This window comes from Streptomyces sp. McG3 (genome assembly GCF_018619185.1).
Classification (GTDB): Bacteria; Actinomycetota; Actinomycetes; order Streptomycetales; family Streptomycetaceae; genus Streptomyces.
Genome location: NZ_JAAXYC010000003.1, coordinates 1 through 57,671, shown reverse-complemented (window position 1 = coordinate 57,671; position 57,671 = coordinate 1). Strand labels below are relative to the sequence as shown.

General features: G+C 69.2%; 45 protein-coding genes and 1 pseudogene. 24 read left to right on the top strand and 22 right to left on the bottom strand.

All coding sequences use genetic code 11. The features are described 5' to 3' along the window. Nucleotides 1-53: 53 nt before the first annotated feature. The 3 genes from HET64_RS01000 to HET64_RS00990 form a co-directional block, all read right to left on the bottom strand. The gene (locus tag HET64_RS01000; protein ID WP_285801812.1) at nt 54-830 is read right to left on the bottom strand and encodes an IclR family transcriptional regulator; all 777 of its coding nucleotides are present in this window, start codon (nt 828-830) and stop codon (nt 54-56) included. Nucleotides 831-1,213: 383 nt separating this feature from the next. Continuing rightward, the gene (locus tag HET64_RS00995) at nt 1,214-1,426 is read right to left on the bottom strand and encodes a DUF5326 family protein (RefSeq protein ID WP_012380063.1); all 213 of its coding nucleotides are present in this window, start codon (nt 1,424-1,426) and stop codon (nt 1,214-1,216) included. A gap of 147 nt (nt 1,427-1,573) precedes the next feature. After that, the gene (locus HET64_RS00990) at nt 1,574-1,891 is read right to left on the bottom strand and encodes a cupin domain-containing protein (protein ID WP_069743704.1); all 318 of its coding nucleotides are present in this window, start codon (nt 1,889-1,891) and stop codon (nt 1,574-1,576) included. Between the two features lie 87 nt (nt 1,892-1,978). Here HET64_RS00990 and HET64_RS00985 point away from each other — a divergent pair, with 87 nt between their 5' ends. From HET64_RS00985 to HET64_RS00965, 5 genes are all read left to right on the top strand, one after another. After that, entirely contained in the window at nt 1,979-2,356 is a 378-nt protein-coding gene (locus HET64_RS00985) for a phage holin family protein (protein ID WP_215101190.1), read from the top strand. A 106-nt stretch (nt 2,357-2,462) separates the two neighbouring features. Beyond that, a complete protein-coding gene (locus HET64_RS00980) occupies nt 2,463-3,587 on the top strand; it encodes a cystathionine gamma-lyase (protein WP_215101188.1) in 1,125 nt (374 codons plus the stop codon). A gap of 44 nt (nt 3,588-3,631) precedes the next feature. Further along, nucleotides 3,632-4,111 (top strand): NUDIX domain-containing protein, encoded by a 480-nt coding sequence (locus HET64_RS00975; RefSeq protein ID WP_010060465.1) that lies wholly within the window; start codon nt 3,632-3,634, stop codon nt 4,109-4,111. Nucleotides 4,112-4,230: 119 nt separating this feature from the next. Next, nucleotides 4,231-4,758, top strand: a complete 528-nt coding sequence (locus HET64_RS00970) for a DUF2269 domain-containing protein (RefSeq protein ID WP_215101186.1) — start codon at nt 4,231-4,233, stop codon at nt 4,756-4,758. A 4-nt stretch (nt 4,759-4,762) separates the two neighbouring features. Continuing rightward, nucleotides 4,763-5,668 carry a GNAT family N-acetyltransferase gene (locus tag HET64_RS00965; RefSeq protein WP_215101184.1) on the top strand — a complete coding sequence of 302 codons (906 nt, stop codon included), beginning with the start codon at nt 4,763-4,765 and terminating at the stop codon, nt 5,666-5,668. 71 nt (nt 5,669-5,739) lie between these two features. On the opposite strand, the gene HET64_RS00960 is transcribed toward HET64_RS00965, so the two are convergent. Continuing rightward, nucleotides 5,740-6,951: an MFS transporter gene (locus HET64_RS00960; protein ID WP_215101182.1), complete on the bottom strand. Its 1,212-nt coding sequence runs from the start codon at nt 6,949-6,951 to the stop codon at nt 5,740-5,742. A gap of 140 nt (nt 6,952-7,091) precedes the next feature. Here HET64_RS00960 and HET64_RS00955 point away from each other — a divergent pair, with 140 nt between their 5' ends. Then, nucleotides 7,092-7,550: a MarR family winged helix-turn-helix transcriptional regulator gene (locus HET64_RS00955; protein ID WP_003967850.1), complete on the top strand. Its 459-nt coding sequence runs from the start codon at nt 7,092-7,094 to the stop codon at nt 7,548-7,550. Between the two features lie 50 nt (nt 7,551-7,600). After that, on the top strand, nt 7,601-8,053 hold the full coding sequence (locus HET64_RS00950; RefSeq protein ID WP_215101180.1) for a GNAT family N-acetyltransferase: 453 nt from the start codon (nt 7,601-7,603) through the stop codon (nt 8,051-8,053). Between the two features lie 81 nt (nt 8,054-8,134). Here HET64_RS00950 and HET64_RS00945 read toward each other — a convergent pair whose 3' ends face one another. After that, nucleotides 8,135-9,511: a serine hydrolase gene (locus HET64_RS00945; RefSeq protein ID WP_215101179.1), complete on the bottom strand. Its 1,377-nt coding sequence runs from the start codon at nt 9,509-9,511 to the stop codon at nt 8,135-8,137. Between the two features lie 86 nt (nt 9,512-9,597). After that, nucleotides 9,598-11,046 carry an argininosuccinate synthase gene (gene argG / locus HET64_RS00940; protein ID WP_215101177.1) on the bottom strand — a complete coding sequence of 483 codons (1,449 nt, stop codon included), beginning with the start codon at nt 11,044-11,046 and terminating at the stop codon, nt 9,598-9,600. A 141-nt stretch (nt 11,047-11,187) separates the two neighbouring features. On the opposite strand from argG, the gene HET64_RS00935 reads away from it, so the two are divergent. Beyond that, nucleotides 11,188-11,922, top strand: a complete 735-nt coding sequence (locus HET64_RS00935) for a dienelactone hydrolase family protein (RefSeq protein ID WP_215101250.1) — start codon at nt 11,188-11,190, stop codon at nt 11,920-11,922. Nucleotides 11,923-12,223: 301 nt separating this feature from the next. Here the strand turns inward: HET64_RS00935 and dnaB are convergent, their stop codons facing one another. Further along, nucleotides 12,224-13,699, bottom strand: coding sequence for a replicative DNA helicase (gene dnaB / locus HET64_RS00930; RefSeq protein ID WP_026290418.1), 1,476 nt, complete (start codon nt 13,697-13,699; stop codon nt 12,224-12,226). Nucleotides 13,700-14,157: 458 nt separating this feature from the next. On the opposite strand from dnaB, the gene HET64_RS00925 reads away from it, so the two are divergent. After that, complete coding sequence (locus HET64_RS00925) at nt 14,158-15,495, top strand: MATE family efflux transporter (RefSeq protein WP_215101175.1); 1,338 nt, start codon at nt 14,158-14,160, stop codon at nt 15,493-15,495. Between the two features lie 229 nt (nt 15,496-15,724). Here HET64_RS00925 and rplI read toward each other — a convergent pair whose 3' ends face one another. The 4 genes from rplI to rpsF form a co-directional block, all read right to left on the bottom strand. Then, nucleotides 15,725-16,171 carry a 50S ribosomal protein L9 gene (gene rplI, locus HET64_RS00920; RefSeq protein ID WP_003967856.1) on the bottom strand — a complete coding sequence of 149 codons (447 nt, stop codon included), beginning with the start codon at nt 16,169-16,171 and terminating at the stop codon, nt 15,725-15,727. 18 nt (nt 16,172-16,189) lie between these two features. Further along, a complete protein-coding gene (gene rpsR, locus HET64_RS00915; protein WP_003967857.1) occupies nt 16,190-16,426 on the bottom strand; it encodes a 30S ribosomal protein S18 in 237 nt (78 codons plus the stop codon). Between the two features lie 43 nt (nt 16,427-16,469). Then, on the bottom strand, nt 16,470-17,099 hold the full coding sequence (locus HET64_RS00910; RefSeq protein ID WP_215101173.1) for a single-stranded DNA-binding protein: 630 nt from the start codon (nt 17,097-17,099) through the stop codon (nt 16,470-16,472). Nucleotides 17,100-17,173: 74 nt separating this feature from the next. Continuing rightward, nucleotides 17,174-17,464, bottom strand: a complete 291-nt coding sequence (rpsF, locus tag HET64_RS00905; RefSeq protein WP_018957345.1) for a 30S ribosomal protein S6 — start codon at nt 17,462-17,464, stop codon at nt 17,174-17,176. Nucleotides 17,465-17,796: 332 nt separating this feature from the next. Between rpsF and HET64_RS00900 the strand changes: the two genes are divergently transcribed. The 3 genes from HET64_RS00900 (at nt 17,797) to HET64_RS00890 (ending at nt 20,552) form a co-directional block, all read left to right on the top strand. Next, nucleotides 17,797-18,138: a hypothetical protein gene (locus HET64_RS00900; RefSeq protein WP_215101171.1), complete on the top strand. Its 342-nt coding sequence runs from the start codon at nt 17,797-17,799 to the stop codon at nt 18,136-18,138. Between the two features lie 172 nt (nt 18,139-18,310). Further along, nucleotides 18,311-19,429, top strand: a complete 1,119-nt coding sequence (locus HET64_RS00895; protein WP_215101169.1) for a peptidoglycan bridge formation glycyltransferase FemA/FemB family protein — start codon at nt 18,311-18,313, stop codon at nt 19,427-19,429. Between the two features lie 91 nt (nt 19,430-19,520). Beyond that, on the top strand, nt 19,521-20,552 hold the full coding sequence (locus HET64_RS00890; protein WP_003967862.1) for an alanine racemase: 1,032 nt from the start codon (nt 19,521-19,523) through the stop codon (nt 20,550-20,552). 40 nt (nt 20,553-20,592) lie between these two features. On the opposite strand, the gene HET64_RS00885 is transcribed toward HET64_RS00890, so the two are convergent. Further along, a complete protein-coding gene (locus tag HET64_RS00885; RefSeq protein WP_215101167.1) occupies nt 20,593-22,107 on the bottom strand; it encodes a glycosyltransferase family 87 protein in 1,515 nt (504 codons plus the stop codon). 172 nt (nt 22,108-22,279) lie between these two features. Continuing rightward, the gene (locus HET64_RS00880) at nt 22,280-25,036 is read right to left on the bottom strand and encodes a transglycosylase domain-containing protein (protein ID WP_251144589.1); all 2,757 of its coding nucleotides are present in this window, start codon (nt 25,034-25,036) and stop codon (nt 22,280-22,282) included. 400 nt (nt 25,037-25,436) lie between these two features. Between HET64_RS00880 and HET64_RS00875 the strand changes: the two genes are divergently transcribed. From HET64_RS00875 to HET64_RS00865, 3 genes are all read left to right on the top strand, one after another. After that, a complete protein-coding gene (locus tag HET64_RS00875; RefSeq protein WP_215101165.1) occupies nt 25,437-26,144 on the top strand; it encodes a PadR family transcriptional regulator in 708 nt (235 codons plus the stop codon). A 59-nt stretch (nt 26,145-26,203) separates the two neighbouring features. Then, the gene (locus HET64_RS00870; protein WP_073740991.1) at nt 26,204-27,286 is read left to right on the top strand and encodes an inositol-3-phosphate synthase; all 1,083 of its coding nucleotides are present in this window, start codon (nt 26,204-26,206) and stop codon (nt 27,284-27,286) included. 126 nt (nt 27,287-27,412) lie between these two features. Further along, nucleotides 27,413-28,681, top strand: coding sequence for an MFS transporter (locus tag HET64_RS00865; RefSeq protein WP_215101163.1), 1,269 nt, complete (start codon nt 27,413-27,415; stop codon nt 28,679-28,681). Nucleotides 28,682-28,778: 97 nt separating this feature from the next. Here the strand turns inward: HET64_RS00865 and HET64_RS00860 are convergent, their stop codons facing one another. Beyond that, complete coding sequence (locus HET64_RS00860) at nt 28,779-30,221, bottom strand: CCA tRNA nucleotidyltransferase (protein WP_215101161.1); 1,443 nt, start codon at nt 30,219-30,221, stop codon at nt 28,779-28,781. A 180-nt stretch (nt 30,222-30,401) separates the two neighbouring features. Here HET64_RS00860 and HET64_RS00855 point away from each other — a divergent pair, with 180 nt between their 5' ends. From HET64_RS00855 to galE, 7 genes are all read left to right on the top strand, one after another. Then, nucleotides 30,402-32,696 carry a DUF6049 family protein gene (locus HET64_RS00855; protein WP_215101158.1) on the top strand — a complete coding sequence of 765 codons (2,295 nt, stop codon included), beginning with the start codon at nt 30,402-30,404 and terminating at the stop codon, nt 32,694-32,696. A gap of 696 nt (nt 32,697-33,392) precedes the next feature. After that, the gene (locus HET64_RS00850; protein ID WP_215101246.1) at nt 33,393-36,827 is read left to right on the top strand and encodes an Rne/Rng family ribonuclease; all 3,435 of its coding nucleotides are present in this window, start codon (nt 33,393-33,395) and stop codon (nt 36,825-36,827) included. A gap of 346 nt (nt 36,828-37,173) precedes the next feature. Then, nucleotides 37,174-38,292 (top strand): DegT/DnrJ/EryC1/StrS aminotransferase family protein, encoded by a 1,119-nt coding sequence (locus tag HET64_RS00845; RefSeq protein ID WP_215101156.1) that lies wholly within the window; start codon nt 37,174-37,176, stop codon nt 38,290-38,292. Then, entirely contained in the window at nt 38,289-39,308 is a 1,020-nt protein-coding gene (locus HET64_RS00840; protein WP_215101154.1) for a Gfo/Idh/MocA family protein, read from the top strand. Before HET64_RS00845 ends, HET64_RS00840 begins: the two co-directional genes overlap by 4 nt. Then, nucleotides 39,305-40,918 carry a glycosyltransferase gene (locus HET64_RS00835; protein ID WP_215101152.1) on the top strand — a complete coding sequence of 538 codons (1,614 nt, stop codon included), beginning with the start codon at nt 39,305-39,307 and terminating at the stop codon, nt 40,916-40,918. The genes HET64_RS00840 and HET64_RS00835 overlap by 4 nt, the downstream gene beginning before the upstream one ends. 4 nt (nt 40,919-40,922) lie before the next feature. Continuing rightward, nucleotides 40,923-42,209 (top strand): nucleotide sugar dehydrogenase, encoded by a 1,287-nt coding sequence (locus HET64_RS00830; protein ID WP_215101150.1) that lies wholly within the window; start codon nt 40,923-40,925, stop codon nt 42,207-42,209. Nucleotides 42,210-42,211: 2 nt separating this feature from the next. Continuing rightward, a complete protein-coding gene (gene galE / locus HET64_RS00825; protein WP_215101149.1) occupies nt 42,212-43,189 on the top strand; it encodes a UDP-glucose 4-epimerase GalE in 978 nt (325 codons plus the stop codon). A gap of 85 nt (nt 43,190-43,274) precedes the next feature. Here galE and HET64_RS00820 read toward each other — a convergent pair whose 3' ends face one another. The 7 genes from HET64_RS00820 to HET64_RS00790 form a co-directional block, all read right to left on the bottom strand. After that, nucleotides 43,275-45,395 carry a glycosyltransferase gene (locus HET64_RS00820; RefSeq protein ID WP_215101147.1) on the bottom strand — a complete coding sequence of 707 codons (2,121 nt, stop codon included), beginning with the start codon at nt 45,393-45,395 and terminating at the stop codon, nt 43,275-43,277. Continuing rightward, nucleotides 45,392-46,714 (bottom strand): glycosyltransferase, encoded by a 1,323-nt coding sequence (locus HET64_RS00815; protein WP_251144588.1) that lies wholly within the window; start codon nt 46,712-46,714, stop codon nt 45,392-45,394. Before HET64_RS00815 ends, HET64_RS00820 begins: the two co-directional genes overlap by 4 nt. A gap of 165 nt (nt 46,715-46,879) precedes the next feature. Then, a complete protein-coding gene (gene wecB, locus HET64_RS00810; RefSeq protein WP_215101137.1) occupies nt 46,880-47,983 on the bottom strand; it encodes a non-hydrolyzing UDP-N-acetylglucosamine 2-epimerase in 1,104 nt (367 codons plus the stop codon). After that, nucleotides 47,980-49,194, bottom strand: coding sequence for an acyltransferase (locus HET64_RS00805; protein WP_215101135.1), 1,215 nt, complete (start codon nt 49,192-49,194; stop codon nt 47,980-47,982). The genes wecB and HET64_RS00805 overlap by 4 nt, the downstream gene beginning before the upstream one ends. Nucleotides 49,195-49,284: 90 nt before the next feature. Next, entirely contained in the window at nt 49,285-49,887 is a 603-nt protein-coding gene (locus tag HET64_RS00800) for an acyltransferase (protein ID WP_215101133.1), read from the bottom strand. 78 nt (nt 49,888-49,965) lie between these two features. After that, nucleotides 49,966-51,822: a trypsin-like serine protease gene (locus tag HET64_RS00795; protein ID WP_215101131.1), complete on the bottom strand. Its 1,857-nt coding sequence runs from the start codon at nt 51,820-51,822 to the stop codon at nt 49,966-49,968. A 96-nt stretch (nt 51,823-51,918) separates the two neighbouring features. After that, entirely contained in the window at nt 51,919-52,422 is a 504-nt protein-coding gene (locus tag HET64_RS00790) for a hypothetical protein (protein ID WP_215101123.1), read from the bottom strand. Nucleotides 52,423-52,949: 527 nt separating this feature from the next. On the opposite strand from HET64_RS00790, the gene HET64_RS00785 reads away from it, so the two are divergent. Beyond that, on the top strand, nt 52,950-56,591 hold the full coding sequence (locus HET64_RS00785; protein WP_251144587.1) for a DddA-like double-stranded DNA deaminase toxin: 3,642 nt from the start codon (nt 52,950-52,952) through the stop codon (nt 56,589-56,591). Then, a complete protein-coding gene (locus tag HET64_RS00780; protein ID WP_215101121.1) occupies nt 56,588-57,082 on the top strand; it encodes an Imm1 family immunity protein in 495 nt (164 codons plus the stop codon). Before HET64_RS00785 ends, HET64_RS00780 begins: the two co-directional genes overlap by 4 nt. Nucleotides 57,083-57,310: 228 nt before the next feature. On the opposite strand, the pseudogene HET64_RS00775 reads toward HET64_RS00780, so the two are convergent. Continuing rightward, nucleotides 57,311-57,671: pseudogene (locus HET64_RS00775) on the bottom strand (hypothetical protein); the annotation flags it as partial.

Sequence of the window (57,671 nt, the reverse complement as noted above, 5' to 3'; positions counted from 1 at the left end):
CCCTATTGACGCCATCGTGGTGCACGCGATAGCAGATCACAAGGAGTGATTTTTCAGATACTGATAGAGAACACGAACGAACGCAAGAGGCTGGCGACTTCGCCACGTAGCTGTTCGACTGCGGGCAGCAACCGATCTTCCCGGTCCAGGGGTACGGAAATGGCCATCGCCGCAATGGTGGCACCGGCCGTGACGGGAATCGCGGCGCACACGGTCCCCAGTGCGTACTCCTGGCGTTCGATGACCGGTTCACCTCGTCGGAGGGTGCGCAGCCGCTCCAGAAGCGTGGCGCGATCTCGCACTGAGTAACGGGTGAGGGGGCGCACGGGGTGCCGGTCGAGGTGGTCCTCGCGTGCTCGTTCGTCGAGTTGGGCGAGCAGACACTGGCCGATGGCGTGCGCGTGGGCGGTTTCCCGGAACGAGGCCCACTCCTCCACGGCCGGGGTGTCGGGGGCGTCCGCGACCGCGATGAGATCGATCTCGCCGTCGCAGTAGACGGCGCAGTACACCGGGGCTCCGATGACGTCCCGCCAGTGGCCGAGGGAGTCGGCGACGGAGGCCGGGCGCGGGCGGCTCCGGACCCCGGGGGCGACGGTCAGGTTCTCGGCGGCCGCGCCGAAGAGGAAGACACCGTTCTCGCGGCGGAGATAGCCCTCATGGGTGAGGGTGCGCAGCAAGTGGTACGCGGTCGGGAGCGGAAGCCCCGCCTCACGTGCCAGTTGCTTGGCGGGCGCCCCGTCCCGATGGGTGCCCACAGCCTCCAGCAGCCTCAACGCCCGCTGAACCGAACCGATCAACGTCGGGACAGCGGTGCTAGATGCCGTGGTCAAGGGCCACCCCCAGGCATGGTGACGGGCCGTCGGCCCTCCCGTGGGGGCCGCCCCCACGGGCCTGCCGCGATCCCGAGGACCGGAGATCCGGCCCGTGACCGGTGAGGACCGGTCCGGGCGCCGACGATCGAAGGCCAACGACCGGACTGTCGTACCCAGGACCGATCAGGCGATCGATATGGTGACGGAAGGTCACATTCCGGATGGCGGCAGTGGTATGCCACTGTATCGGCCGCCTGCGGCAGACGGGTGGTTTCCTCCGGGACTTAGCTCTGCTGGGCTAATCCTCCCGTGCCGGCGCTGACCTCACCTCGTCCTGCGGGCCCGGGACGAACGGGCCGGACGGAACAGACCGGCCCCCGCGCCGGCCCGCGTTCCGTGTACTACCAGTCACCGCGCGAGGACGACGACGACATGAACTTGCGGACGACGAAGATCAGCCCGCCGACCACGACGACGAAGACCAGCACCTTGAAGAGCAGGCCGATCACGAAGCCGACGACGCTGGCGATCAGCCCGCCGAACACGAAGATCGCAATGACGGGCACCGCGATCCACTTCACCCACCAGGGCATTCCCGCGAATATCTCCCGCACGGCCATCGCCTCTACCTCGTCTCTCTGAGTCCTTGCCTCGATGCTAAAGGCGCGAAGGCCTCCCGCGGGGGCGGGCAGCCCTTGAAGACCCCTGATCGAGCCCCTAGGGATCCCCGGGACGGAAGCCCGGCTCCCGGGCGCCGGGAATCAGCCCTCGGGCGGCGAGAAGACGACCATCACCCGCAGATCCTCGGTGATGTGGTGGAACTTGTGGGCCACGCCCGCGGGCACGTAGACGACGCTTCCCCTGCCGACCTGCGTCGTCTCCGTCCCCACCGTGATCGATGCCCGCCCGCTGACGACGAAGTAGACCTCGTCCTGCTGGTGCGGCTGCTGCGGATCGAGCTCTCCCGCGTCCAGGGCGTACAGGCCGACGGACATATTGCGTTCCCGCACGAACTGCAGGTAGGCGCCGTCGTTGGCGGCCCGCTCCGCCTCCAGCTCGTCCAGTCTGAATGCCTTCATGACCCGTCCCGCCCCTTGTACCCACGCTGTCGGCTGTGCCCGCGCTGCCGGTGTCCACCACCGATCATGTCTGCCACGATCAGACACATGAAGAATTTCGTAGTCAAGACGATCGCCAACGCGGGTGCGCTGGCCGTTGCCATCTGGCTCATCGGCAACATCACGCTGGAGGGCGGCAGCACGGGCCGCAAGGTCCTCACCCTGATCCTGGTCGCGCTGATCTTCGGTCTGGTGAACTTCCTGGTGAAGCCGGTGGTCCAGCTGCTGACGTTCCCCTTGTTCATCCTGACGCTGGGGTTGATCACCCTGGTGGTCAACGCCCTGATGCTGATGCTGACCTCCTGGCTCGCCGGCGTGTTCGATCTCAGCTTCCACGTCGAGGGGTTCTGGACGGCGGTGCTCGGCGGACTGATCATCTCGGTCGTGTCCTGGGCGCTCAACGTCGTCCTGCCCGACGAGAACTGATTCCGGTATGCAGGATTCCGGACCTCCGGGGGAGGCCGCTCCGAGGGTCTCTGGAAGAGTGCGGGGGACACCGGTCCACCACCGGGAGAGCACCGAAGGAGCAGGCATGAGCACCATGGGCGACGGCACGCGCGCGGTACGCGCCGGGCTTCCCGAACCGGAGCAGTTCGGCCCCACCCTGCCCGGCCCGGTCTTCGCCGCGCACTTCCACCTCTCCGGCGAACCGGTGGGTCCCTACACCTACGGCCGGGAGACCAACCCGACCTGGACCCACCTGGAGCGGGCCATCGGCGAGCTGGAGGCTCCCGGTGAGGACGTGGGCACGACCGTGTTCGCCTCGGGCATGGCGGCGATCACCGCGGTGCTGCTCTCCCAGGTCCGCTCGGGCGACGCCGTGGTCCTGCCCGACGACGGCTACCAGGCGCTGCCGCTCGTACGGGAGCAACTGGAGGCGTACGGGGTCGAGGTCCGGACCGCGCCGACCGGCGGCGACGCCCAGCTGGCCCTGCTGACCGGGGCGAAGCTGCTCTGGATCGAGAGCCCGTCCAACCCGGGCCTGGACGTCTGCGACATCCGGCGGCTGGTCGAGGCCGCGCACGCGGCGGGCACGCTGGTCGCCGTCGACAACACCCTGGCCACCCCGATCGGCCAGCGCCCGCTGGAGCTGGGCGCCGATTTCTCGGTCGCCAGCGACACCAAGGGCATGACCGGGCACGGAGACATCCTGCTCGGCCATGTGACCTGCCGCGATCCCCGGCTGACGGCGGACGTACGGCGCTGGCGCAAGGTCGTCGGGGCGATTCCGGGGCCGATGGAGGCCTGGCTCGCGCACCGCTCGCTGGCCACCCTCCAACTCCGCGTCGACCGGCAGTGCACCACCGCCCTCGCTCTCGCCGAGGCGCTGACCAAGCGTGCGGAGGTCACCGGGCTGCGCTATCCGGGACTGTCCACCGACCCGTCACACGTCGTCGCCGGACGCCAGATGCGGCGCTTCGGATCCGTGGTGTCCTTCGAGCTGGCCGACCGGGAGACCGCGGAGCGCTTCCTGTCCGCGCTGCGCCTGGTCGACGACGCGACGAGCTTCGGCGGCGTCCGGTCCACCGCGGAGCGCCGGGGCCGCTGGGGCGGCGACGCCGTCGCGGAGGGCTTCATCCGCTTCTCGGTCGGCGCGGAGGACCCCGAGGACCTGCTCGCCGACGTCGAACAGGCGCTGAACACGGCGGTCCGGTAGGCCGGGGGAGTTTCAGACGGTCCTCCACGGGCCACTCTCTTGCCATGACCGAACGTCCTGTGGTCAAGCGCACCGCACGCGCCGTCCTGCTCGACGGCGACGACCTCATCCTGATCAAGCGCACGAAGCCGGGAGTCGATCCGTACTGGCTCACGCCCGGCGGCGGGGTCGAGCCGGAGGACGCCACCGTCGTCGACGCACTGCACCGCGAGGTCGACGAGGAGCTGGGCGCCAAGATCGTCGACGTGGTCCCCTGCTTCGTCGACACCGTGGAGCACATCGCGGACGGCGGCGTGACGGGAGTGAAGGTCCAGCACTTCTTCGTCTGCCGACTGGCGTCGATGGACGTCTCCCTGCGGCACGGCCCGGAGATCGACGAGCCCACCGGGGAGTACGAGATCGTCCGGGTGCCGTTCAGCCGGGTCGGGATCGCGGCCGTGCACCTCGTTCCGCTGTCGCTGCGGCACTACCTCGACGGCAACATCGAAGGCGTACGGGCGATGCACGCCCCCGACCTGGGCTGACGCCCCCCGAGGCGGGCACGCGCCCCGGACCCTGCCGGGGCACGTACTCCCCAGCGGGTACCCCTGGATACTCCCGCTGCCGGACGCCCCGGGAAGTCCCTCTCGGCATCGTGTTTCACGTGAAACCACTCAAGCGCCCCGTACGCCGAGGAATCCTCGTCGCCCATGTCGCCGTCTCCGTCAGCTGGCTCGGCCTGACCGTCGGCCTGCTGACGCTCGGCATCACCGCGTTCACCACCGGAGATCCGGCCACCGCGGACGCCGCAACCCGGTCCATGAAGATCTACGGGGACTGGCTGGTGGTCCCGGTGGCCCTGCTCGCCCTGGTGAGCGGTCTGGTGCTGTCGCTGGGCACTCCGTGGGGCCTGGCCCGGCACCGCTGGGTGTGGATCAAGTTCTGGCTGACTCTGGTCACGACAGGCCTGTCGATCTTCTCCCTGCGCCCCGGCATCACCACCGCGGTCGCCGACGGAGCGGTGGACATCGACCTCGTGATCGCGCCGTCGGTGGCGACGGCCACCTACCTCTTCATCACCGCGATCTCGGTGCTCAAGCCCTGGGGACTCACCCGGCGCGGCAGGCGGCTGCGGATCTCGGCCAGTTCCGCGAAATCGGTGGACGCGCGATCATCCCGTCAGACAGCCTGACCCCATGCACAGCCCATCACCCCTCTCCCTCGTCGAGCTGCCGATCCGGCGCCTGAACCGGGGAGACCTGGTCCCCTGCGCCGATCTCTGCGAGGACCGCGGCTGGCCACGCGACGAGCACCGGTGGAGCCTGCTCCTCTCGGCCGGCACCGGATACGGGATCGACGCCCCGGACGGCAAGGGCCTGGCGGCGACCTGCCTGACCATGCCGTACGGATCCGGCCTCACCGCGGTCGGCATGCTGCTCGTCGCCGACCGCTACGGACGCCGGGGGCTCGCCCGCCGGCTCATGCGGCACGTGATGGAAGCCGTGGGGGACACCCCGCTCGTCCTGTACGCCACCGAACTGGGACAGCCGCTCTACGAGGACCTCGGCTTCTCCCCCGTGGGCCGGGCCGAACGCGTCGGCGGCCGTTTCGGAGCGGGCGGCCCCGACGGCTCCCCCTCCGTCTCGCCCTCCCCCTCGCCCTCTCGCCCGTCCGTGACCACCCGCCCGGCGGCGGCGGACGACCTGCGGGCGTTGGTCCGGCTCGACCTCTCCGTGTTCGGCGCCGACCGGACGCATCTTCTCGCCCGGCTGCCCGCCTTCTCCGACCGGCTCCAGGTCGCCGAGGAGCACGGCGAGCTGATCGGCTACGCGGCGCTCTGGCCGAGCGGACAGGCCGAGGTGGTCGGGCCGCTGATCGCCCGGGACACGGCCACCGCGCAAGCCCTGATCACGGCCCTGGCCGCCACGACGGACCGGCCACTGCGCACCGACGTCCACGCCGCGCACAAGGAATTGCTCGGCTGGCTGGTGGAGCGCGGGCTGGAGCCGCTCACCGGGACCACCGTGATGACCTACGACATCACGGACCTGCCCGGTGATGCCGCCCGCAGGTTCGCCCCGCTCACCCTCGCGACGGGCTGACGCGAAGCAGCCGCACCGCCACGAGGACGGTACGGCTGCTTCGCGATGTGTGTCCCCGGGGAGCGGGTGACTCAGTGCCGGGCCGCTGCCACGACGGCCGGCTCGGGGCCGCTCCCGGCGACGATCCGGCCCTTACCGGTCTCCCGGCGCTCCAGCAGGCTGGAGAACACGGCCAGGACCAGGGCCGACGCGGCGAGTGCGGCGCCGACCCAGTTGGGGGCGGTGTAGCCGAGGCCTGCCGCGATCACCAGGCCGCCGAGCCAGGCGGAGAGCGCGTTGCCGAGGTTGAACGCCCCGATGTTGACCGCGGAGGCCAGCGTCGGCGCACCCGCCGCCTGGTCGAGAACCCGCTTCTGCAGCGGAGGCACGGTCGCGAAGCCCAGGGCGCCGATCAGGACGATGCTGACAGCTGCGGCGATCTTGTTGTGCGCGGTCACGGTGAACAGGCCGAGGACCAGGGCGAGCGCGCCGAGCGAGACGTACAGCAGGGGCATCAGGTGGCGGTCGGCGAACCTGCCGCCGATCAGGTTGCCGCCCACCATGCCGAGGCCGAAAAGGACCAGCAGCCAGGTGACGGACGAGGCGGAGTAGCCGGCGACCTCGGTCATCATCGGGGTGATGTAGGTGATCGCGGCGAAGACCCCGCCGAAGCCCAGGACGGTCATGGCCATCGCCAGCAGGACCTGGACGTTGCGGAACGCGGCCAGCTCGTGGCGGATGCGCACGCCTTCGGCCCTGGGCTGCTCCGGGACGAGCTTCGCGACGCCGAGCAGTCCCGCGACGCCCAGAGCGGCGACGAGGAGGAACGTGGTCCGCCACCCCGCGGTCTGTCCGATGAACGTGCCCAGCGGAACGCCGACGACGTTGGCGACGGTGAGCCCGGTGAACATCATCGCGATGGCCCCGGCCTTCTTCTGGGGGGCGACCAGACCGGCCGCGACCACCGAGCCGATGCCGAAGAAGGCACCGTGCGCGAGGGAGGCGATCACCCGTCCGGCGAGCATGACTCCGAAGACGGGGGCGAGCGCGGACACCACGTTGCCCACGATGAACAGCCCCATGAGGAGCATCAGCATGCGCTTGCGGGTGACACGGGTGCCGAGCAGCGTCATCAGCGGTGCGCCGAGCACCACACCGAGCGCGTAGCCGGTCACCAGGAAGCCAGCGGTCGGGATCGAGACCTGGAAGTCACCGGCGACCTCGGGGAGCAACCCCATGATCACGAACTCGGTCGTCCCGATCCCGAATGCCCCGATGGCGAGGGCGAGGAGCGCGAGCGGCATGGGTTTCACCTTCCCTGAAGATTGCGTCTGCGCCTTACAAGCGTCCACAATAATTGCAGACGCTGGCTAATTGCAAGCGCGGGCTATTGCAGACGTCCCCTATCCTGGAGTCACGCAGCTCCCGCCCGGAGGAGAGAGACATGACAGCGACCGACCCCGCCCTGACCGCCATCGCCCAGAGCTGGTGCGCGCTCTCCCTGCTCCACGGAAAGATCGAGGCCCGGATCGAGCGGGCCCTCCAGGCCGGCCACGGGCTCAGCGCACGCGAGTACTCCCTGCTCGACGTGTTGAGCCGACAGCACAACGGCACCGGCGGGCATCTCCAGATGAAGCAGGTCGCCGACGCCGTCGTCCTCAGCCAGAGCGCCACCACCCGGCTCGTCACCCGGCTCGAGGACCGGGGGCTGCTGACCCGCTACCTGTGCGACACCGACCGTCGCGGCATCTACACCGACGTCACCGAGGCCGGGCTCACGCTGCTGGAGGCCGCCCGGCCGACGAACGACACCGCACTGCGGGCGGCACTGGACGAGGCGGCCGAGAACCCTGAGCTCGCTCCTCTGGTCAGGGCCGTCGAAGAGCTCAAGGTCCCGGTCTGACCGAGCCTGATCGGCGCGACACCCCCCGGGGCCGTCCTAGGATGCCGATCATGAGTGATCTCGCCATACGCCTCGCCGTCCCGGACGACCTGCCCGCAGTGGTCGCGATGCTCGCCGACGACCCTCTCGGTGCTCAGCGCGAGTCACCGGACGACCTCGCCCCCTACCAGGAGGCCTTCCAGCGGCTGGCCGACGACCCGAACCAGCACGTGGTCGTCGCCGTTCGCGAGGACCGAGTCGTCGGCACACTGCAACTCACCGTCGTCCCGGGGCTGTCCCGCCGCGGCGCGACGCGCTCGATCATCGAGGGGGTCCGCATCCACGCCGACGAGCGCGGCAGCGGCCTCGGCACCCAGCTCATCCAGTGGGCGGTGGACGAGTCCCGCCGCCAGAACTGCCAGTTGGTGCAGCTGACCTCGGACGTCACCCGTGAGGACGCGCACCGCTTCTACGAGCGGCTCGGCTTCACCGCCAGCCATGTGGGCTTCAAGCTGGCGCTCTGAAGGGCGCGGACGGTAGGCGTTTCACGTGAAACGCGGGTGGGCGTTTCACGTGAAACGCCCACCCGCGACCCGGCCGGAAGCTCAGCCGGCGAGCCCGCGCCAGCCCTCCGCGTCCACGCCGCCGGGCACGGCCGCGCCCGCCTCGTACGGCTCCCGGGTGAAGACGAACGAGCCGAGGTCGAGGTGGTCCACCGTGCCGTCGTCCTTGCGTACGACGCGCAGGGTCTCCCCCGCGTAGTAATCGTTCCGGCCCGTCCAGGTGCCGTCCGGACCGTACGTGAAGGCCGCGCCCCGTCCCTTGCCTCCCAGCGGCGTGAGCTGCAGGCCCCGGTCCTGCGTGAGCCTCAGCGTGACCGGGTGGGTGCCCCAGTGCCAGATCCCGGTCAGCGCGAGCAGCTCGTCGTCCACCTCGGGCAGCGGGCGCCAGGGCTCCGGGATCCGCGGCTCGGCCTCGGCCACGATCCCCAGGAGTTCGGCGGCCACCGTCGCGGCGGGCAGCCCCGAGGTGACGTTGGCGAGAACGACCGCGGCCACGTCGTCGTCCTCGCTGACCCAGAGGCCGGCGACGAACCCGGGAAGCGATCCCGAGTGCCCGAAGAGCACGCGCTCTTCGCCCCCGACGATCTGGAGTCCGAGACCGTAACCGCTGCCGCCCGTCTCGGCCGGTGCGGCGGGCGTCCGCATCTCCTGTACGGAGGAGGCCGACAGGACCCGGTCGTCGCCCTCGGTCAGGAAGGCGGCGAACCGCAGCAGGTCGGCCGCGGTGGACCAGAGCTGACCGGCGGGCGCCATGATCCCGAGGTCCTCGGCGGGTTCGCTCAGCATGACATCGGCCCAGGGGTGGACGGCCCAGCCGCCCGCGTGCGGAGCCACGGGCCCACGCGTCGTGCGGTGCATACCCAGCGGCTCCAGGATCTCGCGGCGCAGCGCCTCCTCCCAGGAGACGCCACGGACCGCTTCCACCAGTGAACCGAGCAGGGTGTAGCCAGGGTTGGAATAGTGATGGCGATGACCGGCCGGATGCCTCTGCGGCCGGTCGCCCAACACGTCGGCGAGCTCGGGCCGCAGGCCGCCGGGCGTCCGCTCCCACCAGGGGGCGGGTGCTTCGGCGCCCAGCCCCGCGCTGTGGCCCAGCAGCTGAAAGACGGTCACCCCGCCCGCCACCGTGCCGGGGAGGTGCTTCTCCAAGGGGTCGTCCAGGTCGATCAGGCCCTCGTCCCGCAGCCGCAGAACCAGAACGGCGGTGAACGTCTTGGTGATCGAACCGATCCGGTACTGCGTATCGGCGTCGGGAGCATGCCCCTCGACGCACGTACGCGCCCCGCTCCAGGCCGTACGGCCCTGCCGCCGCACCGCGGCCACGAGGGACGGCGCGCGGCCGTCCCTCTGGGCGACGGCGATGCGGTGCAGCAGGGCGCGTCGGGTACCGGGAAGCAGGTCTGCGTCGCTGGAAGTCATGGTCCAACCCCTACCCGACGCAGGGCTCCCTGACGAACCCTTTTCCGCGGAGTCGCGGCCCGGACCAGGGCCGACGACGCTCCCGGTCAGTCGGTGCCGAACTCCATCGCGGCCTGGTCGAGCATCTCTTCGCCACCGGACACCCTGCCGCGTGAGGCGATGACCTCGGCGCCGCCCTGCGGCATCGCGCCGATCAGTCCGGTCGAGGCCGCCTGAGCGGCGCCGATGAGGGCGGGATGGGTCGATCCGACCATGCCGAGGCCGGCGTACTGCTCAAGCTTGGCGCGCGAGTCGGCGATGTCGAGGTTGCGCATCGTGAGCTGGCCGATCCGGTCCACCGGACCGAACGCGGAGTCCTCGGTGCGCTCCATCGACAGCTTGTCCGGGTGGTAGCTGAACGCCGGTCCGTCGGTGTCCAGGATCGAGTAGTCGTCACCACGCCGCAGCCGCAGCGTCACCTCCCCGGTGACCGCCGTGCCGACCCAGCGCTGGAGCGACTCGCGGATCATCAGCGCCTGCGGGTCGAGCCAGCGGCCCTCGTACATCAGCCGGCCGAGCCGCCGACCCTCGTTGTAGTAGTTGTCCAGGGTGTCCTCGTTGTGGATCGCGTTGACCAGCCGCTCGTACACCACGTGCAGCAGCGCCATCCCGGGGGCCTCGTAGATACCGCGGCTCTTGGCCTCGATCACCCGGTTCTCGATCTGGTCGGACATGCCCATGCCGTGCCGTCCACCGATCGCGTTCGCCTCCATCACCAGGTCGACCGGGGTGGCGAACTCCTTGCCGTTGATCGTCACCGGGCGGCCCTGGTCGAAGCCGATCGTCACGGTCTCGGCAGCGATCTCCACCGCGGGGTCCCAGAACCGCACGCCCATGATCGGCTCCACGGTCTCGATGCCGGCGTCGAGGTGCTCCAGCGTCTTGGCCTCATGGGTGGCGCCCCAGATGTTGGCATCGGTCGAGTACGCCTTCTCGCTGCTGTCGCGGTAGGGCAGCTCGTGGGCGATCAGCCACTCCGACATCTCCTTGCGGCCGCCGAGCTCGGAGACGAAGTCCGCGTCCAGCCAGGGCTTGTAGATCCGCAGGTGAGGGTTGGCGAGCAGCCCGTAGCGGTAGAACCGCTCGATGTCGTTGCCCTTGAACGTCGATCCGTCGCCCCAGATCTGTACGTCGTCCTCCAGCATCGCCCGGACCAGCAGGGTCCCCGTGACGGCACGGCCGAGCGGCGTCGTGTTGAAGTAGGCGCGCCCACCCGACCGGATATGGAACGCGCCACAGGTGAGCGCGGCCAGTCCCTCCTCGACCAGCGCCGCACGGCAGTCGACCAGGCGCGCGACCTCGGCACCGTAACTCGACGCGCGCCCGGGCACCGAGGCGATGTCGGGCTCGTCGTACTGGCCGATGTCGGCGGTGTAGGTGCACGGGACGGCACCCTTGTCGCGCATCCACGCGACGGCGACCGAGGTGTCGAGACCGCCGGAGAAGGCGATGCCGACACGCTCGCCGATGGGCAGGGAGGTGAGAACCTTAGACATAGGAAGAGTATGCATTTCGATGCATGATCATGCAACACGACGTCCAGGTGCGGTGGCCCGGCAGCGGAGCGAGGTGGTCGAATGCTCCGGAAGTCAGCGCCGCGGACGACAGCGGCGAACTCCCAGGAAGGAAGATCCACCATTCCCACCAAGACCGTGCAGATCCCCACCACGGACGGCCTGGCCGACGCCTTCGCCGCCTACCCCGAACAAGGCGAGCGGCATCCGGGGGTGCTGATGTACGCGGACGCCTTCGGCATCCGTCCCGTACTGCGGGAGATGGCCCGCGAACTGGCCGGGCACGGCTACTACGTGCTCGTCCCCAACTTCTTCTACCGGAACGGCCCGACACCCGTCGTCGATCTTCCCGAGCACATCGCAGAAGAGGACCGGCCCGCGCTCATCGGCCGGCTGATGCCCCTGATCGAGGCACACACCGCCGAACGCGTCGCGCGCGACGCGGACGCCTACCTCACGTACCTCTCGGCCCAGCCCGAGGTGGACGCCGGACCGGTCGCGGTGACCGGTTACTGCATCGGCGGCCTCCTGGCGACCCGTACCGCCGCGGCCCACCCCGGACAGGTGGCCGCCGTCGCCGCGTTCCACGCCCCGGTCGCCGCCGACGGGCCCGACAGCCTGCGCCGCCTCACCGCCGAGGTCCACTTCGGCCACGCGGCGACGGACATCACGCCCGAGGCGCTCGGCGAGCTCAACGGGTTCCTGGACGCCGCGGGCGTCGGCTACACCTCCGAGATCTACCCCGGCACCGTCCACGGCTTCACCATGTCCGACACCGACGCCTTCGACCCGGCCGGACTGCGGCACCACTGGGACCGCCTGCTTCCGCTTCTCGCCCGCGCCCTGGTGAAGGTCTGAGGGGCGGAGCCCCTCCGGGGCCCCGGACCTCGCGCCCGAGCTCCGGGGCCGACGACCGCACCCTCAGAAGATATTTCGGGCACGACATGCGCAGAGTGGACGGCCTGCCCAGGCTGCTCCGCGTACCGCGCCTGCTCGGCGATCCGGCTCCGCCCTCGACCGTGGCCGGACTGAACCCCTTTCCCCATCCCTTTCCCTGATGAGCCAGGAGTTCCCTGGACCCGGGGGGCCGGGTGGGTCCGGACCGATCGGGGCGGGGAAAGGGACCTCGGGCACACATGCCCGCACGGGCGGCGATCCGTCAGGTCTGCGCCATGTCCACGAAGCGGGAGTAGTGCCCCTGGAACGCCACGGTGATGGTGGCCGTCGGACCGTTACGGTGCTTGCCGACGATGATGTCCGCCTCGCCCGCGCGCGGCGACTCCTTCTCGTACGCGTCCTCGCGGTGGAGCAGGATGACCATGTCGGCGTCCTGCTCGATGGAACCGGACTCACGCAGGTCGGACACCATCGGCTTCTTGTCCGTGCGCTGCTCGGGACCACGGTTCAGCTGCGAGAGCGCGATCACCGGGACCTCCAGCTCCTTGGCCAGCAGCTTGAGGTTTCGGGACATGTCCGAGACCTCCTGCTGACGGCTCTCGGAACGCTTCGATCCACCGGCCTGCATCAGCTGCAGATAGTCGATGATCACGAGCTTGATGTCGTTGCGCTGCTTGAGCCGGCGGCACTTCGCGCGGATCTCCATCATCGACAGGTTGGGGGAGTCGTCGATGTACAGCGGAGCGGCCGAGACCTCGGGCATCCGGCGGGCGAGCCGCGTCCAGTCCTCGTCCGTCATGGTGCCGGACCGCATGTGGTGCAGGGCCACCCGTGCCTCGGCCGACAGCAGACGCATCGCGATCTCGTTACGCCCCATTTCGAGGGAGAAGATGACGCTGGGCAGGTTGTTCTTGATCGACGCGGCGCGCGCGAAGTCCAGCGCCAGCGTGGACTTGCCCATGGCGGGGCGGGCCGCGATGACGATCATCTGGCCGGGGTGCATGCCGTTCGTCAGGGCGTCGAGGTCCGTGAAGCCCGTCGGCACACCGGTCATCTCGCCGCTGCGCGACCCGATGGCCTCGATCTCGTCGAGCGCGCCCTCCATGATGTCGCCGAGGGGGAGATAGTCCTCACTGGTGCGCTGCTCGGTGACCGCGTAGATCTCGGCCTGCGCGGAGTTGACGATCTCGTCGACGTCCCCGTCGGCCGCGTATCCCATCTGCGTGATCTTCGTGCCCGCCTCGACCAGTCGCCGGAGCACCGCCCGCTCGTGGACGATCTCCGCGTAGTACGAGGCGTTGGCCGCGGTGGGCACGGACTGCACCAGGGTGTGCAGATACGGTGCTCCGCCGACCTTGGTGATCTCCCCGCGCTTGACCAGCTCGGCGGCTACCGTGATCGGGTCGGCCGGCTCGCCCTTGGCGTAGAGGTCGAGGATCGCCGTGTAGACGGTCTCGTGGGCGGGGCGGTAGAAGTCGTGCCCCTTGATGATCTCCACGACGTCCGCGATGGCGTCCTTGGACAGCAGCATGCCGCCGAGGACCGACTGCTCGGCGTCGAGATCCTGGGGCGGCACCCGCTCGAACCCGGGGGAGCCGCCCTCCCAGGCCTCGTCCGAGCCGCGGTCGTGGCGGTCCTCACGCCCCTTGCGGTCCCCGCGACGCTGACGGGAGACGGGCAGACGGTCCCCGGGACCGGTCTCGGTCCAGGGGTCGTCCAAAGGCTCGGGAATGCTCACCGGGCCGCCTCCTCCCGTCCGCATCGCGGACCTAGCCGTGCCACTCTTTCTTACGGCACGGCACCGACAAACAGGTCGCCCGACTCCACTTCCGGCGCATCTGGTTCGGTGGATTCCGGTGCCGGAACGGAGTGCGGGCGCCGCACCACGGTAGGCCCCTCCGCACCGTCAGCCAATCTGGTTATCCACAGGGCATGTGGACGACGGACCAGATGCTGTGGAGAACCCTGCCGAACCTGTGCACGGACCGGGGGACAGCACTGTGGACAAACTCATAGCGATAGCGGCGTGACCATCCTGACCTGCGCATTCTCCATCCACTGACTGTGGGGGAGAAAAACTTTCGCCCTCATTTCAAGATCACCGCAAACGGCGCGGGAGGGAAGGCCCCACCGGGGCACAAGTAAGGGCCGTAGACCAATTGCATCTCTTACCTGTGGAAGATTAGATTGACCCTCATGACCAAGGCCCCCGCGACCCCGAAGAACGGCCGCCGACGGCACGACCGCGAGATCATCTCCCTGGCCGTCCCGGCATTCGGCGCACTCGTCGCCGAGCCCCTGTTCGTGATGGTCGACAGCGCCGTCGTCGGCCACCTCGGCACCCCGCAGCTGGCCGGCCTCGGCATCGCCGCAGCCCTCCTGATGACGGCCGTGAGCATCTTCGTCTTCCTCGCCTACGCGACCACGGCGGCCGTCGCCCGCCGCGTGGGGGCGGGCGATCTCCCCGCCGCCATCCGCCAGGGCATGGACGGCATCTGGCTCGCCCTGCTGCTCGGAGCGGCTGTCGTCGCCCTCGCGATCCCGACGGCCCCGTGGCTCGTCGACATCTTCGGCGCGTCCGACACCGCGGCTCCGTACGCCATCACGTATCTGAGGATCTCCATCCTCGGCATCCCGGCCATGCTCGTCGTGCTCGCCGCCACCGGTGTCCTGCGCGGCCTCCAGGACACCCGCACCCCGCTGTACGTCGCCATCGGCGGTTTCACGGTGAACGCCGCCCTCAACGTCACCCTCGTCTACGGTGCCGGGCTCGGCATCGCCGGATCCGCCTGGGGAACGGTGATCGCCCAGGTCGGAATGGCCGCCGCCTATCTCGTCGTGGTGATCCGCGGAGCCCGAAGGCACAACGCCTCCCTGCGCCCCGACGCGGCCGGCATCAGGGCCAGCGCACGGGCCGGCGTGCCTCTGCTGATCCGGACCCTGTCCCTGCGCGCCGTCCTGATGATCGCCACCGCCGTCGCCGCCCGGCTCGGGGACGTCGACATCGCCGCGCACCAGATCATCCTCTCCCTCTGGAGTCTGACCGCCTTCGCGCTCGACGCCATCGCCATCGCCGGGCAGGCGATCATCGGCCGCTATCTGGGGGCGAACGACGAGAAGGGCGCCCGTGAGGCCTGCCGCCGCATGGTCGAGTGGGGTATCGGCTGCGGCATCGCGCTCGGCGTCCTGATCGTGCTCGCCCGCCCTCTCTTCATCCCGCTTTTCACCAGCGACCCCTCGGTGAAGGACACCCTGCTCCCCGCGCTCCTGGTCGTGGCGGTCTCCCAGCCGATCGCCGGCGTGGTCTTCGTCCTGGACGGCGTCCTGATGGGAGCCGGCGACGGACGCTATCTCGCCTGGGCGATGCTGGTGACACTCGCCGTCTTCGCACCCGTCGCGCTCCTGGTGCCCTCCCTCGGCGGCGGGCTCACCGCGCTCTGGTGGGCCATGACGCTGATGATGACCGTCCGCCTCATCACGCTCTGGCTGCGTACCCGGTCGGGCCGGTGGATCGTCACCGGAGCCACGCGCTGATCCGTATGCCTCACGGCCTGTTTCACGTGAAACCGGCGCCCCGTTTCACGTGAAACAGGCGGCCCGTGTCACGTGAAACCGGCCGCCCGTTTCACGTGAAACACCGTGCATCCCGAGGCGGGAAGTCCGGGACCCGAGTCCTGTAGACGGAGAAGACAGGGTCGCAGGAGACAGAAAGGGCCGCACCCCATGGGGTGCGGCCCTTCACTGACTCAGCTGAGCTCTGCCCTTAAGCAGCAACGACCTCGACGCCGAGCTTCGCTGCGACCTCGGGGTGCAGACGGACGGACACCTGGTGTCCGCCGAGCGTCTTGATCGGCGAGCCGAGCTCGACGCGACGCTTGTCGACGTCGGGACCACCGGCGGCCTTGATCGCCGCAGCGACGTCGGCCGGGGTGACCGAGCCGAAGAGACGGCCGGCGTCGCCGGAGCGAACAGCCAGACGGACCTTCACGCCCTCGAGCTTGGCCTTGATCTCGTTGGCCTGCTCGATCGTCGCGATCTCGTGGATCTTGCGGGCGCGGCGGATCTGCGCCACGTCCTTCTCGCCGCCCTTGGTCCAGCGAATGGCGAAGCCACGCGGAACCAGGTAGTTACGGGCGTACCCGTCCTTGACGTCGACGACGTCGCCGGCGGTGCCGAGGCCGGAGACCTCGTGGGTGAGGATGATCTTCATGCTCTTGTCACCCTTCCCTTATCGCGCGGTGGACGTGTAGGGCAGCAGCGCCATCTCACGGCTGTTCTTGACAGCCGTGGCGACGTCACGCTGGTGCTGCGTGCAGTTGCCGGTGACGCGGCGGGCACGGATCTTGCCGCGGTCGGAAATGAACTTCCGCAGCATGTTCGTGTCCTTGTAGTCCACGTACTGGGTCTTGTCCTTGCAGAACGCGCAGACCTTCTTCTTAGGCTTGCGCACAGGCGGCTTCGCCATGGTGTTTCTCCTGTGTGATCAAGAAGTGGGGGTACGAGCAGCCCTAGAAGGGAGGCTCGTCCGAGTAGCCGCCGCCAGAAGAGGCACCGCCGGAACCGCCGGAACCGCCGGAGCTTCCGCCCCAGCCGCCCCCGCCGCCCTGCTGTCCCCCGCCGCCCTGGCCGCCTGCCGGCGCGCCGGTCGCCCACGGGTCGTCGGCGGGTGCACCGCCGCCGCCCTGCTGGCCACCGCCACCGGGACCGCCGCCCCAGTTGCCGCCGCCCTGCTGGCCGCCGCCGTATCCACCCTGGCCGCCCTGACCACCGCGACCGGTGGTCTTGGTGACCTTGGCCGTGGCGTTCTTGAGGCTGGGGCCGACTTCCTCGACGTCCAGCTCGTAGACCGTGCGCTTGACGCCCTCACGGTCCTCGTAGGACCGCTGCTTCAGCCGGCCCTGCACGACGACGCGCATGCCTCGCTGAAGCGACTCCGCGACGTTCTCCGCCGCCTGACGCCAGACCGAGCAGGTGAGGAACAGGCCTTCGCCGTCCTTCCACTCATTGGTCTGCCGGTCGAAGATGCGGGGAGTGGACGCGACACGGAACTTCGCGACCGCCGCACCGGACGGGGTGAAGCGCAGCTCGGGGTCGTCGACGAGATTGCCGACGACCGTGATGACGGTCTCGCCTGCCATGGGTGAACCTCTCGGCGGGGATTGCTTCTGGCTGCTTGCTGCTACTCGGACCCGAAAACCGCTGAGCTAGAAGCTCAGTGGATCTCGGGACGGAGGACCTTGGTCCGGAGGACCGACTCGTTCAGGTTCATCTGGCGGTCGAGCTCCTTGACGACCGCAGGCTCGGCCTGCAGGTCGATGACCGAGTAGATGCCCTCGGGCTTCTTCTTGATCTCGTAGGCGAGCCGACGACGGCCCCAGGTGTCGACCTTCTCCACCTTTCCGTCGCCCTCACGGACGACGGAGAGGAAGTTCTCGATCAGCGGGGAGACTGCTCGCTCCTCGAGATCGGGGTCGAGGATGACCATCACCTCGTAGTGACGCATGTGGAACCCACCTCCTTTGGACTCAGCGGCCACGGTCGTTCCGTGGCAGGAGGGTCGTGATGCGTGTTGCAACGGCGTTCCCGAGGAGAACACCCAGCACGGACAATCCGCTCCCGAACGATCCCGGAGACGGGGTTCGGGCGAAGGCTCGCCGTGCTGGCCTGGGCAGACACCGGTGCAGACCGTACAGACTACCCGTAGACCGGCTTCCGGTTGAAATCAGGAGCTCAGAGGGCACAATCGAGACAGATGCGGTGTGAGAGGCGCTACACCCGCAGCGGTGCGCGTGGCGCTGGATCCACCCGCCCATCCGTCCGGCCAGGAGGTACTCCATGGCACAGACCATCCGCCCCGCCGGCTCCCGGTCCCCGACCGGCCGCCGCGCCACCGGTTCACTCTTCGCGACGGACGGCAGACCGCACCCCGTCCAGGACGTCCTGATGGTGGTGACCGGGGTGCTCGGCGTCCTCGCGTTCGTCACGGCGATGTTCCACCATCTGCACCTGATCAGCTCATGGGCCGGGCTCATCGGGATTCTGACCGGGGCCTACGGCCAGTACATCTCGAAGACCACCTGGGAGCGGTTCGGCCTGATCATGGGCCTCGGCGCCTCCGCGGTCGGCTTCTACCTGGGCATGGCCCACGGCGGTCTCTTCGGCGGCGTGATCACCTGACCGGAGCACCGGCCGGAGCACCGGCCGGCGCGGGTGCCCGGGCGCCCGCGCCGGTCCGCCGTACGTTCCGGGCCCCCGGGGCCAGGCCGGGCGCCCCTCGGTCACAGTAGGCTTCGGCGCGAGAGCCGGAGCCCCTGACCGATGGGGACACACCTGCCGAGGAGCGCCCCGCATGAGCCTGACCCTGAGGACCATCAGCCGAGAGCAGCATCTGGCGTACATCCAGAGCCTGCCCTCGGCCAGTCACTGCCAGGTCCCGGCGTGGGCTGATGTGAAGACCGAATGGCGCTCGGAGAACCTGGGCTGGTTCGACAAGAACGGCGAGATCGTCGGCGCCGGCCTCGTCCTGTACCGCCAGCTGCCCAAGATCAAGCGCTACCTGGCGTACCTCCCCGAGGGCCCGGTCATCAACTGGCACGCACCGAACCTGGACGACTGGCTCCAGCCGATGCTCGCGCACCTCAAGCAGCAGGGCGCCTTCTCCGTGAAGATGGGGCCGCCGGTGGTCATCCGCCGCTGGGACTCGGCCGCCATCAAGTCCGGCATCCAGGACCCGGACGTGAAGCGCCTGCGCGACGTCGAGGCCACGCACATCGAGCCGCGCGCCTTCGAGGTCTCCGACCGGCTGCGCAAGATGGGCTGGCAGCAGGCCGAGGACGGCGGCGCCGGATTCGGTGACGTCCAGCCCCGCTACGTCTTCCAGGTGCCGCTGGCCAACCGCTCGCTCGAAGACGTCCTCAAGGGCTTCAACCAGCTGTGGCGCCGCAACATCAAGAAGGCCGACAAGGCCGGCGTCGAGGTCGTCCAGGGCGGCTACGAGGACCTGGCCGAGTGGCAGCGGCTCTACGAGATCACCGCCGTGCGCGACCACTTCCGGCCGCGCCCGCTCTCGTACTTCCAGCGCATGTGGACCGTCCTCAACTCCGAGGACCCCAACCGGATGCGCCTCTACTTCGCCCGGCACAACGGCGTGAACCTCTCCGCCGCCACCATGCTGGTCGTCGGCGGACACGTCTGGTACTCCTACGGCGCCTCCGACAACATCGGGCGCGAGGTCCGGCCGTCCAACGCGATGCAGTGGCGCATGCTGCGCGACAGCTACGCGATGGGCGCGACCGTCTACGACCTGCGCGGGATCAGCGACTCGCTGGACGAGACCGACCATCTCTTCGGCCTGATCCAGTTCAAGGTCGGCACCGGCGGCGAAGCAGTCGAGTACGTCGGCGAGTGGGACTTCCCGCTCAACAAGCTGCTCCACAAGGCGCTCGACATCTACATGTCGCGCCGCTGATCCGCTTCACTCCCCATTGGGCCGCACACATCTCGGCACACACCGTTCGTTCCTGATTCACCGCAGCCACCAGAAAGGTTCCGGGCCGGCCATGGCGCTCTCCCTCTACGTCGACACCGCGCGCTGGCGGGCGCACCAGAAGTCCGTGATCGACCAGTTCCCCGGTCTCGTACCCGTCTGCAAGGGCAACGGCTACGGCTTTGGTCACGAGCGCCTCGCCGACGAGACGATCCGCTTCGGATCCGACACCCTCGCCGTCGGGACGACCTACGAAGCGGCCCGGATCAAGGACTGGTTCAGCGGCGACCTGCTCGTCCTGACCCCGTTCCGGCGCGGTGAGGAGCCCGTGCCCCTGCCGGACCGCGTCATCCGGTCCGTCTCCTCCGTCGACGGGGTGCACGCCCTGGTGGGCGCCCGCGTCGTCATCGAGTGCATGAGCTCGATGAAGCGCCACGGCGTCAAGGAGGAGGAGCTCGGGCAGCTGCACGCGGCGATCGAGGACGTACGGCTCGAAGGCTTCGCCCTGCACCTGCCGCTGGACCGCACCGACGGCTCCGACGCCGTCGAGGAGGTCATCGGCTGGATGGACCGGCTGCGCGCGGCCCGGCTGCCGCTGCACACCATGTTCGTCAGCCATCTGCGCGCCGAGGAGCTGGCCCGGCTCCAGCAGCAGTTCCCCCAGACCCGGTTCCGCGCCCGTATCGGCACCCGGCTCTGGCTCGGCGACCACGAGGCCACCGAGTACCGGGGGGCCGTCCTGGACGTCACCCCCGTCGTCAAGGGCGACCGGTTCGGCTACCGCCAGCAGAAGGCCGCCTCCGACGGCTGGCTGGTCGTCGTGGCCGGCGGTACGTCCCACGGGGTCGGCCTGGAGGCGCCCAAGGCGCTGCACGGCGTGATGCCGCGGGCCAAGGGCGTCGCCCGCGCGGGGCTGGCCACGGTCAACCGCAACCTGTCGCCGTTCGTCTGGGCGGGCAAGCAGCGGTGGTTCGCCGAGCCGCCGCACATGCAGGTGTCGATCCTGTTCGTGCCCTCGGACGCCCAGGAGCCCCGGGTCGGTGACGAGCTGGTCGCCCATCTGCGCCACACCACCACGCAGTACGACCGGCTCGTCGACCGCTGAGCCGCCCGGGCGCGGCCTGAACGGCCGCGCCGGGCCCCGGTCAGCCGTCCCGGGTGGGCGCGACGCCCCACTCCACCTGTGGTCCCGTGACCGCCGGGGCCTCGTGTCCGGACGGACGGGCCTCGGGCGCCAGCACGAACGCGTCCGGAGCCCCGTCGAGGACACCGCCCGACGGGTCGTCCGACCCGTCCCGGCGCACCGGGTCCTTCTCCGGCTGCAGGATGTCCCGGACGATCAGCGCGCACAGGTACAGCGTGCCCAGCAGATGCAGGGCGATCGCGACCTGGTAGCCCTCCTGCGGCAGCCCCTGGTGCTTGTCCCCGCCGCTGGTGTAGGCGAGGTAGAACCAGATCCCGAGGAAGTACATGACCTCGCAGGCCTGCCAGATGAGGAAGTCGCGCCAGCGCGGCCGGGCCAGGACGGCCAGCGGGATCAACCAGAGCACGTACTGCGGTGAGTAGACCTTGTTCGTCAGGATGAACGCGGCCACCACCAGGAACGCCAGTTGGGCGAAGCGCGGCCGGCGGGCCGCGGAGAGCGCCAGGCCCGCGATGCCCGCGCAGAACACGACCATCAGGACGACCGACGCGGTGTTGACCGTCTCCACGTCGATGGGCTTGCCGGTGCGCTGGGTGATGATCAGCCAGAACGAACCGAAGTCGATCGGCCGCTCCTGGCTGAACGTGTAGAACTTCCGCCATCCCTCGGGGGCGAAGAGCATCACCGGCAGATTCACCACCAGCCAGGCCGCTCCCGCGCCCAGCAGCGCCGTCCCGAACTCACGCCACCTGCCCGCCCGCCAGCAGAGCACGAGGAGGGGGCCGAGCAACAGGACGGGGTAGAGCTTGGCGGCCGTGGCCAGGCCGATGAGGATGCCGAACGCGAGCACCCGGCCCCGGGACCACATGAGCATCGCCGCGGCCGTCAGGGCGACGGCCAGCAGGTCCCAGTTGATGGTCGCGGTGAGGACGAACGCGGGGGCCAGCGCGACCAGGAGGCCGTCCCAGGGGCGACGGCGGTGCGTGCGGACGGTGCACACGGCGATGACGACCGCGCAGATCATCAGCATGCCCGCGTTGACCATCCAGTACATCTGCTCGCGCTGCTGGATGGGGTCGCTGTCCGGCGTCAGCGTCAGCCAGGACGCCACCTGCATGAACACCCCGGTCAGCACGGGGTACTCCAGGTACTGCATATCGCCGCTCAGCCGGTCGAAGTACGGCACGAGACCGTCGGCGAACCCGCGCCCCATGAAGAGGTGCGGAATGTCGGAGTAGCAGGCGTGGGTGTACTGCGAGGTGGCCCCGCGGAACCAGGCCCATTCGTAACAGGGGATCTTCTGCACCATGCCGAGGGCGAACATCCCGATCATGACCAGCGCGACGACGCGCACGGGCGTGAGCGGGCCGTCGCCGAGCCGCGCCCAGCGTCCCACCCGGCCGCCGAACAGCTCGCTGCCGGCCGCCGCGACCTCGTCCTGATCGGTAGGCCGCACGACGGGCCGCTCCTGGTGCACGCTCGTGTCTTCTGCGCTGGGGCTTGGCATGCCGCACATCCTGCCGTACGGGGCTGTGCCCGGGGCAAGGACCGCCCGGGGGACACGGACACGGATCCGGGATGCCGCGTGCCCCCGCCGGGAACACGAGAGGGCCGCCGTACCCGGGTGGGTACGGCGGCCCTCGCCGCTGTGCCGGACCGGCCCGTGAGGGACCGGCCGGGGCTTCCGGCTAGCCGCTGTTGCCCCAGATGGAGCCGGTTCCGCCCGGGTTGCCGCTCGCTCCCTGGGCTCCGCCGTTGTCGGCGCCACCGTCCGCTCCGCCGTTGTCGGCGCCACCGTCCGCTCCGCCGTTGTCGCCCCCACCGTCAGCACCGGCGTTGTCGCCCCCACCGTCAGCACCGGCGTTCGCCCCGCCGTTGGCCTCCTGGCAGTTCGGGTCGAAGATGCCGCAGGTCTTGGTCGGCGTCGGCGTCGGACTCGGAGTGGTCTGGGTCGGCGTCGGCGTCGGCGTCGTCTCCTCCTCGGAGGGCGTCGGCGAAGGCGTGGGACTGGGCGTCGGGCTGGGGCTGACCGCGCCACCGCCCCACACGACATCGCCCAGGTCCTTCGGTTCCGGGAAGGAGATGGCCTTCTTGCCCTTCATCGCCCCGGTCATGTAGTCGTGCCAGATGGAGGCCGGGAACGAGTTTCCGTGGATCTTCTCCTCGCCACCGGTGCCGAACATCTTCTCGAACTCGCGCTCTTCGTTCGTTTCGTCGTCGTCGAGCCGGAACATGCTGATGGCGGTCGAGATCTGCGGCGTGTACCCGACGAACCAGGCGGACCGGTTGCCGTCCGTCGTACCGGTCTTGCCCGCGGCCTCACGGCCCTCGAGACGGGCGGGCTCACCCGTTCCGTTCTCCACGACGTTCTTCAGCACGTCCGTCACGTTGTCGGCGATAACAGGGCTGAAGGCACGCTTGGGCTTCTTCCTGTGCTGGAAGACGACCTCGCCTCCCTGCTTCACCTCGGTCACCGAGTACGTGTCGTTCTGCTGACCACTCGTGGCGAAGGTGGCGTAGGAGCCCGCCATCCGGATGGCGCTGGGCGACGAGGTGCCGATGGAGAACGAGGGAACGGTGGAGTTCGCCATGAAGGTGTCGTCCTTCAGACCGGAGGCGACGGCGACATCCTTGACCTTGTCCGTACCGACGTCCATGCCGAGCTGCACGAACGGGGAGTTGGCGGACTTCTCCATGGCCGTCCGCAGGTCGATCTCGCCGTAGTCGTAGTTGCCGTCGTTGGTCTGGCGCCACTCCTTGTCGTCCTCGTTCAGCCAGATCTTGCCGGTGTAGTCCCTGATCCGCAGGCCGTCGTCGCCGTTGTAGATGCTCTCCGGCGAGACCTGGGTGCGCTCGGAGTTGCTCTGCTCCGGCCCGCCGGACGGGTCGCGCACGCCGTACTGCATGGCCGCGGCCAGGACGAACGGCTTCCACGTCGAACCGACCTGGGCCCCGGTGGCGTCCGCGTTGTTCGTGAAGTGGGTGGTGGCGTTCTGGCCGCCGTACGTGGCGATGATGGCGCCGGTCTTCGCGTCGACGGACGCACCGCCGAACTCGACGTGCGTGTCCGTCTTGGGGCGCTCCTTGGGCCGGATCTTGGCCTTGTAGACCTTGTTCACCGCTGCTTCGAGCTCCTGCACCCTCTTCTTCTGGAAGGTGGTGTGGATCTCGTAGCCGCCCAGTTCGAGCTGCTTGGCGTCGATGCCGCGGTCGTTGTTGGCGAGGAAGTACTTCTTGGAAAGCTCCACCAGGTAGCCGGTCTGGCCGCCCAGCTTGGCGTCCTTCTTCTTCGGCAGCGGCATGGGGAACTTCGTGTACTTGGTGCGCTCCTCCGCCGTCATGCGCCCGTCCTTGACCTGCTCGTCAAGGATCCACTTCCAACGGTCCTCGGCCCGCTCGGTGTTCTTCTCCGCGGTCGCGTTGTTCTTGTCGATGTCGGGGGCGCCGGCGGGGTCGTAGTAGCTCGCGCCCTTGAGCAGAGTCGCCAGGAAGGCGCACTCGCTCGCGTTCAGTTCGTCGGCGTCCTTGTTGTAGTAGGTGCGGGCGGCCGCCTGCAGCCCCGAGGCCCCACGTCCGTAGTACGAGACGTTGAGGTACCCCGCCATCACCTTTTCCTTGCTGTCCTCACCGGCGACCTTGAGCGTGATGAAGAGTTCCTGGAACTTCCGCTTGAGCGTCTGGTCCTGGGAGAGCATGGAGTTCTTCACGTACTGCTGGGTGATGGTCGAGCCGCCCTGGGTCTCACCGCCCGTGGCCATGTTCAACAGCGCACGGCCGATGCCCACCGGGTCGATGCCCTTGTCCGTCTCGAAGCTCTTGTTCTCGGCCGAGATGACGGCGTTGCGCATCTCCTCCGGGATCTGCTCGTACTTCAGCTCCTGGCGGTTGACCGCGCCACCGGTCGCCACCATCTGCGTGCCGTCGGCCCAGTAGTAGACGTTGTTCTGCGCCGTGGCCGCTTCGTTGATGTTCGGCTTGGACACCAGGGCGTACGAGATGCCCCCGATGCCCATCAGCACCCCGAGGAAGCCCAGACAGAGCCCCGACACCAGCTTCCACGAGGGCACCCAGCGGCGGAACCCGTACCTGCCGTGGCGCGGGTAGTCGATGAGGCGCTTCTTGCCCGGGTCACCGTGGTCGCGCCCCCGTCCCCCCGGACCGTCGGAACCGCCGCCACCGCGGCGCCGGCCACCGCCGCCCGCGCCGTGGCCCCCGGCGTCGGCACCCCGGCGCCGACCACCCTTCTGGGCCGCGCGGCGGGCCTCGGCGCGGCTGCCGTACTGGCGCTCCTCGCCGTGCGACTCGGACGGCGATTCGGAAGGTGACGCCGACGTGGCTCTGCGTGACGGGACTGCTCGGCGTCCGGTCGACTGCTGGGCGGCTCGTCTGGCCGCTGCACGCCCGCCACCCTGTGGCTGAGGCGTTTTGCGACGGTGCTCGCTCATGGAACGACTACTCCTCGGGCAGGCGAGAGCGCCTGGAAGCGGCAGTTGAGATCCGGTCCCCCCGAATTACGGACAAGCCACTGCGGAAGGCTCATCCGCAGTACATCCGGCAGTCCGCGATGACTGACGCGCGAAAGCGCCTCGCGGTTCCCGGTGGTCTGCATGCCGCACAGACTACGCACGCTCAAAACCCGCCTAGGGCCGAACTTCACCCCAAACAACGCAAGTCGAACCCTGGGAATTGCCGATGTGACGCCGTTCACGAAGGTCACCCTTGTCGAACAGGTCGGAGCGATCTATCGTGCTGATGTATCGAGTCGATACATCAGCGCGGCATAAGTACACCGGTGGTTCCGGTGGACCGCGCCGTCGGAAGCAGCGGGAGAAGGAGGAGGCACCGGTGAGCAGACGCTCCGGCATCCTCGAGTTCGCTGTTCTCGGCCTGCTCCGCGAATCGCCGATGCACGGCTATGAGCTGCGCAAACGCCTCAACACCTCGCTGGGGATCTTCCGTGCGTTCAGCTACGGAACCCTCTACCCCTGCCTCAAGACGCTGGTAGCCAGCGGCTGGTTGATCGAGGAGCCCGCCGGTGATCCGGCGGACGCCGCACCGGTCGCCGGGCGCCCGACCGCCGCGTCCTCCTCACTGACGGGACGCCGGGCGAAGATCGTCTACCGGCTGACGGCAGAAGGTAAGGAGCACTTCGAGGAGCTGCTGTCGCACACCGGTCCGGACGCCTGGGAGGACGAGCACTTCGCAGCGCGCTTCGCCTTCTTCGGACAGACCGAGCGCGAGGTGCGGATGCGGGTGCTCGAAGGCCGGCGCAGCCGGCTGGAGGAGCGCCTGGAGAAGATGCGCGCCTCTCTCGCCCGCACCCGGGAACGACTCGACGACTACACGCTTGAGCTGCAGCGACACGGCATGGAGTCCGTGGAGCGCGAAGTGCGCTGGCTGAACGAGCTCATCGAGAGCGAGCGGTCGGGACGGGATCGGCGACGATCCTCGCCCGAGGGCTCTGCTCAGCAGGACACACCTGGAGAGACGGGCGGCCTGCCCCGGCACCGGGACACCACCCGGCCGGATCCGTCCGACGACACCGCCAAGTGAAGTCATCGCACTCCGCGGCGACTTCATCGGAATCACCGATTACACAGGGAGCAACCGGAATGGGTTCGGTTCGCGTAGCCATCGTAGGCGTGGGCAACTGCGCCGCCTCGCTGGTGCAGGGCGTCGAGTACTACAAGGACGCCGATCCGGCCGGCAAGGTGCCCGGTCTGATGCACGTCCAGTTCGGCGAGTACCACGTCAGTGACGTCGAGTTCGTCGCCGCCTTCGACGTCGACGCGAAGAAGGTCGGCCTCGACCTCGCGGACGCCATCGGCGCCAGCGAGAACAACACCATCAAGATCGCGGACGTGCCGAACACGGGCGTTACCGTCCAGCGCGGCCACACCCACGACGGCCTGGGCAAGTACTACCGCGAGACGATCGAGGAGTCCGCGGACGCCCCGGTCGACGTCGTCCAGATCCTCAAGGACAAGCAGGTCGACGTTCTCGTCTGCTACCTGCCCGTCGGCTCCGAGGTCGCTGCGAAGTTCTACGCGCAGTGCGCCATCGACGCCAAGGTCGCGTTCGTCAACGCTCTCCCGGTGTTCATCGCCGGCACCAAGGAGTGGGCGGACAAGTTCACCGAGGCCGGTGTCCCGATCGTCGGCGACGACATCAAGTCCCAGGTGGGCGCCACCATCACGCACCGCGTGATGGCGAAGCTCTTCGAGGACCGGGGTGTCGTCCTGGACCGCACGATGCAGCTGAACGTCGGCGGCAACATGGACTTCAAGAACATGCTCGAGCGTGAGCGCCTGGAGTCCAAGAAGATCTCCAAGACGCAGGCCGTCACCTCGCAGATCCGTGACCGTGAGCTCGGTGCGGACAACGTCCACATCGGCCCCTCGGACTACGTGGCCTGGCTGGACGACCGCAAGTGGGCGTACGTGCGCCTCGAGGGCCGCGCGTTCGGCGACGTACCGCTGAACCTGGAGTACAAGCTCGAGGTGTGGGACTCCCCGAACTCGGCCGGTGTCATCATCGACGCCGTCCGTGCGGCGAAGATCGCCAAGGACCGCGGCATCGGTGGCCCGATCCTCTCGGCTTCGAGCTACTTCATGAAGAGCCCGCCGGTGCAGTACTTCGACGACGAGGCCCGCGAGAACGTCGAGAAGTTCATCAACGGCGACACCGAGAGCTGAACCGGCCCTCTCGGCCGAGAAGTCTCACCGGAGCGCTGAGCGGAGACGCTCACCTCTTCGTGCCGCACGTCGGGGGTCCCCGGGCAATCCGCCCGCGGACCCCCGACGTGTGTGACGCTTGCTCCCATGTCTGTCGCGCGTGATCTGCGCACCCTGCTGCGCCTGCGGAACTTTCGCCGCCTGCTCACCGTGCGGCTGTTGTCCCAGTCCGCCGACGGCGTCTACCAGGTCGCCCTCGCCGCGTACGTCGTCTTCTCCCCCGAGAAGCAGACGTCGGCCGCCGCCATCGCCTCCGCGATGGCCGTGCTCCTCCTGCCCTACTCCCTGATCGGCCCCTTCGCGGGGGTTCTGCTGGACCGCTGGCCCCGACGCCAGGTCTTTCTCTACGGGAACCTCCTGCGGGCCGCCCTGGCCTGCTCCACGGCCCTGCTGATCCTCGCCTCGGTGCCCGACTGGCTCTTCTACGCCTCGGCCCTCTGCGTCACCGCCGTCAACCGTTTCGTGCTGGCCGGCCTCTCCGCCGCCCTGCCCCGGGTGGTCGACACCGATCGCCTCGTCGTCGCCAACTCCCTGTCTCCCACCGCGGGCACCCTGGCGGCCACCGCGGGAGGCGGTCTCGCTTTCGTCGTACGGCTGGTGGCCGACGAGTCCGATGCGGCGGTCGTACTGCTGGGGTCGATGCTCTACCTGCTCTCCGCACTGGCGTCCCTGAGCCTGCCCCGCGCCCTGCTGGGACCGGATACCGACGGGAGCCCCCTGCGACTGCGGGCCGCTCTGGCCGTCACCGCGCGCGGGCTCGTCGCCGGGCTGCACCATCTGGCGCAGCGGAGACACGCGGCCGGGGCCCTGGCCGCGATGACCGTGATCCGCTTCTGTTACGGCGCGCTCACCGTGACGGTGCTCATGCTGTGCCGCTACGCCTGGTCGGACAACGAGTCCGACGGGTTGGCCCTGCTCGGCCTTGCGGTAGGGGTGTCCGGTGCGGGATTCTTCGTCGCCGCCGTCCTCACCCCATGGGCGGTGGGACAGCTCGGCCGGTATGGATGGATCGTGGGCTGCGCCGGGGCGGCGGCGGTCCTGGTACCCGCCTTGGGCCTCTCCTTCGCCCCTCTCCCGATGCTGATCGCCGCGTTCGTGCTCGGGGTCGTGACCCAGGGGTCGAAGATCGCGACCGACACAGTGGTGCAGACCTCGGTCGACGACGCCTTCCGGGGCCGGGTCTTCTCGCTCTACGACGTGCTCTTCAACGTCGCGTTCGTGAGCGCCGCAGGGGTGGCGGCTCTCATGCTCCCGCCGGACGGCAGATCGGTCGCCGTCGTGGTGGTCGTGTCGGTGCTGTACGCGGTGGTCGCGGTGACTATGTTCCGCCGGCGACGGATCGACGGTTACCGGTAGCCGGTCATGGATGTGCGAGGGGCGTTGTTTCACGTGAAACAACGCCCCTCGCCACATCCGGTGGCTGATGTTTCACGTGAAACATCACTCGCCGGGGTCAGTTCTGCCGGGCCCACCACTCCTTGAGCGCGGCCACAGCGGCGTCCCGCTCCATGGGCCCGTTCTCCAGACGCAGCTCCAGCAGGAACCCGTACGCCTTGCCGATCACGGGACCGGGTCCGACCTCAAGGATCCGCATGATCTCGTTGCCGTCCAGATCGGGGCGGATCGAGTCGAGCTCCTCCTGCTCCTGCAGCTGGGCGATGCGCTCCTCCAGCCCGTCATAGGTGCGGGAGAGCGCGTTCGCCTTGCGCTTGTTCCGGGTCGTGCAGTCCGATCGGGTCAGCTTGTGGAGGCGTTCGAGCAGCGGCCCCGCGTCGCGCACATACCGGCGCACGGCGGAGTCGGTCCACTCACCGTCCCCGTACCCGTGGAAGCGCAGGTGCAGCTCCACCAGTTTCGACACGTCCTTGACCAGCTCGTTGGAGTACTTGAGCTCGGTCATGCGCTTCTTCGTCATCTTCGCGCCCACCACCTCGTGGTGGTGGAAGGAGACCCTGCCGTCCTTCTCGAAGCGGCGGGTCCTCGGCTTGCCGATGTCATGGAGCAGCGCGGCCAGACGCAGCACGAGGTCGGGTCCGTCCTCCTCCAGGTCGATGGCCTGTTCCAGGACGGTCAGCGAGTGCTCGTAGACGTCCTTGTGACGGTGATGCTCGTCACTCTCCAGGCGCAGCGCGGGAAGCTCGGGCAGCACCTGTTCGGCCAGTCCCGTATCGACCAGAAGCCCCAGACCCTTGCGCGGGTGCTGGGAGAGAAGCAACTTGTTCAGTTCGTCGCGGACCCGCTCGGCCGAGACGATGCCGATCCGCGCGGCCATCTCCGTCATGGCGGTCACGACGTCAGGGGCGACCTCGAAGTCGAGCTGCGCGGCGAAGCGGGCGGCGCGGAGCATGCGCAGCGGGTCGTCGGAGAAGGACGCCTCGGGCGTTCCCGGAGTGCGCAGCACCCGCTCGGCAAGGTCCTTCAGACCTCCGTACGGATCGACGAACTCCTTCTGCGGCAGAGCCACGGCCATCGCGTTGACCGTGAAGTCACGGCGCACGAGGTCGTCCTCGATGGAGTCACCGTAGGAGACCTCCGGCTTGCGCGAGGTCCGGTCGTAGGCCTCGGACCGGTAGGTCGTGACCTCGATCTGATAGCCGTCCTTCTGGGAACCGACGGTGCCGAAGGCGATCCCGACCTCCCACACCGAGTCGGCCCAGGGGCGGACGATCTTGAGCACGTCCTCGGGGCGGGCATCGGTGGTGAAGTCCAAGTCGTTCCCGAGCCTGCCCAGCAGTGCGTCGCGGACCGAGCCGCCGACCAGCGCGAGGCCGAATCCGGCCTCCTGGAATCGACGGGCGAGGTCGTCGGCGACCGGGGACACCCGCAGCAGCTCACTCACCGCGCGGTGCTGCACCTGGCTCAGTGCACTGGCGTTCTCTTCGTTGGCGTTCGGCACAACAGAAAAGGGTACGTGCACGGACCGGCCGCGGCGTCATCGTTTACGGGGACCCTGCGGGATACCCGCGATCATGTGCGATGGACCCCAGCACTTCGGCCCGCCGCACCTCGTTACCATGCGGGGACGCAGGACCGAACGATCGACAGCATCTGATGACGACGAGGGACGGGTAGGCGCGTGGCCGAGGCGGCAGACTTCCAGGGGACTCGTCCCTCTCCTGCCCGCCGGTGGCTCCGGCGCACGGCCTCGGCGGTGCTCGGAGCACCGCTGCTGGCCGGTCTCCTGGCCGTTCCGGCGGCCGGTGCCGCCCCGGCCGCCGAGCCCGCCAAGGCCCCCACCGGCTCCCGTACGGTCGATGTGTCCCTGAACACGCTCTCCCCGAGCGTTCCGACGGAGGACGACACCCTGACCGTCTCCGGAACGCTCACCAACAAGGGCAAGGAGACGATCAGCAGCGCCGAGGTCGATCTCCGGGTCGGGCCCCGGCTCTCCGGCCGCGGAGAGGTCGACGACGCCGCGAAGCGCTCCGCTTACGTTCCCGGCGTCGACCCGGTCACCGTCGGGGACAAGTACACGGTGAAGTTCCCCAAGCTCGCCAAGGGGATCAGCCAGGACTTCACGCTCACCGTGCCCGTCGACAAGCTCGGCATGGACGACCCGGGCGTCTACCAGCTCGGCGTCTCGGTCTCCGGCCGTACCACCACCACCCCCTACGAGCAGGTGCTGGGCATCGAGCGCTCGTTCCTGCCCTGGCAGCCCGAGGCGAGCGACAGCAGGACGAAGCTCACCTTCCTCTGGCCGCTGATCGCGTCCCCCCACGTCACGGCGGAGACCCGCTCGGACGAACAGCAGACCCCCGTGTTCACCAACGACGACCTGGCCAAGGAGCTGGCGCCCGGTGGCCGGCTGGAGCAGCTGGTGTCCCTGGGCAGCCGGCTCCCCGTGACCTGGGTCGTCGACCCGGACCTCCTGGCGAGCGTCGCGGCGATGGCCGGGAAGTACGAGGTCGAGTCGGGTGACACGACCGTCCCGGGCAAGAACCAGGCCGTCGCCAAGCAGTGGCTCAGCGCGCTGGAGAAGGTGGTCGAGGACGGCAAGGTGATCGCGCTGCCCTTCGCCGACCCCGATCTGGCCTCCATCGCGCACCGCGGCAAGAACGTCTCCGGAACGCTCAGCCATCTGCAGAACGCCTCCGCCGTGGCCGCGACCACCGTGGAGACCATCCTCCATGTGAAGCCGTCCACCGACTTCGCCTGGCCCGTGAACGGCGCCGTGGACTCGTCCATCGTCGATGTGGCGACCTCGGCGGGGGCCCACAACGTGATCGCCCGCAGCGACAGCTTCCGGGAGACCAGGGAACTTCCCTACACGCCGACCGCGGCGCGGCCGATCGGCGGGGGCACCACCGCGCTCGTCGCGGACGCCCGGCTGTCGACCTTGTTCGACGGCGACATGTCGAAGGCGGGCTCCTCCACCCGCGCGGTCCAGAAGTTCCTCGCCCAGACCCTCGCACTGACCGAGCAGGCGCCGGACAACGAGCGCAGCATCGTGGTCGCCCCCCCGCGGATGCCCACCGCCGCACAGGCCCAGACGATGGCCCGCGCGCTGGAGGGCCTGGCGGGCAACCGCTGGACACAGCCCCTGGACCTGGTCGCCGCCGCCGAGGTGAAGCCCGACCCGAGGGCCACCACCAAGGTCCCCCGGGCCTCCGCGTACCCCAAGAAGCTCCGGGCCCAGGAACTGCCCACGCAGGCGTTCCAGGACATCCGCACCACCCAGGGCTCGCTCGACAGCTTCGAGACGATCCTGACGCAGCCCGAGCGGGTGGTGACGCCCTTCGGCAACGCCGTGAACCGCTCGATGTCGACGTCCTGGCGCGGCCGGTCCCTGGAGGCGCAGCAGTACCGGGACGCGGTCCGCGACTACCTGCGGAGCCTCACCTCCGAGGTGCAGCTCATCGAGAAGTCCGACGTCACCCTCTCCGGGCGCAGCGCGACCATCCCGGTCACCGTGCAGAACAAGCTGGTGCAGGGCGTGGACCGGCTGGTTCTCCAGCTGACCTCGGACAACATCCGGCTCAAGTTCAACGACGACGGGAGCATGGCCGAACTGCCGGTCAGCATCGCGGGCGGCCACAGCCAGTCGGTGAAGTTCGACACGGCGACCAGCGCCAACGGCCGCGCCCAGGTGACCGCCCGGCTGTACACGGAGGACGGCACCCAGTACGGCGAGGAGATGACCTTCACCGTGAAGGTCTCCGAGGTGACGCCCACCGTGCTGCTCGTCATCGCCGGCGGTCTGCTGCTCCTGGTGCTCGCGGGTATCAGGATGTACAGCCACCGCAAGCGCGCCGTGGCAAGCGACACGGTGGACGGCAACGGCGACGGACCCGAGCAGCCGAGTGACCCGACTCCGGACACCGGTCCGGAAAGCGGGGCCCCGTCGGGAACGGGTGAGAAAGTGGACCGTTGAGCGATGTCTGTCGTGGCCGGTCGGCCGGGGACGATGAGGTAGGGGTTTCGATGAACGCGCCGTACGACGGTGACCGCGGGCAGGGCGCGGGCGGAGCAGCGTCTCCGGGCGGGCCTCCTGTTCCTCCGGACGCGGGCCAGGACGGCTCCGTGCCGCCGGATCCGTACCTCCAGCACGCCTACGAGGACGACCCCTACCGGGCACAGGACCTGGCCGCACAGGACCCGGTGGGCGAGGCGCTCTACGACCGCGCCGCGCACCCGCCGCCGCGCGGTCCGCAAGGCGACCGCCCCGGCCGGTGCTCCGGAGGCCGCCGAGACCGTGGCCCCGGTCGTCGAGACCCCGGCCGAGGAGGCCGAGCCCGAGGAAGAGGCCGAGGCCGTCGTCGAGGTCGTCGAGGAGCCCCCGGCGCCCCGCCGCCGTCGCGCCTCCCGCAAGGCCACCGCCCCCGCGGGCGCCCCGGCAGCGGCCGAGGCCGCCGTCGTGGTCGAGCCGGCCGTCGCCGCCGAGCCCACCGCCGTGGTCGAGGCCACCGCTGCCGTCGTCGAGCCGGAGCCCGCCGAGGCCCCTCGCGGCCGTACCCGCCGCCGTGCTTCGGCCCCGGCCGGTACGCCGGGAGCCGCCGCGCCCGTCGCCGCGACGGTGACCGAGCCGACGCCCGTCGCCGCCGAGGCCCCCGCGGCCGAGGCGGAGGCCGTGGAGGAGACCCCGGCCCCGCGCGCCCGCCGCCGCGCGTCCCGCAAGGCGTCCGCGCCCGCCGGTACGCCGCAGTCGGCCGCCGAGCCCGTCGAGACGCCCGCGGAGGCCGTCGAGTCCGGCGAGAGCCTGCCCGCCGCCGTCGCCGAGGAGCTCGCCGCCGAGGTGGAGGAGGTCGAGGAGGCCGCCCCGCGCGGACGCCAGCGCCGCCGGGCCACCGCCGCCGCCGGTCGCCCCGAATTCACCGCCAAGACGGACGAGCCGACCCGCAAGGGCCGTCGCGCGACGCGCCCCGCCGTCGCCGTCTTCCAGGCCCCGGTCTTCGCCGAGCCGATGTTCCAGACCCCCGAGACCGCGGCCGCCGCCGCTGCCGCGGCCGGTTCCCCCTCGGCGCCCGACGAGGCCGACGAGGTCGAGGAGCAGCAGACCGCCGAGGCCGAGCAGAGCGCTCCGCCCGCCGAGGCCGCGCCGCAGGGCGGCTCGCGCCGCCGTCGCCGCCGCCGTGGCGAGGCCGACGCGACCGAGCAGGCCGCCGAGCCCGCCGCTCCCGTGGAAGCGCCCGCCGACGAGGCCCCCGAGGCCGAGACCGAGACGGACGAGCACGAGGGCGAGGACACCGACGAGTACGGCGACCGCCCCTCGCGCCGTCGCCGTCGCGGCGGCCGTCGCCGCCGTCGTGGCGAGGCCAACGACACGGACGACGAGCAGCAGCCCGCCGATGAGGCCGCGCCCGCGCCGTCCCGCGCCGAGGAGCCCCGCTCCGAGGACGAGCACGACCGCGGCCGGGGCCAGGCCTCGGACGCCGCCGACGAGCACGACGAGGACGACGACTCCTCGGCCTCCGGGTCGAGCAGCAGCCGCCGTCGCCGTCGCCGCCGTCGCCGCAGCGGTGATGCCGCCGGCGAGGCCGAGCACGGCACCACCGACGACCCGGAGCGTACGGTCGTCAAGGTCCGCGAGCCCCGCAAGAAGGAGGAGCGCGAGCCGGGCACCGGTTTCGACGAGGTTCAGTCCATCAAGGGCTCGACCCGTATGGAGGCCAAGAAGCAGCGCCGTCGCGAGGGCCGCGAGCAGGGCCGCCGCCGGGTCCCGATCATCACCGAGGCGGAGTTCCTCGCCCGCCGCGAGGCCGTCGAGCGCGTGATGGTCGTCCGCCAGAGCGGCGAGCGCACCCAGATCGGCGTTCTCGAGGACGACGTGCTCGTCGAGCACTACGTCAACAAGGAGCAGGCCACCAGCTACGTCGGCAACGTCTACCTGGGCAAGGTCCAGAACGTGCTGCCGTCCATGGAGGCCGCCTTCGTCGACATCGGCAAGGGCCGCAACGCCGTCCTGTACGCCGGTGAGGTCAACTTCGAGGCGCTCGGCATGGCCCACGGGCCGCGCCGCATCGAGACCGCGCTCAAGTCCGGCCAGTCGGTCCTGGTCCAGGTGACCAAGGACCCGATCGGCCACAAGGGCGCGCGTCTGACCAGCCAGGTCTCGCTGCCCGGCCGCTACCTCGTCTACGTGCCCGAGGGCTCGATGACCGGGATCAGCCGCAAGCTGCCCGACACCGAGCGCTCCCGCCTCAAGACCATCCTCAAGAAGATCGTCCCCGAGGACGCGGGCGTCATCGTGCGCACCGCCGCCGAGGGCGCGAGCGAGGACGAACTGCGCCGTGACGTCGAGCGGCTCCAGGGGCAGTGGGAGGACATCCAGAAGAAGGCGAAGGGCACCAGCGGCTCCAACGCGCCGACGCTGCTCTACGGCGAGCCGGACATGACCGTCCGGGTCGTCCGCGACATCTTCAACGAGGACTTCTCCAAGGTCATCGTCAGCGGCGACGAGGCGTGGGAGACCATCCACGGTTACGTCTCGCACGTCGCGCCCGACCTCACCGAGCGGCTCTCCCGCTGGACGTCCGAGGTCGACGTCTTCGCGACGTACCGCATCGACGAGCAGCTGATGAAGGCGCTGGACCGCAAGGTCTACCTGCCCAGTGGCGGTTCGCTGGTGATCGACAAGACCGAGGCGATGATCGTCGTCGACGTCAACACCGGCAAGTTCACCGGCCAGGGCGGCAACCTGGAGGAGACCGTCACCAGGAACAACCTGGAGGCGGCCGAGGAGATCGTGCGCCAGCTGCGGCTGCGCGACCTCGGCGGCATCGTCGTCGTCGACTTCATCGACATGGTGCTGGAGTCCAACCGGGACCTGGTGCTGCGGCGGCTCCTGGAGTGCCTGGGCCGTGACCGCACCAAGCACCAGGTCGCCGAGGTCACCTCGCTGGGCCTGGTCCAGATGACCCGCAAGCGGGTGGGCCAGGGTCTGCTGGAGTCCTTCTCCGAGACCTGCGTCCACTGCAACGGGCGTGGCGTCATCGTCCACATGGAGCAGCCGACGTCCGTCGGCGGCGGTGGTGGCGGCAAGAAGTCCAAGAAGCGCGGCCGCGGCGGCGCGGGCCAGGACCACGAGCACGGTCACGACCACGACCACGGTCACGACGAGCACGCGGCCGAGCCCGCCGAGACCGAGGCCGAGCTGGCCGCGGAGGTCGCCGCCCCGGTGGCCGTCGAGCCCGAGGCCACCGCCGACGAGGAGTTCTACAGCAGCCCCGCCGAGGCCGAGGCCGCCGCCACGCGCGGCCGTGGCCGCCGTCGGGCCTCCCGCAAGGCGTCGGCCCCGGCCGGCGCCCCGAGGGCCGAGGCGCCCGCCCCGGCGGTCGAGGCACCCGTCGCCGAGGCCCGGCCCGAGCCGGTTCGCGACACGCCCGCCGAGGCTGCTGCTGTGGAGGCCCCGGAGACCGCCGAGGTCCCCGAGGCTCCGGTCGAGGCCGCGCCACAGGGGCGCCCGCGCCGTCGGGCCACCCGTAAGGCGACCGCCCCGGCGGGTTCGCCGAAGCAGGCCGAGGCCGCGGAGCCGGTCCGGCAGGCCGAGCCCGCCGCGGACCCGGTCGCGGTCGAGGACCCGGTCGTCGAGGCGCCCGCCGTCGAGACGCCGGCCCCCGAGGCTCCGGAGGAGAAGGCCCCCGAGGCCGAGACCTCCGTGGCCGCCCCGCCGCGCGCCCGGCGCCGGGCGACCCGCAAGGTCACCGCACCGGCGGGCTCGCCCACCGGCTCGGACGACACGGAGATCGTCGTGGTCGCTCCGGCGCCCGAGGCGAAGGCACCGGAATCCGACGGCCGGGCCCCCGAGGGGGCGGCGGAATCCGGAACGGCGGAATCCGAATCCGAATCCGCTGAACCGGCCCCGGCGAAGAAGACGGCCCGCAAGGCCGCGGCCAAGAAGGCGCCCGCGAAGAAGGCGGCCGCCAAGAAGACCGTCGCGAAGAAGACGGCGGCCAAGAAGACAACGGCCAAGACGGCAGCCAAGAAGACGACGAAGAAGACCGTCGCGGCTGAGCAGTCGTCGCCGTCCGTAACGGCTTCCGCGCCTTCTGTGGAGGGCGAGTAGCCGGCCGGATGGTGAATCCGTAACCGGTTGTTCATCTAAAGGTGTCCCGCTCCGAGTACATCGGGGCGGGACACCTGCTTTGTTTCAGAACTGATGCAGGGGCCGGTTAACGAGCCCGAAATGGGCCGAGAAATCCCTGATAATGTGACGGCGGTTGCCACGCGTGTGAGCGTTCTTCACGGAAACTACGGATGGTGACAAGGCCCGGCGAAGATACCGACCGGGCCGGATTCCTCGGCAGGGCGTCGGCATCGCGCCGGTGGGGTTACGCGCGACCTCGGTAAGACGTCCCGCACCCGGAGCTCTGCCTGGTAACGAGCTCTTGCGGTGTTCAAGGAGGACGTTCATGACGAGCATCAACGAGCAGCCGATTCCTGCTGCCCGCCCGGTCATCGGGGAAGACGAGATCGAGGCCGCCGTACGCGTGCTGCGCAGCGGTCGCGTCGTGCAGGGCCCGGAGGTCGCGGCCTTCGAGGAGGGCTTCTCCCGCCTGGTCGACGACCGGCACTGCGTCGCCGTCAACTCGGGGACCTCGGCCCTTCACCTGCTGCTGCTGGCCCTGGGCATCGGCCCCGGCGACGAGGTGATCGTCCCCTCCTTCTCCTTCGCCGCCTCCGCGAACGCGGTCCGCCTCGTCGGCGCCGACGTGGTGTTCGCCGACATCGAGCCGGGCAGCTTCGGCCTCGACCCGGCGGCGGTCGAAGCCGCGATCACCCCCCGCACCGCCGCGATCATGCCGGTGCACCTCTACGGCCACCCCGCCGCGATGGACAAGCTCATGCCCATCGCCGACAAGCACCAGCTCGCCGTCGTCGAGGACGCCTGCCAGGCCCACGCCGCGGCCCTGAACGGCACCCCCGTCGGAGCGTTCGGCGCGGGCGGCACCTTCAGCTTCTACCCGACCAAGAACATGCACTCCCTCGAGGGCGGCATGGTCACCACGGCCGACGCCGAACTGGCCCGCACCCTGCGCCTGCTGCGCAACCAGGGCATGGAGCAGCGGTACGCCAACGAGATCGTCGGCGCCAACATGCGGATGACCGACGTGTCCGCCGCCGTCGGCCGCGTACAGCTCGGCAAGGTGGAGGGATGGACCGACCAGCGCCGCGCCAACGCCGCGTACCTCGACGCCCACATCACCGCCCCGGCCGTCACCACGCCGCCGGTGGCCGAGGGTGCCCGGCACGTCTACCACCAGTACACCGTGCGGATCAGCGGTGACCGGGACGCCGCGATGGCGAAGCTCACCGAGGCTGGCGTCGGCAACGCGGTCTACTACCCGACGCCGATCCACCGGCTCAAGCCCTACTGGGAGCCGGACCAGAAGGCCGGCCGCACCTGGGACCTGCCCGAGACCGAGCGGGCCGCCGCCGAGGTCGTCTCGCTGCCCGTCCACCCCTCGCTCACCGCGGGCGACCTGGAGCGGATCGTCGCCGCGGTGAACTCCCTGGGGGAGAACCTGTGAGCACCGTACTGAAGGCCGGACTCATCGGCCTCGGCTCCATGGGCCGCCACCACGCCCGCGTCCTCGCGAGCCTGGAGGGCGTCGAGCTGGTCGGCGTCGTCGACCCGATGGGCGACAAGAACGGCTGGGCCCAGGGCGCCCGCGTCCTCGCCACCGTCGAGGAGCTCATCGCCCTCGGCATCGACTACGCGGTCGTCGCCTGCCCGACCGCGCTGCACGAGGAGGTCGGCCTCCAGCTCGCCGACGCCGGTGTCAGCGCCCTGATCGAGAAGCCGCTCGCCGACACCGTCGAGGGCGCCCGCCGCCTCGTCGACGCGTTCGAGTCGCGCGGCCTGGTGGCCGGCGTCGGCCACATCGAGCGCTGCAACCCCGCACTCCTCTCGCTCCGCGCCCGCCTGGAGGCCGGCGAGCTGGGCGACGTCTACCAGGTGGTCACGCGCCGCCAGGGCCCGTTCCCGCACCGGATCGCCGACGTCGGCGTGGTCAAGGACCTGGCCACCCACGACATCGACCTCACGGGCTGGGTCACCGGCCGGACGTACACCTCGATCGCCGCCCACACCGTCTCCAAGTCCGGGCGCCCGCACGAGGACATGGTCTCCGCCGTGGGCCAGCTGTCCGACGGCACGATGGTCAACCACCTGGTCAACTGGCTGAGCCCGCTCAAGGAACGCTTCACCTCGGTCACCGGCGAGCGCGGCTGCTTCATCGCCGACACCCTCACCGCCGACCTCACCTTCCACTCCAACGCCGCCGTCACCACCGAGTGGGAGGCGCTGCGCGCCTTCCGCGGGGTCTCCGAGGGCGACATGATCCGTTACGCCATCCCCAAGCGCGAGCCGCTGCTCGTCGAGCACGAGCTCTTCCGCGACGCCGTCCAGGGCAAGCCGGCCGACATCTGCACCCTGCGCCAGGGGCTCCGTACGGTCGAGGTGGCCGCCTCCGTGCTGGAATCCGCCACCAGCGGTACCACGGTGCTGATCCCGGCGGACCAGGAGCAGGAGCCCAGCAGGTGACCACACCCGATGTCACCGTGGTCGTGGCCGTCTACAACACGATGCCCTACCTCACCGAGTGCCTCGACTCGCTGGTGGGCCAGAGCATCGGTCACGAGCGGCTCCAGGTCGTGGCGGTCGACGACGGTTCGACCGACGACAGCGGCAAGGAACTCGACCGCTACGCACAGCGGTACCCGGACGTCTTCACCGTCGTCCACCAGCCCAACTCGGGCGGCCCGGCCGCTCCGAGCAACCGCGCCCTCGACCTGGCGACCGGTCGCTTCGTGTACTTCATCGGATCGGACGACCACCTCGGCGAAGAGGCGCTGGAGCGGATGGTCGCCTGCGCCGACGCCAACGAGTCCGACGTGGTCGTCGGCAAGATGGTCGGCACGAACGGGCGGTACGTCCACCAGAAGCTGTACACGGGCAACCGCGACGTCACCCTCGACGACTCCGAGCTGCCCTACACCCTGGCCAACACCAAGCTCTTCCGCCGGGAACTGGTCGAGAAGCACGGGCTCCGCTTCCCCGAGGACATGCCGGTCGGCAGCGACCAGCCGTTCACCATCGAGGCGTGTGTCCGGGCCCGGAAGATCTCCGTGATCTCCGACTACACCTGCTACTACGCGGTCAAGCGCGGCGACGCGAGCAACATCACCTACCGGGCGAACCACCTGGCCCGGCTGCGCTGCGTCCAGCGGATCATGGAGCACACGGCCGCCCTGATCCCCGCCGGCCCCCGGCGTGACGCCGTGTTCAAGCGGCATTTCGACTGGGAGCTGACCAAGCTCCTGCAGAAGGACTTCCCCACGCTCGACGCCGGCACCCGCCGCCAGGTGTGCGAAGGCGTCGGCGCCCTGGTGGACGCCTACTTCACCGACGGCCTGCGCGACGGCACCGGGGTCAAGCGCCGGGTGCGCTTCGGCCTCGCCCGGAGCGGCGCCGTCGACGAGCTCACCCGCGCCATCGCGCAGGAGACCGAGCACGGAGCACCGCCCTTCCTGCTGGAGGGCGACCGGGCCTTCGCCTCCTACCCCGGATTCCGCGACGCGGCCGTCGGCCTCGACGAGCGGTACTACGAGGTGCTCGGCGAGTCGGTGGCCGGCCGCCTCTCCGCCGGCACACGACTGGAGTCGGCCGACTGGGAGCAGGAGGGCACGGACTTCGCCTGCGTCGTACGGCTGCGCGCCGGCATCACCGGCGACACCTCATCGGCCGTCGTCGCCCTCGCCCAGGGCGCCATGCCGCAGAGCGCGGACAAGCCCGGCGCGCGCAAGCTGCCCGCGGACGCCCAGCGCCCGGAGCGCGGCGGCACGCTCACCGCCGAAGCGGCGAAGGACGGCGGCACCCTGCTGACCGCCCGTATCCCGCTGGCGCTCACACCCACCAAGAGGGGCGCCCGCCTCTACGTGGACGTGGCGGGCTCGACGTACGAGATTCCCATCCGCACCGAGGGGCAGCCGATGCCGCTGGCGCGCCGGTGGGGGAGCACCGACCCCCACCGGGTGGCGGCGAACACCAACACGAAGGGGCGGCTCGTGATCACGACGGCCCCCCTGCGGGAACCGAAGTCCGGCGTGGGCGCACGGCTGCGCCGCACGCTGTCCAGGTCGAAGAGGAAGTAACCCGATGAATATCTGTGTAGTCGCGCTCGGCAAGATCGGACTTCCGCTCGCCGTGCAGTTCGCCGCCAAGGGCCACAAGGTCATCGGCGCGGACGTCAACGAGAAGGTCGTCGAACTCGTCAACGCGGCCACCGAGCCGTTCCCCGGTGAGCACGACCTCGACCTCAAGCTCAAGGAGACCGTCGGCGCCGGTCTGCTCTCCGCCACGACGGACACCACGGCAGCGGTCGCCGCGTCCGACGCCGTCGTGGTCGTCGTCCCGCTCTTCGTGGACGCCGAGGGCACCCCCGACTTCGGCTGGATGGACTCCGCCACCAAGGCCATCGCCGCGGGCCTGAAGCCCGGCACCCTGGTCAGCTACGAGACCACGCTGCCGGTCGGCACCACCCGTACCCGCTGGGCGCCGATGCTGGCCGAGGGCTCGGGCCTGACCCCCGGCGAGGACTTCCACCTGGTCTTCTCCCCGGAGCGGGTGCTCACCGGCCGGGTCTTCGCCGACCTGCGCCGCTACCCCAAGCTCGTCGGCGGCATCGACGAGGCGTCCGCCGAGCGCGGCGTCGCGTTCTACGAGGCCGTCCTCGACTTCGACGAGCGCGAGGACCTGCCCCGCCCCAACGGCGTCTGGGACCTCGGCACGGCGGAGGCCTCCGAGCTGGCGAAGCTCGCCGAGACCACCTACCGCGACGTCAACATCGGCCTGGCCAACCAGTTCGCCCGGTTCGCCGGCCAGAACGGCATCGACGTCAAGAAGGTCATCGAGGCCTGCAACAGCCAGCCCTACAGCCACATCCACCAGCCCGGCATCGCCGTCGGCGGCCACTGCATCCCGATCTACCCGCGGATGTACCTGTGGAACGACCCGGAGGCGACCGTCGTGCGCTCGGCCCGCGAGGCCAACGCCGCGATGCCCGCGTACGCCGTCGACCTGCTGGCCGCCGCCTACGGCGACCTGGACGGCGTCGGGGTCCTGGTGCTCGGCGCGGCCTACCGCGGCGGCGTCAAGGAGACCGCGTTCTCCGGCGTCTTCGGCGTCGTCGAGGCCCTGAAGGCGCGGGGCGCGGTGCCGTTCGTCTCGGACCCGATGTACACCCCCGAGGAGCTGACCGCCCTCGGCCTCGTCCCGCACGACGCCCACCAGGCCGTCACCGCCGCGATCCTCCAGGCAGACCACGCCGAGTACCGCGAGCTGGCCGCCGCCGACCTCCCGGACGTCCGCGTGCTGGTCGACGGCCGCCGCACCACGGACCCGGCGAACTGGGCCGGCGTGCGCCGCGTCGTCATCGGCGGCTGACGATGACCTGGCTGATCACCGGCGGGGCCGGCTACATCGGATCCCACGTCGTCGCGCAGATGGCGGGCGAGGAGCGCCTCGTCGTCCTCGACGACCTCAGCACCGGGCGCGCGGAACGCCTTCCCGAAGGCGTCCCGCTCGTCGTGGGCTCGGTCCTGGACCGGGAACTGCTCGACCGGGTGCTGGCCGACCACGCGGTGACCGGCATCGTGCACATCGCGGGCAAGAAGCAGGTGGCGGAGTCCGTCGAACGACCGCTGTACTACTACCGCGAGAACGTCGACGGACTGCGCACCCTGCTGGAGGCGGCGGCCGAGGCCGGTGTCCGCCGCTTCCTGTTCTCCTCGTCGGCGGCGGTCTACGGCATGCCCGACGTCGACCTGGTCACCGAGGACACCCCGTGCCTGCCGCTCAGCCCGTACGGCGAGACCAAACTGGCGGGCGAGTGGCTGGTGGCAGCGGCCGGCCGGGCGCACTCCATGGCCACGGCCTCACTGCGCTACTTCAACGTGGCCGGGGCCGCTTCGGCGGAGCTGGCCGACGAAGGCGTCTCCAACCTGGTCCCGATGGTCTTCGAACGCCTGGAGGCAGACGAGGCCCCCCGGATCTTCGGCGACGACTATCCGACCCCGGACGGCACCTGCGTCCGTGACTACGTCCACGTGGAGGACATCGCCTCCGCACACGTCGCCGCGGCCCGCCGACTGGCCCGGGACCCCTCCGCCGAACTGGTGCTGAACATCGGCCGGGGTGAGGGAGCCTCCGTCGCCGAGATGGTCGACATCATCCTCGACGTCACCGGCCGCACCGGCCCGCCCCCGGTCACCGGGGCCCGCCGCCCCGGTGACCCGGCCCGGGTGGTCGCCTCGGTGAACCGCATCGCCGAGGAGCTGGACTGGTCGGCCCGGCACGGCATACGCACCATGGTCGAGTCGGCCTGGGCGGGGTGGCGCCTGCGGCATCCCGGCGTGCCTGTCTGACCGGCACAACGCGCGTGGATACGGCGGAGGGCCCGCACCCCATGGGGTGCGGGCCCTCCGCCGTATCGATTCCGCTGAGCGGTGGTCAGCCCAGGAACAGGTCGTCGAAGCGCTTCTGGACGACGGACCAGTCCCATGTCCCGACCGCGTGCTCGGAGGCCTGTTCGCAGGCTTCGCGCCAGGACTCCTCGGTCGCGGTGACGTCGAGGATGCGCTTGGCTGCCTCCTCCGGCGAGTCCACGACCCAGCCCTCCGGGTAGAGGGTGCGGGCACTGTGGGGCTTCCCGGCGTAGAAGGGCCAGTCGCGGACGACCGGCACCGCCGCGCTGGCCGCGCCCTCCATCAGACCCACGTGGCATCCCTCGCGCACCGACGAGCTGAGAATGACCCCGATGTCGGTGAGCGCGGCCGGGACGTCGTCGGTGGGACCTGTCCGTACGACGGCGCCGGACGCCTCCAGCGGCTTCAGCTCCCGCTGCAGCAGCGTCAGGTAGTCGGCGGTGGCCTTGCTCGTCTTCGGGTTCATGTCGCTGCCGACCAGGAGGAGCCGGTAACGATCGTCGTGCTCGCGCACGCGCTTCAGTACGTCCACGGCCCATCGCGGGTCCTTGGCGACCTGGCTGATCCCGATGAGACCGAGGTTGAAGCGCGCGTCGGGGGACTTCGGGCGACGGAACTCTTCGAGGTCCATCGCGTTGTCCAGGACGTGCATCCGAGGTGCGGACGCCTCGCGCAGCTGCGGCACCAACGACGTCACCAGATGCTGGACATGCGGGGCGACGAAGACGAGATCGTCCACCCGGGAGAAGTCGGTCATGTGCGGCCAGCGGGTGAACGCCTCGTAGCTGTGAAGCCGCACCACGATCCGGGTGTCACCGGGATCGATCGTGGTCAGCATGGCTGCCGGCCCCACCGACCAGTCGACGAACACCGTGTCCGCCCAGTCGAGATGCGGCCGCATCAGCCGCTCCACATCGCTCTGGTACTCCGACGTGCCGTCGGACAGCCTGTCCTCCAGCATCTGGGGCGCGGCCCAGGCGATCTTCTTGAGCGGCTTCTGGGCGGCGAGGTCCAGGAACCGCAGTTCGACCCCGGGGTGGTCTCCGTACCGGCCGACGATGTGTTGCAGGAAGTTGGCATTGGTGCTGGTGGTCACCAGCAGTCGCAGCGGCCGGTCAGACGGCGGGCTCTTGGGCGGAGTCTTCCTGCCGCGGGGCCGTGCGACCGCACGGTAGGCGGATGACTTCCGCAACGGCGCTACGAAGCCCTCCGCGTCCTTCGCCAGCGGAGAGCTCAGCTGGTCGATGTGCAGGACACGGTGGAATCCGAGAGAAAGCGCCCGGTACAGGGACACCGACGCGGATTCGTGCAGGCCCTTGGCGAACTGGTCGTCGGCGTGCGCGAGGTGTGCGTCGACGGCCTTGCCGAGATCACGCGGGCTGATGCCCTTGGAGACTTCGGTCATCGCGCTCTCGTGGAGCAGTTGTGCCTTGAGCGCGGGATCGGGGATCTTGGCGGCCGCGGAACTGAGCGCTATGGCCGCACCGCTGATCCGCCCCGCCTCCTCCATGCCCTCGGCCACGTAGCGCGAGGCCGACGCCCGGACCGTCCCTGGCATACCCGGTACGGTCACGGCCGAACGCCAGAGCCGGGCTCCCACGGTCGAGCGCATGACCGGGCGTGAGGTTGCGGTCCGCATCACCGCGGCGGGAAGGCCGCTGATGGACCGTCGTACGTCCTGGGCAACGGCGGCGACCGGAGGCAGCGTCGAGGGACGGATCGCCCCGCCCGCGATCCGGTCGACGGCCCTGAGCGCCGGAGCGAGACCGAAGTGTGCCTCGGCCGTGGTGTTGTACTGGGCGAGCCGCCAGACGGTGTAGACGGCGCCAGGGTCCAGAGCCACGATCACATGGGCTGTTCGGGCCTGCTGCCGCAGCCAGCGGTCCCGCTGCGACTGCATCCACACGCGCATGCCCGTCGGGGACTTCTTGGCCTTGCGGCGCATGGCGGAGCTGCGCTTGTTGAGATTGCGCGGCAGCTGGTGGACCCCGTCCAGTTCGGCGCGGGTGAGCTCCTCGGCGACCGAGGTCATTTTGAAGGTGCCGGCGAGGTACACCTTGGCGCCCCGGTCCCGGAACTTCACCAGGGAGTCGGCGAAGATGCCCAGTTGGGGTCTCTTGGTGGCGATGAACAGGACGTCGGTCACGACGCGGGTCCTCCGGTGACGATCGACTTCTCGGGGAGGGTGGACGCGTCCTTGAGGCTGACGCGCTCGGGCTGGTCCGCGGACAGCCGGTCGACCAGCTCCCGCACCGCCACGGTCATGAGCGACTCCCGGGTGTACTGGTCGGCGTGGGCCATGGCCTCTGCGTGGGCCTCATCGCTCGTGTCGACCGCCAGGTGCGCGGCGCGGACGAACGCGTCGGTCATGGCCTCGACGTCGAGGCCCACGGCTCCCGTCCAGAGCGGGTGGCCCCGCAGCACGTTCGAGGCGTCGTGCTCCACGACGTGCGCGGAGACGATCGGCAGTCCCGTGGCCATGTACTCGTAGACCTTGCCGGAGGTGACGAAGCGGCCTCCGATGAGAATGAGGACCATGGCGTCCCAGCGCGCATAGATCTCGGCGACCTCGGCCTTGGAAGCGGGTCCGCCGAAATGGACTCCGTCCGCCTCCGCCTCCTTCAGTATCTCGGCGTGCCGCGTGGCCCCGCGGCCGGCGCCGTTGCCGATGTGGCCGCGGACCTCGAAGCGGGCGTTGGCGAGCATCGGTTCCCGCTCGCGCGCCGCGCGCCAGGCGTCCAGCACCGTTTCGAGGTGCGTGGCCGTGAAGTTCACCGTGCCGAGGTAGCCGAAGGTGAGACCCGCGTCGAGGTCGGGCTTGTGGGCATGGCCCGGCGAGCTGTCCGCGTCGTAACCGTTGCGCACGACCCGCACACGGTCGGCGAAGTCCGGGTAGCGAGCGCGGTAGTGCTCCGCGATCGGGTCGTTGACCACCCACAGCGAGACCGCGTGGTCCAGGATCTTCTGCTCCCAGCGGCCCAGCTCGGAGTCGCGGGAGAAGGCCTCCGTGCCGTCGATGACGTCGATGGACCAGCCGTCGCGGAAGTCGACGGCGTACGGAACGCGCGCCTCCTCCCACAGCTTCCAGGCGGCTGCCAGGTTCACGTACGGCACGCAGCTGGCGACCAAGAGGTCCGCGGGGTGCTCCCGGTGGATGTCCAGCGCGGCCCGTTCCAGGGCCTCGCGCCATTCACCGAAGCTGGCCTCGGGGAAGGTCTCGGCCTGGCGCTTGCGCAGCTCCGTGACCCACTTGGCGGGGTTGAGAGCCCGCGCCTCGTCGAAGCGACGGATGTCCGTCTCCAGGTCTTCGCGCGAGAGCGGCAGTTCGATGACTTTCACGCGCGGATCGACCTGCTCAAGAAGAGTGAGGTCGATGCCGGAGTCCAGTTCCCACGAGTCCTGGGCGATGGTGACGACGGTGACGTCCCAGCCGGTGTTGATGAACTGGTTCGCGGTTTCGCGCATTCGGTAGGCGCAGCTTTTTGCAGCCGGCGGGAAACCGATGGCGAAATAGATCACATGAGGTCGCGTGCCTTTCGAGGGCAGCCCGGACCTGGGAGACACTGACATAAATGGTGACGCTAGCACGGTGACATATGCCTATTAGCACCAAACGCGGTGCTGCGCATGTCACGCGGACCGGCTGCCCCCTTTCCATTCTTCCATGATCCGGACGACGTTTTCCGCGGCGTGCCCGTCGCCGTACGGCGTACCGGGGTCGCTCGTGGGGACAGGGCGGGAGACGGTGGCAGCCCACTGGGCCGGATCCATCTCGTGCGGGTCGGGAACCAAGACGTTCCAACCGGTGTGGACGGTTTCCACCCACTCGGTCTCGGGGCGGATGGTCGTGGTGATCCGCTCCAGGAGGAAGGCCTCCTTCTGGAGGCCTCCCGAGTCGGTGACCACGCCCGACGAGGCGAGCACGGCGGCGATGAGGCCCGCGTACGGCAGCGGTCGGCCGACGTGCACGGCTCCCCTCGCAAGCTCGATGCCATGCGCCTCGGCGCGCGCCACGAGACGGGGGTGGGCGAGCAGGGCGACGGGCACGGGCAGGCCCGCGAGGGCGTCGATGATCGCGGACAGCCGAGCCGGGTCGTCCGTGTTGTCCGGCCGGTGCAGCGTGGCCAGCAGGAACGGCTGCGAGGGGTCGATGCCCTCGGGCAGGGCCGGGGCCGCGTGCTCACCGGCGCGCACGGCGTCCCGGATACGGAGACAGATGTCGACCATGACGTCGCCGGCCAGTTCCGTGCGCTCGGACAGCCCTTCGGACGCGAGGTGTCGTACGGCCTCCTCGGTCGGCGCGAGCAGCAGATCGGCGCAGTGGTCGGTCAGTACCCGGTTGTGCTCCTCGGGCATCCGGCGGTTGAAGGACCGCAGGCCCGCTTCGAGATGGGCCACCGGAAGGTGCTGCTTGACCGCGGAAAGGGCTCCGGCGATGGTCGAGTTGGTGTCGCCGTAGACCAGGACCCAGTCGGGCTTCTCCGCTTCCAGGACCGGATCGAGCGCGGAGAGCACCGATCCGGTCTGTACGCCGTGGCTTCCGGAGCCGACGCCGAGGTGCACATCCGGGTCCGGGATGCCGAGACCTTCGAAGAAGACGTCGGAAAGGTCCGCGTCGTAGTGCTGTCCGGTGTGGACGATGACGTGCTGGTGATCGGTCTTGGCGAATGCCGCCGCGACAGGAGCCAGTTTCACCAACTGGGGGCGAGCACCGACGATGCTGATGACTTTCATTGCACGCTCTTCTTCTGAGTCGCTTGACGTTGGGATGAGGAAAGGGTGTGCGCGCCCGGCGGGTACGCACCGGGCTCCTGCGTGACGGCGTGTACCGCTCGGGAGCGGGCGGACCCGCCTGGGCCTCGACGACGAAGCAGGCGTTCGAGCGGATGTTCCACGCAATGGTAAGCAATGGCGGCCACCGCCAGGCTCAGCAGCAGTGTGGCGGCCCAGAAGCCGGCCGTCTCCAGCCGGCCCACCGGTTTGCCGTACACGCCGACCAGGGCTCTCAGCACGATCTCGTGGAAGAGGTACCAGGCGAAGGACCACTGCCCGAGCCTGACCATGACGGGTCCGGCGAGGGTGGTCCGGCGTCCTTCCACGTCGGCGGCCGCCGCGGCCGCGACCAGCAGCGCGAAGATCGGCGCGGACAGCAGCTGGGAGGCGCTGTAGGGGCTGTACCAGAGGCTGTCCGGTACGGCGTGGGACCACGGGATCAGCGCCAGGTGCCAGGCCAGGACCGCCAGGACCGCTACGCGCAGGCCGCCCGCCGGACGCCAGCCCCGTTTCACCGCGAGCCCGGCGGTGACCCCGAGGACGAACTGGAGCGTCCGGGTCGGCGGGAAGTAGTCGAGCGCCCACACCCGCACCAGCGGATCCGTGAGCAGGGCGCCGCTCAGCCAGGCGCCCAGCGAGGCCGCGCACACGACGACGGCGACGACGATCCGCCCCCGGGCGCTCCGCATCAGGGGCATCGCCAGCAGGAGCGGGAAGAGCAGATAGAACCAGGCCTCGTCGCTGAGCGACCAGGCAGCGGGGTTTCCGCCCGAGAGATAGGCGTGATCCGGCACCCAGGCGTTCACGAGGCCCAGCGTCGCGGCGGTACCGCGCAGCGAGAAGTCGGTGCCCAGCGCATGCCAGACGGCCACGGAGGCCAGGACCGAAACGGCCAGCAGCGGCCAGATCCTGGCGAACCGGCGCCAGAGGAAGACGACCGCGGGCACGACCTTGCCGTCATACGTCCACGCCAGTACGAAGCCCGACAGGACGAAGAAGAAGGTGACCCCGCTCCTTCCGTACCAGGTGACGTCACTGATCCACGGGAGCTGCCCGGCCTGCCGGGACAGGTGGTAGAGCACGACGGCCAGCGCGGCCCAGAAACGCAGCCCGGTGAGGGAGTCGAGCCGTGAGTGCCCGGCAGCGGCCTGCGGAGCAGCGGCTCCAGCCATGGGCCTCACCCTCTGCCGTACGGACGTATGGACCACTCGGTCGGAATCGTCACGTCCGCGGTGAGGGAACGGTGGTGATCGGTCACGGGGTCAGACCGTCCGCTCGGTGAGGAGCGCGTCCTTCTCCTCGTACAGGGAGCCGCTCTGCGGGCACTCCCACACCCCCGGCTCGCCCTCGCGCTCGACCAGCCGGACACCGCTGCGGCCGACCCAGCCGATCTGCCGGGCCGGCACGCCGACCACGAGGGCGAAGTCCGGGACGTCCTTGGTGACTACGGCGCCGGCCGCGACCATCGCCCACCGGCCGACCCTTACCGGTGCGACGCAGACCGAGCGGGCGCCGAGCGAAGCGCCTTCGGCGACCTTCACGCCGACGGCCTCCCAGTCGCCGCCGCGCTTCTGCTGGCCGTCCGGGTCGACCGAGCGCGGGTTGTGGTCGTTCGTGAGGACGACAGCGGGGCCGACGAAGACGCCGTCGCCGAGCTCGGCGGGCTCGTACACGAGCGCGTAGTTCTGCAGCTTCACGTTGTCACCGATGCGCACACCGGTGCCGACGTAAGCGCCGCGCCCGATGACACAGCCTTCGCCGAGCTTGGCTCCCTCACGGATCTGCGCCAGCTCCCAGACACTGGAGCCGGCCCCGATCTCGGCGGTCTCGTCGACCTGGGCGGTGGGCTGGACCCTGTAATTCACGGCATGCCTTTCGGAGAGCTGATGCGCCCGGAAAGCATAAGGTCCGGCCCACCCTCCCGCGTGTGCGGGACCGGTCGGTCAGACGACGCTGCCCGACCAGTGGAGCACCGGCGCCTTGGTGCCGGTGGCGGTGCTGGTGAAGGTGAACAGCGAGTCGAGACGTCGGCCGTCGGCCGTGGTGCTGCCTTCGTAGAGAACGCCGAGGTCGTCCTTGCCGTCGTTGTCGTAGTCGCCGGAGGTCGGCAGGCTCACGTTCCAGTTGAAGGAGCCGGTGCTCACCCAGGTCTGCTTGGGTGCGGCGAAGCCGGTGCCGGTGCTGGTGAAGGCGAAGAGCGTGGAGACGTGCTTTCCGTCCGCGGCCTGCCCGGAGTCGTAGAGGACGGTGAGGTCGTCCTTGCCGTCCCCGCTGGAGTCGCCGGCTACCGGCTTGCTCTTGTCCCAGTTGAAGGATCCGGTGCTGGTCCAGGAGGTGGTTGGGTTGTTGAAGGCGGTGCCGTTGCTGGTGAACGTGAAGGTGAGGGAGACGTGCTTGCCGTCGGCGGCCTGGCCGCCGTTGTAGAAGACGGCGAGGTCGTCCTTGCCGTCCCCGTTGAAGTCACCCGGGACCGGCTTGCTCTTGTCCCAGTCGAAGGAGCCCGAGCTGGTCCAGGAGGTGGTGGGGTTGTTGAAGGCAGTGCCGTTGCTGGTGAACGTGAAGGTGAGGGAGACGTGCTTGCCGTCGGCGGCCTGGCCGCCGTTGTAGAAGACGGCGAGGTCGTCCTTGCCGTCCCCGTTGAAGTCACCCGAGACCGGCTTGCTCTTGCTCCAGTCGAAGGAGCCCGAGCTGACCCAGCTCTGCTTGGGCGCGGCGAAGCCGGTGCCGTTGCTGGTGTACGTGAACACGGTGGTGACGTACTTGCCGTCCGCGGCCTTGCCGGAGTTGTAGAGGACGGCGAGGTCGTCCTTGCCGTCCCCGTTGTAATCGCCCGAGGTCAGCTTGGAGGCGGCGCCGCTGAAGGAACCGGTACTGGCCCAGACCTTCTTGGGCTCGGCGAAGCCGGTGCCGTTGCTGTAGAAGGCGAAGACCGAGGACCGGTGCTTGCCGTCGGCGCCGGTGCCGTTGTCGTAGAAGGCAGCGATGTCCTCCTTGCCGTCGCCGTTGAAGTCCCCGGACGCCACCTGCGGGTCCTTCGGCAGTCCGCGGACCTGGGTGACCCAGTCGACGACGTCGTCGGTGCGGGTCTCCACGGCGTCGCCACGGGTCTCGTCGGAGCCGAAGCACCCGGCTTGCCAGGAGGCGCTGTGGACGGCGGCGAGCAGGACCTTGCCGCCCTGCGAGCGCAGGGCGGGGCCGCCGGCGTCGCCCTTGCAGATCGCGCCGCCGTCACGGGTGACGGCCACCGTCGTCGCACCGGTCGCGCTCACGGCGAACGTGCCGGCGTGGAGCCGGTCGGGAACCCAGGAGGTCGCGGTGCGGCCGTAGCCGAGGGCCTGCAGGCTCTCCCCGGCCACCGGGGCGGAGTCCGCGAGGAGGACCGGGGCGATGCCGGTGACCGGCTGGGCCAGCTTGGCCATCACCAGGTCACGGTCGGTACGGGAGACCAGCTCGGTCACCTCGACGACCTTGCCCGCGGTGCCGGTCAGGTCCGCCCGGCCGATGGTCGCGGTGGTCTTCAGCGCCGGGGCGCCGGCGGGTACCGGGAACGAGGGCTGGCCGGCGGCCGCGAAGCAACTGCTCGCCGTCAGGATCCACTGGGCGTCGACCAGCGAACCGGTGCAGGCGCGCTTGGCGTCGCCCTCGCCGATGTCGAGCTTGGCGGTGAAGGTGTGGGAGCCGTTCGCGACCGCGTCACCTACTACGGCCTGGGCGGGGGAGGTCACTGTCAACGCACCGGCCGCGGCGACCACCGCGAACAGGGCCGTTCCCCGTACACGGCGGGAAGATCTCAGAGACACAAAGAATTCCTTACTGAAAGAAGCACCCGACACCGGTATGAGACCAGAGACGGCTACGCGTAGGTGATGACTATCCGAGCAGATTCCAGTCGTGGGTCAGCCGGCCACACGGAGTTCGATTAGTGTGGTGCGTTCACGATCTTCCCCGGACTCCCCATAGCCTGTGAATGTGCCTGCCGGGGCGTTGATGACGGTGGACGTTCCGTCTGTCTTCTGGACAGTGGCTTTCACCGGGTCGTCGGTGGTCCAGATTCCGTAAGCCTTAGGGATTTCCAGTGCGAGGAAAGCGGGCTTTGCGATAAGCCTGAAGCAGAAGAAGTTCTGGCCGTGTGCACTCTCGATCTGGATGTCTTCGCTGCCGTCACATTTCATAAATACCAGACGGCCGTCGCCGCGCTTGAGTACTGCCCCTGTCTCTGCCTCGATCTGGGCTGCGTTGGGATGGATGTAGTCCTCCACCGCAGAAGGCATGTCACTTGCGGCAGTCGGCATCGAGTCGTTGCTGGAGTCAGCTTGAGCGATACCCAGCGTGGTCGCGGCAACAGCCAACCCTGTGGCCATGAACAGCAGAAGAGATTTACGAGTACGAATAATGGACATAGTGGCCCCTTCTGGAAAAAATGACGCCGATGAGTGCGCGGCAGGCCATATTGAAGGAAAGTAAACCATGCTCGAGAATGCTCCTCGAGTAAAAGAGGAGTAATGCACGTCACACGATCTTCACGTTTCTTCATACAACCTTTTCGGCGAGGGAGGCTTCCGCGCGCGATAAGCGGTATTTGCTGGCGCGTATCTCGGCCAAGGGGCTGGTGAAGGTCTGTGTCATGGTTGCCTAATGTCACGATCGACCTGATCGTGACAGTGCATGCCCTTTTGCCGTTTTGTTCTGCATTGACTTGGTGTCGACCCGAGTTGATCTCGCGGGAATCCCGGATTGCATCCCTTGCGGCCGTGTAAGATCAAGCAGCCTAGATCGCTTTGGGGTGGAAAGTGATAGGCGGCGAACCTTGGCCGCATTCTTGGCGGAAAAATCTGCTTGGCGGTCATTATTAATTCACCAAAGGAGTTGCCGAGTGAAACGGCGAATACTTTTCAGACCCGTCGGATCTGGAGCATCGGGAAGATTTATGAATAGGCAACGAATGCTGCCTTTGCTGGTGTCTGCCGGCCTGCTGGCGGGACTGCTGGGCACACCCGCAGCAGCAGCGGTGACCGAGCCGACAGTGCCGCCCCAAGGCGTACGCGCAGACATCGTCACCTACTGGAAAACAGGCGGCACTGGCCTGCGAGAAGCCGCCGAGCAGGCGCTGCTAGGTGGCGAGGAGGGCATTCAGCAGTTTCTCCAGAACGCCGAGTCCATCCAGAACATTGACAACCGCATCGAAACCTCGCGGTTGGCGATGACCAGTGGCCCGTACGTCCGCGACGCCGCAGTCGCGGCCCTGCAGACGACGCCAGCCGAATTGGAAGAGTTCCTCCTCTTCGGTTATCAGGAACCGCAGGACCAGGACAACAGGATTGAAACTGCCAGGCTGACAACGCTGGGGGGAACCTACGTACGTGAGGCTGGCGAAACAGCCCTCAAGGGCTCAGCCGAAGACCGCGAACTCTTCCTGAGCCAGGGCCAGTACACCGCTCTGCGCACCGACAACCGGATCGAAACGGCCTACCTGGCCAGCAATGGCACCGCGAACGTGAAGACGGCTGCGAAAGTCGCCCTGCGCGGCACGCCGGAGGACATCGCGGAGTTCCTGGACATCGGGCAGTTCACCGCCCGTGCCCGAGACTTGGAGCAGACCAAGATCGAGGAGCTGCTCAAGCAGGCCAAGCAGTCCGGTAAGCAGGCTGCGGACGCTACCAAGCGGGCAGAGGAAGCCTCCAAGAAGTCGGTCAAGGCTTCAGAGCTCGCCATGCAGGCTGCGTTGAACGCGGCCGTGGAGGCCGAAGGAGCCAAGGACGACGCCAAGCTCGCTGCGGTCAAGGCCCGGCAGGCCGCAGACGCCGCCAAGGCCGCAGCCGAGTCGGCCCAGGTCGCCATTGGGGCAGCGGACGCCGCCAATGCGGCCTCCCGGCGAGCCGCGCTCGCCGCCGCGCAGACCGCCTCGGCCGCCAACAGAGCCGCAACTGCCGCAAACGAGGCACACAAGAGTGCCATCGCCGCCGGCAAGAACGAGCAGGACGCTGACGAGGCGAGAAAGGCTGCCACCACCGCACGCAAGGCTGCGGACGCAGCGGAGGAATCGGGGCGCGCGGCCGAGCTGGCCGGAAGGGCCTCGGAGGCCGCTGGAGTGGCGTCGGCCAACGCCAAGGGTGCTGCTGCCAACGCCCGCGCGGCGGCTGACTCCGCGATAAGAGCGAACAACGCTGCTGACGCCGCAGGCGCGCACTCGAACGAGGCAAGGAACGCCGCGGCTGAAGCACACCGTCACGCTGATGCAGCCGACCGGGCTGCGGACCGGGCTGCCAAGCTGGCCACCCGGTCGAAGGAGGCCGCTTTCGGTGCTCGCGACGCCGCCAACAACGCTGCGGGTCACGCGCGTAAGGCCGCGGACTTCGCGGACGACGCGGCTGACCACGCCGGCAATGCGGCGACCTACGCTGCCGTAGCGAAGAAGAATGCTGACCAGGCCAAGATCGCGGCCGCGGCCGCGTCAACAGCGGTTAGTCAAGCCAAGCAGATTTATGCCTTGGCGCGGGAGGCTGAGGCAGCGGAGCTCGATACCCGCACCGATGCGGCGATCGAGCAGGCCCGCTCGATGAAGGCAACGTCCGAGGCCGCGATCAAGCAGTCTGCCTCTGCCGCCGCTGAAGCTCGGTCTCTGCAGACCACTGCAGCGGGCCTGGCCCAGGAAGCCGCCCAGCCCGACGTCGACGTCCAGGCCACTGCGGCCAGGGGCCGTCAGCTTGCCGTGCAGGCCATGAAGATGCTTGGCCCCTGGCAGCAGGAAGCCGCCGCCCGCGCACTCTCTGGCACCGACCAAGACGTACTGGACTACCTGCGCACCCGGTGGAAGGAAGCCGACCAGCACGACATCCGCCAGCGGGTCGTCGACCTCAGCACCCAGAGCCCGACCGAAGCCGTCCGCACCGCCGCCACCGCAGCACTCGCCGGCAGCCCGGAGCAGATCGAAGCCTTCTACATCACCGGCCAGTACGAAGCCGGAAGCATCGACAGGCGGATCGAAGTCGCACATCTGGCGACCACCGGCGGCACCTATGTCAGTGAAGCCGCAGAGGCCGCGCTCAAGACGGGAACTCCCAAGGCGCTCGCCGAGTTCCTGCAGGCCGGCCAGTACGGGAAGCGGCTCCAGGACGAGCGGATCCTCACCGCTCGGCTAGCCACCGAGGGCGGCCCCGAACTCAAGTCGGCCGCCACGATCGCGCTGGCCGGACCCGCCGAGGTCATCCATGAGTTCGTCACCGTGGGCCAGTACATGGCCCAGCGCAAGGACGACCTCGCCACGACCCACCAGCGACACCTCCAAGGCCTCCTGGCCGAAGGAGCGATGATCGCGGCCAAGGCGCATGAGGACGCCTGGCGCGCAGCTGAAGCCGCCGCCAAGGCCATCAACGCCACCAAGGACGCTACAGAAGCCTCCGACCAGGCACAGGAATCGGCCCGCCAGGCCCAAGGCCACGCGAACGACGCCAACGCCTCCGCCAACGCCGCCGAATCCAGCGCCGCCGAAGCAGCCACCTCCGCCGCCACCGCACGAGCCGCCGCCAACCGCGCCGACGCGGACGCCGAAGCCGCGGAGGACTCCGCAGCCAACGCAGCATTCTCTGCCGCCTACGCACGCGAATCAGCGAAAAAGGCCGACCGGGCCAAGAAAGACGCCCACGCCTCCGCCATAGCGGCAGGAAAAAGCGAAGATGAAGCCAAGGCCGAAGCCGGGGCCGCCTGGGAAAGAACTCGCAAGCTCGCCGAAGCCGAACTCAAAGAAGCGCAGCGTCAGGCGCAGGAGCAACGCAAGGAAGAGGAAGGGCCGCGCAATACGAACTGTGTTCGAACTCCGTTCTTCCCTGCGCCCTGCCAATTTCCTGTCTTCCGATGGTTCTTTGAAGCTGCTACGCCCGGCACCACAACCCACAATGCTATCTGGGAAATATCCGGCCTTGCCGATATAGAGAAGTGCATTGACAATCCTGTCGCCGCAGACTGTGCACTGGCAGCCACCGGCCTCCTTCCCTGGGGGAGACTTAAGCTCCTCGGTAAAATCGACGAAGGCGTCGAAGCTCTAAAGGACGCCCGAGCTGTCCGACGCGCCGTGGCCTGTCTGGCCAAGGCTGAGCAGCGCAGCTTGCGCGCAGTCGGAGACTCGTGCCCTAGGTGGGTCGCGGAGATTTTCGACGAGCTTCCCGCCTACAAAAAGCTCGGAGACAAGACCTTTGGTAAAATTCGCGACGCAGACGGTAAAGTAATCCCGGGGTCGGATACCGATGAACTGCGCCTGCTGATGAGCGGCAAACACGACGCACTCTGGAATGAAGCGAACGCTCTTCTGCGAAGTTCCGGAATGGACCCGTGGCCCGCGAAAGGTGAATTCAGCATCGCCTCACATGTGGAGACGAAGTACGCCGCCTGGATGAAGGACAAGAAGGTTCAGCACGCCAAAGTCGTGATCAATAACACGAACGGCGTTTGCGACAAATACATGAACTGCAAGAACGCGGTGGAGGCAATATTGCCAGCAGGTCACACGCTGGAGGTACACTACCCTGGTGCGGGGAGCCCGAAGTTGATTGTGGGAAAGAGGACAAAGCCGTGATTCTGGCAGTGCATCATCTCGGTCAGACTCAAATCTTGAGGGATCCGGACGATGCCCTCCGGTATTTCGACAAGACTTTCCGAGCCGGACCGGAAGAAGAAACCCACGTGCAAGCAACGTGGCTCGTTCTTGAAGAGGAGGGTGCCAGTGCGCCACTAGCCATGCTAGAGGTAAGCGTCAATCTGGAAAAGAGTCTCGGTGGTGTCGTATGGTTCGCCGGATGGAATGACGCGAAGAAATTCAGAGAGAATTCAGAGGATCCTGAGGGCGACTTGGGTGATTACTTCTGGGTCTCCGATGCCAAAAATTCTCCGGACTTCGATCCAGAAGTTCTTTCAGACCATGACAGTGCGCTGTACTTTGATCCCCGCGGCGTTATTCCAGTGCCACACCTTCGCTCTGTGGTCGAAGAGTTCAGTCAGTCAATGGGGCATCGACCCGCAAGAGTAAATTGGCTTCCTGGTCGACAGGACGGCAGTCGGTTGTCTTGACAGGCTGCCTTCAGGGAAGTGCTGGATTGCAGAAGAGCCTCTGAATCCCTGCGCAGGAGTTGCCGCAGAATGGAGAACAATCCTCGCATTCGCGGAGCTGAAGACCGACCGCACCAGCTCCAGCAGCCACACGATTGCCGGAGCTTCATCGGTCAGGCCCGTTACGGCCTGGCCGAGCGGCAGGTTGCCGATGCGTTTTCATGCTCGTTGCTTTTCCCTTCCGGGGCTTTAGGCGTCTTTCCACGCCCGGAGGAACTCCTGTTGGTCGTCCCAGGTGCTGCGGCCGCTATAGGCGTACAGGATCTGCCAGACGGCGCTTTCGGCCTCTCGCAGCCGCAGCTCGCCGACGTAGCCGGCCTCGTAACCGTGCAGGCATTCCTTGCCGATCACTTCGGCGGCCGCGGTGCGCTGGTTGTCGCTCATCTCCACCACCGCGTGCAGGAGCTGGTCGGCCAGGGCGGTGCCGTCGCCGTCGATTGCACGCAGCAGCTGGTGGCGCAGGTTGTCCTGAGCGCTTTCGGCGCGTCGAAGGCCGGACCGGGCCCGGGCCAGGAGCCTCGGGACCGTCCCCCAGGACCCGGTTTGACCC

Excerpts from the sequence above, each read along its gene's own strand:
- HET64_RS00990 (WP_069743704.1), bottom strand. The coding sequence starts at position 1,891 with ATGAAGGCATTCAGACTGGACGAGCTGGAGGCGGAGCGGGCCGCCAAC.
- HET64_RS00985 (WP_215101190.1), top strand. The coding sequence starts at position 1,979 with ATGAAGAATTTCGTAGTCAAGACGATCGCCAACGCGGGTGCGCTGGCC.
- HET64_RS00980 (WP_215101188.1), top strand. The coding sequence starts at position 2,463 with ATGAGCACCATGGGCGACGGCACGCGCGCGGTACGCGCCGGGCTTCCC.
- HET64_RS00975 (WP_010060465.1), top strand. The coding sequence starts at position 3,632 with ATGACCGAACGTCCTGTGGTCAAGCGCACCGCACGCGCCGTCCTGCTC.
- HET64_RS00965 (WP_215101184.1), top strand. The coding sequence starts at position 4,763 with ATGCACAGCCCATCACCCCTCTCCCTCGTCGAGCTGCCGATCCGGCGC.
- HET64_RS00960 (WP_215101182.1), bottom strand. The coding sequence starts at position 6,951 with ATGCCGCTCGCGCTCCTCGCCCTCGCCATCGGGGCATTCGGGATCGGG.
- HET64_RS00955 (WP_003967850.1), top strand. The coding sequence starts at position 7,092 with ATGACAGCGACCGACCCCGCCCTGACCGCCATCGCCCAGAGCTGGTGC.
- HET64_RS00950 (WP_215101180.1), top strand. The coding sequence starts at position 7,601 with ATGAGTGATCTCGCCATACGCCTCGCCGTCCCGGACGACCTGCCCGCA.
- HET64_RS00945 (WP_215101179.1), bottom strand. The coding sequence starts at position 9,511 with ATGACTTCCAGCGACGCAGACCTGCTTCCCGGTACCCGACGCGCCCTG.
- argG (WP_215101177.1), bottom strand. The coding sequence starts at position 11,046 with ATGTCTAAGGTTCTCACCTCCCTGCCCATCGGCGAGCGTGTCGGCATC.
- HET64_RS00925 (WP_215101175.1), top strand. The coding sequence starts at position 14,158 with ATGACCAAGGCCCCCGCGACCCCGAAGAACGGCCGCCGACGGCACGAC.
- rplI (WP_003967856.1), bottom strand. The coding sequence starts at position 16,171 with ATGAAGATCATCCTCACCCACGAGGTCTCCGGCCTCGGCACCGCCGGC.
- rpsR (WP_003967857.1), bottom strand. The coding sequence starts at position 16,426 with ATGGCGAAGCCGCCTGTGCGCAAGCCTAAGAAGAAGGTCTGCGCGTTC.
- HET64_RS00910 (WP_215101173.1), bottom strand. The coding sequence starts at position 17,099 with ATGGCAGGCGAGACCGTCATCACGGTCGTCGGCAATCTCGTCGACGAC.
- rpsF (WP_018957345.1), bottom strand. The coding sequence starts at position 17,464 with ATGCGTCACTACGAGGTGATGGTCATCCTCGACCCCGATCTCGAGGAG.
- HET64_RS00900 (WP_215101171.1), top strand. The coding sequence starts at position 17,797 with ATGGCACAGACCATCCGCCCCGCCGGCTCCCGGTCCCCGACCGGCCGC.
- HET64_RS00895 (WP_215101169.1), top strand. The coding sequence starts at position 18,311 with ATGAGCCTGACCCTGAGGACCATCAGCCGAGAGCAGCATCTGGCGTAC.
- HET64_RS00890 (WP_003967862.1), top strand. The coding sequence starts at position 19,521 with ATGGCGCTCTCCCTCTACGTCGACACCGCGCGCTGGCGGGCGCACCAG.
- HET64_RS00885 (WP_215101167.1), bottom strand. The coding sequence starts at position 22,107 with ATGTGCGGCATGCCAAGCCCCAGCGCAGAAGACACGAGCGTGCACCAG.
- HET64_RS00880 (WP_251144589.1), bottom strand. The coding sequence starts at position 25,036 with ATGAGCGAGCACCGTCGCAAAACGCCTCAGCCACAGGGTGGCGGGCGT.
- HET64_RS00870 (WP_073740991.1), top strand. The coding sequence starts at position 26,204 with ATGGGTTCGGTTCGCGTAGCCATCGTAGGCGTGGGCAACTGCGCCGCC.
- HET64_RS00865 (WP_215101163.1), top strand. The coding sequence starts at position 27,413 with ATGTCTGTCGCGCGTGATCTGCGCACCCTGCTGCGCCTGCGGAACTTT.
- HET64_RS00845 (WP_215101156.1), top strand. The coding sequence starts at position 37,174 with ATGACGAGCATCAACGAGCAGCCGATTCCTGCTGCCCGCCCGGTCATC.
- HET64_RS00830 (WP_215101150.1), top strand. The coding sequence starts at position 40,923 with ATGAATATCTGTGTAGTCGCGCTCGGCAAGATCGGACTTCCGCTCGCC.
- galE (WP_215101149.1), top strand. The coding sequence starts at position 42,212 with ATGACCTGGCTGATCACCGGCGGGGCCGGCTACATCGGATCCCACGTC.
- HET64_RS00815 (WP_251144588.1), bottom strand. The coding sequence starts at position 46,714 with ATGCGCGAAACCGCGAACCAGTTCATCAACACCGGCTGGGACGTCACC.
- wecB (WP_215101137.1), bottom strand. The coding sequence starts at position 47,983 with ATGAAAGTCATCAGCATCGTCGGTGCTCGCCCCCAGTTGGTGAAACTG.
- HET64_RS00805 (WP_215101135.1), bottom strand. The coding sequence starts at position 49,194 with ATGGCTGGAGCCGCTGCTCCGCAGGCCGCTGCCGGGCACTCACGGCTC.
- HET64_RS00790 (WP_215101123.1), bottom strand. The coding sequence starts at position 52,422 with ATGTCCATTATTCGTACTCGTAAATCTCTTCTGCTGTTCATGGCCACA.
- HET64_RS00785 (WP_251144587.1), top strand. The coding sequence starts at position 52,950 with ATGAATAGGCAACGAATGCTGCCTTTGCTGGTGTCTGCCGGCCTGCTG.